At 41.9% G+C, this 57,671-nt stretch carries 52 protein-coding genes, 1 tRNA gene and 1 pseudogene (2 of these 54 only partly in view); 19 read left to right on the top strand and 35 right to left on the bottom strand.

Annotation, left to right across the window (positions count from 1 at the left end; genetic code table 11):
• The 3 genes from C7B70_RS05335 to C7B70_RS05325 form a co-directional block, all read right to left on the bottom strand.
• Window positions 1-435, bottom strand: partial view of an ATP-dependent Clp protease proteolytic subunit gene (locus tag C7B70_RS05335; protein WP_106368025.1) — the 5' portion only. It extends 159 nt beyond the left edge of the window; 435 of the gene's 594 nt are visible here — the first part of the coding sequence; the start codon lies at window positions 433-435; its stop codon lies off the left edge, out of view.
• Window positions 436-466: 31 nt separating this feature from the next.
• A complete protein-coding gene (locus C7B70_RS05330) occupies window positions 467-1,153 on the bottom strand; it encodes an ATP-dependent Clp protease proteolytic subunit (RefSeq protein WP_106368024.1) in 687 nt (228 codons plus the stop codon).
• Between the two features lie 108 nt (window positions 1,154-1,261).
• On the bottom strand, window positions 1,262-4,216 hold the full coding sequence (locus C7B70_RS05325; protein WP_106368023.1) for an HAD-IIIC family phosphatase: 2,955 nt from the start codon (window positions 4,214-4,216) through the stop codon (window positions 1,262-1,264).
• A 666-nt stretch (window positions 4,217-4,882) separates the two neighbouring features.
• Between C7B70_RS05325 and C7B70_RS05320 the strand changes: the two genes are divergently transcribed.
• Window positions 4,883-6,124, top strand: a complete 1,242-nt coding sequence (locus tag C7B70_RS05320) for a VWA domain-containing protein (RefSeq protein WP_106368022.1) — start codon at window positions 4,883-4,885, stop codon at window positions 6,122-6,124.
• A gap of 193 nt (window positions 6,125-6,317) precedes the next feature.
• Here C7B70_RS05320 and C7B70_RS05310 read toward each other — a convergent pair whose 3' ends face one another.
• Window positions 6,318-7,397 (bottom strand): PIN/TRAM domain-containing protein, encoded by a 1,080-nt coding sequence (locus C7B70_RS05310; protein WP_106368070.1) that lies wholly within the window; start codon window positions 7,395-7,397, stop codon window positions 6,318-6,320.
• A 229-nt stretch (window positions 7,398-7,626) separates the two neighbouring features.
• Here C7B70_RS05310 and hemW point away from each other — a divergent pair, with 229 nt between their 5' ends.
• Entirely contained in the window at window positions 7,627-8,850 is a 1,224-nt protein-coding gene (hemW, locus tag C7B70_RS05305) for a radical SAM family heme chaperone HemW (RefSeq protein WP_106368020.1), read from the top strand.
• 128 nt (window positions 8,851-8,978) lie between these two features.
• Here the strand turns inward: hemW and folE are convergent, their stop codons facing one another.
• From folE to C7B70_RS05280, 5 genes are all read right to left on the bottom strand, one after another.
• Entirely contained in the window at window positions 8,979-9,659 is a 681-nt protein-coding gene (folE, locus tag C7B70_RS05300) for a GTP cyclohydrolase I FolE (protein ID WP_199192079.1), read from the bottom strand.
• Window positions 9,660-9,704: 45 nt separating this feature from the next.
• Entirely contained in the window at window positions 9,705-10,421 is a 717-nt protein-coding gene (locus C7B70_RS05295; protein ID WP_106368018.1) for an SDR family oxidoreductase, read from the bottom strand.
• A 164-nt stretch (window positions 10,422-10,585) separates the two neighbouring features.
• Window positions 10,586-11,566: an acetyl-CoA carboxylase carboxyltransferase subunit alpha gene (locus C7B70_RS05290; RefSeq protein ID WP_106368017.1), complete on the bottom strand. Its 981-nt coding sequence runs from the start codon at window positions 11,564-11,566 to the stop codon at window positions 10,586-10,588.
• 30 nt (window positions 11,567-11,596) lie between these two features.
• Window positions 11,597-12,622: a long-chain acyl-[acyl-carrier-protein] reductase gene (locus C7B70_RS05285; protein WP_106368016.1), complete on the bottom strand. Its 1,026-nt coding sequence runs from the start codon at window positions 12,620-12,622 to the stop codon at window positions 11,597-11,599.
• Window positions 12,623-12,728: 106 nt separating this feature from the next.
• Window positions 12,729-13,424 carry an aldehyde oxygenase (deformylating) gene (locus C7B70_RS05280; protein ID WP_106368015.1) on the bottom strand — a complete coding sequence of 232 codons (696 nt, stop codon included), beginning with the start codon at window positions 13,422-13,424 and terminating at the stop codon, window positions 12,729-12,731.
• Between the two features lie 184 nt (window positions 13,425-13,608).
• Here C7B70_RS05280 and C7B70_RS05275 point away from each other — a divergent pair, with 184 nt between their 5' ends.
• Window positions 13,609-14,442 carry a carbohydrate ABC transporter permease gene (locus C7B70_RS05275; protein ID WP_106368014.1) on the top strand — a complete coding sequence of 278 codons (834 nt, stop codon included), beginning with the start codon at window positions 13,609-13,611 and terminating at the stop codon, window positions 14,440-14,442.
• On the opposite strand, the gene C7B70_RS05270 is transcribed toward C7B70_RS05275, so the two are convergent.
• Window positions 14,439-15,506: a hypothetical protein gene (locus tag C7B70_RS05270; RefSeq protein WP_106368013.1), complete on the bottom strand. Its 1,068-nt coding sequence runs from the start codon at window positions 15,504-15,506 to the stop codon at window positions 14,439-14,441. The two genes, C7B70_RS05275 and C7B70_RS05270, sit on opposite strands and share 4 nt — an antisense overlap.
• Window positions 15,507-15,671: 165 nt before the next feature.
• Between C7B70_RS05270 and C7B70_RS05265 the strand changes: the two genes are divergently transcribed.
• A complete protein-coding gene (locus C7B70_RS05265; RefSeq protein WP_106368012.1) occupies window positions 15,672-16,115 on the top strand; it encodes an N-acetyltransferase in 444 nt (147 codons plus the stop codon).
• A 58-nt stretch (window positions 16,116-16,173) separates the two neighbouring features.
• On the opposite strand, the gene C7B70_RS05260 is transcribed toward C7B70_RS05265, so the two are convergent.
• On the bottom strand, window positions 16,174-16,731 hold the full coding sequence (locus C7B70_RS05260; protein ID WP_106368011.1) for an alpha/beta hydrolase: 558 nt from the start codon (window positions 16,729-16,731) through the stop codon (window positions 16,174-16,176).
• A gap of 310 nt (window positions 16,732-17,041) precedes the next feature.
• On the opposite strand from C7B70_RS05260, the gene C7B70_RS05255 reads away from it, so the two are divergent.
• Complete coding sequence (locus C7B70_RS05255; RefSeq protein WP_106368010.1) at window positions 17,042-18,865, top strand: DUF1565 domain-containing protein; 1,824 nt, start codon at window positions 17,042-17,044, stop codon at window positions 18,863-18,865.
• 264 nt (window positions 18,866-19,129) lie between these two features.
• Here the strand turns inward: C7B70_RS05255 and C7B70_RS05250 are convergent, their stop codons facing one another.
• Entirely contained in the window at window positions 19,130-19,402 is a 273-nt protein-coding gene (locus C7B70_RS05250; RefSeq protein ID WP_106368009.1) for a DUF3493 domain-containing protein, read from the bottom strand.
• Window positions 19,403-19,436: 34 nt separating this feature from the next.
• Between C7B70_RS05250 and C7B70_RS05245 the strand changes: the two genes are divergently transcribed.
• Window positions 19,437-19,508: transfer RNA gene (locus C7B70_RS05245), tRNA-Thr, on the top strand.
• A gap of 127 nt (window positions 19,509-19,635) precedes the next feature.
• Here C7B70_RS05245 and C7B70_RS05240 read toward each other — a convergent pair.
• The gene (locus tag C7B70_RS05240) at window positions 19,636-20,463 is read right to left on the bottom strand and encodes a dienelactone hydrolase family protein (protein WP_106368008.1); all 828 of its coding nucleotides are present in this window, start codon (window positions 20,461-20,463) and stop codon (window positions 19,636-19,638) included.
• A gap of 97 nt (window positions 20,464-20,560) precedes the next feature.
• Here C7B70_RS05240 and C7B70_RS05235 point away from each other — a divergent pair, with 97 nt between their 5' ends.
• On the top strand, window positions 20,561-22,849 hold the full coding sequence (locus tag C7B70_RS05235; protein WP_199192069.1) for an FdhF/YdeP family oxidoreductase: 2,289 nt from the start codon (window positions 20,561-20,563) through the stop codon (window positions 22,847-22,849).
• Window positions 22,850-23,147: 298 nt separating this feature from the next.
• Complete coding sequence (locus tag C7B70_RS05230; protein WP_106368007.1) at window positions 23,148-24,470, top strand: Nramp family divalent metal transporter; 1,323 nt, start codon at window positions 23,148-23,150, stop codon at window positions 24,468-24,470.
• Here the strand turns inward: C7B70_RS05230 and C7B70_RS05225 are convergent.
• The 3 genes from C7B70_RS05225 to C7B70_RS05215 form a co-directional block, all read right to left on the bottom strand.
• Window positions 24,462-25,508 carry an anthranilate phosphoribosyltransferase family protein gene (locus C7B70_RS05225; RefSeq protein ID WP_106368006.1) on the bottom strand — a complete coding sequence of 349 codons (1,047 nt, stop codon included), beginning with the start codon at window positions 25,506-25,508 and terminating at the stop codon, window positions 24,462-24,464. The genes C7B70_RS05230 and C7B70_RS05225 overlap by 9 nt on opposite strands.
• A gap of 46 nt (window positions 25,509-25,554) precedes the next feature.
• Entirely contained in the window at window positions 25,555-26,478 is a 924-nt protein-coding gene (locus C7B70_RS05220) for a LysR family transcriptional regulator (RefSeq protein ID WP_106368005.1), read from the bottom strand.
• A gap of 99 nt (window positions 26,479-26,577) precedes the next feature.
• Entirely contained in the window at window positions 26,578-27,867 is a 1,290-nt protein-coding gene (locus C7B70_RS05215) for a HEAT repeat domain-containing protein (protein WP_106368004.1), read from the bottom strand.
• A gap of 509 nt (window positions 27,868-28,376) precedes the next feature.
• Between C7B70_RS05215 and C7B70_RS28685 the strand changes: the two are divergent.
• The 3 genes and pseudogenes from C7B70_RS28685 to C7B70_RS05200 all read left to right on the top strand — a co-directional run.
• Window positions 28,377-28,472 (top strand): annotated as a pseudogene (locus tag C7B70_RS28685) (hypothetical protein); the annotation flags it as partial.
• Window positions 28,473-28,757: 285 nt separating this feature from the next.
• Entirely contained in the window at window positions 28,758-29,126 is a 369-nt protein-coding gene (locus C7B70_RS05205; protein WP_106368003.1) for a DUF1257 domain-containing protein, read from the top strand.
• Window positions 29,127-29,185: 59 nt separating this feature from the next.
• Entirely contained in the window at window positions 29,186-29,755 is a 570-nt protein-coding gene (locus tag C7B70_RS05200) for a Uma2 family endonuclease (RefSeq protein ID WP_199192078.1), read from the top strand.
• 12 nt (window positions 29,756-29,767) lie between these two features.
• On the opposite strand, the gene C7B70_RS28680 is transcribed toward C7B70_RS05200, so the two are convergent.
• From C7B70_RS28680 to C7B70_RS28265, 9 genes are all read right to left on the bottom strand, one after another.
• A complete protein-coding gene (locus tag C7B70_RS28680; RefSeq protein WP_369831811.1) occupies window positions 29,768-29,899 on the bottom strand; it encodes a hypothetical protein in 132 nt (43 codons plus the stop codon).
• A 68-nt stretch (window positions 29,900-29,967) separates the two neighbouring features.
• Window positions 29,968-30,843, bottom strand: a complete 876-nt coding sequence (locus C7B70_RS05195) for an STM4011 family radical SAM protein (protein WP_106368068.1) — start codon at window positions 30,841-30,843, stop codon at window positions 29,968-29,970.
• 22 nt (window positions 30,844-30,865) lie between these two features.
• Window positions 30,866-32,134 carry a hypothetical protein gene (locus tag C7B70_RS05190; protein WP_106368001.1) on the bottom strand — a complete coding sequence of 423 codons (1,269 nt, stop codon included), beginning with the start codon at window positions 32,132-32,134 and terminating at the stop codon, window positions 30,866-30,868.
• A gap of 50 nt (window positions 32,135-32,184) precedes the next feature.
• On the bottom strand, window positions 32,185-33,537 hold the full coding sequence (locus tag C7B70_RS05185) for an STM4012 family radical SAM protein (RefSeq protein ID WP_106368000.1): 1,353 nt from the start codon (window positions 33,535-33,537) through the stop codon (window positions 32,185-32,187).
• A gap of 78 nt (window positions 33,538-33,615) precedes the next feature.
• Window positions 33,616-34,422, bottom strand: a complete 807-nt coding sequence (locus C7B70_RS05180) for an STM4013/SEN3800 family hydrolase (protein ID WP_106367999.1) — start codon at window positions 34,420-34,422, stop codon at window positions 33,616-33,618.
• 5 nt (window positions 34,423-34,427) lie between these two features.
• Complete coding sequence (locus tag C7B70_RS05175) at window positions 34,428-35,564, bottom strand: STM4014 family protein (RefSeq protein WP_106367998.1); 1,137 nt, start codon at window positions 35,562-35,564, stop codon at window positions 34,428-34,430.
• A 205-nt stretch (window positions 35,565-35,769) separates the two neighbouring features.
• Window positions 35,770-37,065 (bottom strand): STM4015 family protein, encoded by a 1,296-nt coding sequence (locus C7B70_RS05170; RefSeq protein ID WP_199192068.1) that lies wholly within the window; start codon window positions 37,063-37,065, stop codon window positions 35,770-35,772.
• A 249-nt stretch (window positions 37,066-37,314) separates the two neighbouring features.
• A complete protein-coding gene (locus tag C7B70_RS28270; protein ID WP_255409311.1) occupies window positions 37,315-37,659 on the bottom strand; it encodes an Hsp70 family protein in 345 nt (114 codons plus the stop codon).
• A 47-nt stretch (window positions 37,660-37,706) separates the two neighbouring features.
• A complete protein-coding gene (locus C7B70_RS28265; protein ID WP_255409310.1) occupies window positions 37,707-37,964 on the bottom strand; it encodes an Hsp70 family protein in 258 nt (85 codons plus the stop codon).
• Window positions 37,965-38,307: 343 nt separating this feature from the next.
• Between C7B70_RS28265 and C7B70_RS05160 the strand changes: the two genes are divergently transcribed.
• Window positions 38,308-38,493 carry a hypothetical protein gene (locus tag C7B70_RS05160; RefSeq protein WP_106367997.1) on the top strand — a complete coding sequence of 62 codons (186 nt, stop codon included), beginning with the start codon at window positions 38,308-38,310 and terminating at the stop codon, window positions 38,491-38,493.
• A 6-nt stretch (window positions 38,494-38,499) separates the two neighbouring features.
• On the opposite strand, the gene C7B70_RS05155 is transcribed toward C7B70_RS05160, so the two are convergent.
• Together C7B70_RS05155 and C7B70_RS05150 are read right to left on the bottom strand one after the other, a co-directional pair.
• Window positions 38,500-38,979, bottom strand: coding sequence for a GAF domain-containing protein (locus C7B70_RS05155; protein WP_106367996.1), 480 nt, complete (start codon window positions 38,977-38,979; stop codon window positions 38,500-38,502).
• 78 nt (window positions 38,980-39,057) lie between these two features.
• Window positions 39,058-40,641, bottom strand: a complete 1,584-nt coding sequence (locus C7B70_RS05150; RefSeq protein ID WP_106368066.1) for a ferredoxin--nitrite reductase — start codon at window positions 40,639-40,641, stop codon at window positions 39,058-39,060.
• A gap of 345 nt (window positions 40,642-40,986) precedes the next feature.
• Between C7B70_RS05150 and C7B70_RS05145 the strand changes: the two genes are divergently transcribed.
• Together C7B70_RS05145 and C7B70_RS05140 are read left to right on the top strand one after the other, a co-directional pair.
• Entirely contained in the window at window positions 40,987-41,226 is a 240-nt protein-coding gene (locus tag C7B70_RS05145; RefSeq protein WP_106367995.1) for a toxin-antitoxin (TA) system antitoxin, read from the top strand.
• A 122-nt stretch (window positions 41,227-41,348) separates the two neighbouring features.
• Window positions 41,349-41,627 (top strand): type II toxin-antitoxin system VapC family toxin, encoded by a 279-nt coding sequence (locus C7B70_RS05140; protein WP_199192065.1) that lies wholly within the window; start codon window positions 41,349-41,351, stop codon window positions 41,625-41,627.
• 68 nt (window positions 41,628-41,695) lie between these two features.
• Here C7B70_RS05140 and C7B70_RS05135 read toward each other — a convergent pair whose 3' ends face one another.
• From C7B70_RS05135 to C7B70_RS05105, 7 genes are all read right to left on the bottom strand, one after another.
• Window positions 41,696-43,858: a molybdopterin oxidoreductase family protein gene (locus C7B70_RS05135; RefSeq protein ID WP_106367994.1), complete on the bottom strand. Its 2,163-nt coding sequence runs from the start codon at window positions 43,856-43,858 to the stop codon at window positions 41,696-41,698.
• A 25-nt stretch (window positions 43,859-43,883) separates the two neighbouring features.
• Entirely contained in the window at window positions 43,884-44,327 is a 444-nt protein-coding gene (gene cynS, locus C7B70_RS05130; RefSeq protein ID WP_106367993.1) for a cyanase, read from the bottom strand.
• Window positions 44,328-44,329: 2 nt separating this feature from the next.
• Window positions 44,330-45,175: a nitrate ABC transporter ATP-binding protein gene (locus C7B70_RS05125; RefSeq protein WP_106367992.1), complete on the bottom strand. Its 846-nt coding sequence runs from the start codon at window positions 45,173-45,175 to the stop codon at window positions 44,330-44,332.
• Window positions 45,176-45,247: 72 nt separating this feature from the next.
• Window positions 45,248-47,230, bottom strand: coding sequence for a nitrate ABC transporter ATP-binding protein (locus C7B70_RS05120; RefSeq protein WP_106367991.1), 1,983 nt, complete (start codon window positions 47,228-47,230; stop codon window positions 45,248-45,250).
• Window positions 47,231-47,324: 94 nt separating this feature from the next.
• Complete coding sequence (gene ntrB / locus C7B70_RS05115) at window positions 47,325-48,164, bottom strand: nitrate ABC transporter permease (RefSeq protein ID WP_106367990.1); 840 nt, start codon at window positions 48,162-48,164, stop codon at window positions 47,325-47,327.
• An 82-nt stretch (window positions 48,165-48,246) separates the two neighbouring features.
• Entirely contained in the window at window positions 48,247-49,578 is a 1,332-nt protein-coding gene (locus C7B70_RS05110; RefSeq protein ID WP_106367989.1) for a CmpA/NrtA family ABC transporter substrate-binding protein, read from the bottom strand.
• A 55-nt stretch (window positions 49,579-49,633) separates the two neighbouring features.
• Entirely contained in the window at window positions 49,634-51,187 is a 1,554-nt protein-coding gene (locus C7B70_RS05105; protein WP_106367988.1) for a ferredoxin--nitrite reductase, read from the bottom strand.
• A 407-nt stretch (window positions 51,188-51,594) separates the two neighbouring features.
• On the opposite strand from C7B70_RS05105, the gene C7B70_RS05100 reads away from it, so the two are divergent.
• Complete coding sequence (locus C7B70_RS05100) at window positions 51,595-52,014, top strand: ubiquinol-cytochrome c reductase iron-sulfur subunit (RefSeq protein ID WP_106367987.1); 420 nt, start codon at window positions 51,595-51,597, stop codon at window positions 52,012-52,014.
• 101 nt (window positions 52,015-52,115) lie between these two features.
• A complete protein-coding gene (locus C7B70_RS05095; RefSeq protein WP_106367986.1) occupies window positions 52,116-52,808 on the top strand; it encodes a response regulator transcription factor in 693 nt (230 codons plus the stop codon).
• Window positions 52,809-52,810: 2 nt separating this feature from the next.
• Here the strand turns inward: C7B70_RS05095 and C7B70_RS05090 are convergent, their stop codons facing one another.
• Window positions 52,811-53,545: a DUF3120 domain-containing protein gene (locus C7B70_RS05090; protein ID WP_106367985.1), complete on the bottom strand. Its 735-nt coding sequence runs from the start codon at window positions 53,543-53,545 to the stop codon at window positions 52,811-52,813.
• 183 nt (window positions 53,546-53,728) lie between these two features.
• On the opposite strand from C7B70_RS05090, the gene C7B70_RS05085 reads away from it, so the two are divergent.
• The 3 genes in view from C7B70_RS05085 to C7B70_RS05075 are tightly spaced (at most 23 nt apart) and all read left to right on the top strand, a layout consistent with a single transcriptional unit that may run on beyond the window.
• Window positions 53,729-54,670: an undecaprenyl-diphosphate phosphatase gene (locus tag C7B70_RS05085; RefSeq protein WP_106367984.1), complete on the top strand. Its 942-nt coding sequence runs from the start codon at window positions 53,729-53,731 to the stop codon at window positions 54,668-54,670.
• 23 nt (window positions 54,671-54,693) lie between these two features.
• On the top strand, window positions 54,694-56,016 hold the full coding sequence (locus C7B70_RS05080; protein WP_106367983.1) for a TIGR03279 family radical SAM protein: 1,323 nt from the start codon (window positions 54,694-54,696) through the stop codon (window positions 56,014-56,016).
• On the top strand, window positions 56,016-57,671 hold the 5' portion of the coding sequence (locus tag C7B70_RS05075) for a family 10 glycosylhydrolase (protein ID WP_106367982.1). Its footprint extends 1,083 nt past the window's final position; the window shows 1,656 of its 2,739 coding nt (coding positions 1-1,656); its start codon is at window positions 56,016-56,018; its stop codon lies beyond the right edge, outside the window. Before C7B70_RS05080 ends, C7B70_RS05075 begins: the two co-directional genes overlap by 1 nt.

The raw sequence follows: 57,671 nt of genomic DNA, 5'->3' as shown, positions 1-57,671 counted from the left end.
TTCTCGTGCTTCAATTTCGATATCTGTAGCTTGACCTTGAGCGCCCCCGGCGGGTTGGTGGATCATAATTCGTGCGTGAGGCAGAGCTAAACGCTTGCCCTTAGTACCCGCCGCCAGCAGAAACGAACCCATAGAAGCTGCCATACCCACACAAATTGTGACTATATTTGATTTAATGTGCTGCATGGTGTCATAGATTGCTAATCCGGCTGTAACCGAGCCACCAGGGGAGTTGATGTAGATAAAAATATCTTTGCTTTGATCTTCTGAATCTAGATACAACAGTCTAGCAATAATTGAATTTGCCATTCCATCGTTCACCTCTCCACTTAAAAAGATGATTCGCTCCAAGGAAAGGCGCTCGTAAATATTAATCCATTGAGTGTAAGGCTCCCCTGGAAAGCGATGGGGGACTCTAGGAATTCCAATAGGCATAAATAAATTCTCCAGGAAGGGGCAATCGAGATTATCGAGCAACAGCAAGAGGTTGAGGAAGGTCTTTGGCACTTTCCAAAACTTTGTCAATCAAGCCGTATTCTTTTGCTTGATGGGGAGTCATGTAGTACATCCGATCCATATCTTTAGCAATTTTCGTTTTTTCCTGACTGGTGTTAGCGGCGAGAATATCTAAAATAATCTCTTTGTTAACAAAAACTTCTTTAGCGTGGATTTGGATATCGGTAGCTTGACTGTAAGGAGCGCGGCGGCGGGCTTGATGCAAGACGATGGTAGCGTTGGGCAAACTTGCTCTAAAGCCTTTAGTTCCCGCCGAGAGAATCATTGCTGCTGTCCCCATAGCTTGCCCAATACAGATAGTATGAACTGGGGGCTTGATGTAGTTGAGCGTGTCGCAAATTGCAAAAGCCTCGGTTTCCGCTCCGATCGCATCGCCGCCATACCAAGAAGTTCCGGTAGAGTTGATGTAAATATAAATAGGTTTTTCGGGATCGTCGTATTGCAGGTAAAGTAATTGAGCAATAATTAGCTCTGTTACATCTACCCCAAGTTGCTGTTTATATTCATCCGGTGTAACTAAAGGTAGTCCTAGGTAAACAATTCGTTCTTTTAAAAGCAACGAGGGCAAATCCGGTGGCGGACTGCGGTAGGAAGAATCGCCAGAATAGGGGGCTTGGACGGCCTTTACTTGTGTCATAGCAACTAATGCCTAAAATAATACCAATGTCTGTAATACATCCTAGCGCGAGCCTAGGGCTAATAGAGGTACGGATTTCTAGCTATGGCAATGGTGATAAATCGCATTTTAGCGATTAATAGGTTGGCGATCGCTTGCTTTGTTTGTTTGGGCTTGTTTTAAGCAAAATTCAAATTTTGCGGCGAGGACTTCTACTTGTGGTTTTTCTATTAACGATAAATGATTGCCAGGAACGTTATACACTTTTACGCCTTTTACAGCTAGTTTATCCCAACCTAGTTGAGTGTCAAAGTACCAACTTGCACCCATCGGTTGATTCATCGCCCGAAACAAAGTTACTTGCAACGGATAAGCTTGTGGCGAGTAAGCTTTCAAAGCTTGTTTATTAATCGCCTCCACCTCTAAGCGGAAGTTGCGAGTAACTGATGGTAAATTTGCCGCGTCTTTACCAGAGGTTCTCCTAATTTGCTGCTCAATTTTAGATTTGAGTAAATTTGTTTTAGCTTTCACTCTTGCTAGAGTAAATTGATAGCCTTGTTTTAAATGATTAACAACTTGATTACGTAAGGAAAACTGTTGATAAACTGGGCTAATCGTATCAAACAATGCTACTAGGGCGATCTTTTGTCCTAAGTTCTGTAATTGATGGGCGATTTCAAAAGCTATTAAACCACCCATAGAGGAACCTGCTAAGAAATAGGGTTTTGAGGATGGTGGCTGGACAGTGAATATTTGTTCAATATAATAAGCTGCCATGTCTTTAATTGAAGTAAATGGCGATTCTTGACCGTCTAAGCCCCTAGCTTCTAGACCATAAACTGGCTGATTTGGATCTATATGTTCAACTAAGTTTCTGTAATATAAAGCTCCTCCTCCGATCGCATGAATGCAAAATAATGGTGGTTTTTGAGCCGGATTACCTGCTGTAATAGCGATCAGTGAAGACCAAGGTTTTGATGATTCAAGTTGAATAACTTTGGCTAGTTGTTCAATAGTCCCAGCTTGCAACAGTGTAGGTAGAGGCAATTTTTTACCAAAAGCATTTTCAATTTGCACAAACAACTGGACGGCAACTACAGAAGTTCCACCCAAGTCGAAGAAATTATCGTGGATGCCGATATTTTCAACTCGCAATACCTGGCTCCAAATTTGGGCTAGTCGCTGCTGCGTTTGATTTTGGGGTGCAATATAAGACTCTCGCAAGTCTGGACGCTGGCGTTTTTGCAATTGAATTTGCTCAAATACTTTGCTGGCACTATAAAATTCTGTAGCAATACGGTGTAAGCGATTTAACCTTTTTTGGACTGGAAGCGATCGCTTAGTTTTTTGGGTTGGCACAGAAGCGCTCTTAGTTTCAATCACGTCCTTAGCTTGGGGGTTATAAGTTACCGATTGAGCGTAATCAACAGGCAACTGCCAACTAATACCTGCCAGAGTTTGCTGTTTGTATTGGCTCCCAACGGCGGTTAAAAAATTTAAGGCTGGTTGATTTTTTTCGCTGGGTACGTAAGCTAATTTTACTCTTTTCATCCCTTTTTCACGGGCAATTTCGCCTAAACGGGCAAGCATTTTGTACTCTACTCCCCTACCCAAAACCCGACAGCTAAGTAAAAATGTATCGGCAATTAGGCTGTCATTATCGGTTGTGAACAGTATTACCCCCACTAATCCATAGTCACCAAAGCGATCGCTTACTTCTACTGCCAAGCACTCATAATTGCTTTCACATAATTGCTTAATTTCTTGCTGGGAGCGGCGAATAGTGGTGAGGTTAAATTGATTAGTGCGTTGAGTAAGTTGGGCTATTCTTTCGTTTTGCTGGAGCGATGGGGGGACAATTTTTATTTCTAAGCCTAACCCGTCTAAAAAGTTCTCTAGGGTAGGTGACTGCTTAAGAGCGCGATCGCGTTCTATATTTTCTTTGTATAGAGATGTTCTTTTTTTATCTTCTGTAGTTGTTTTCAAGCGATCAAAAGCCCATATATGCTGCAAAAAGCGTGGGATTTCGGTAATCTTTGCGGGTAACAGCAGAGTTAATACCTCTGGACAATTTGCTTGGACTTCCGCACATTCTACAGGATTATCGTCGATAAAAATAAAGCTGTCTAAACCTAAATTTAATTCTTCGGCAAGGGACTTGATATTTTCTGACTTTGCTACCCAGTTTACACGCCAAGAAATAATATGTTCTCGTTTTAATGGCATATCTTGGCGGCGCTCAAATACCTCTACTACATCTTCCTCGTTGTTTTTGCTGCATATACAAAGCAGCATTCCGCTATGGTATTGAGCTAACATCAATTCTTGCAATGCTTGCCTGGGTGCGTCGAGTTCGATTCCCCTTATTCCATCTTCACCGCAAACTCCTTTCCATAGAGTATTGTCGCAGTCTAAGACAATGACTTTGGGTGACGGACTTTGAATTGCGTATATTTTACGAGCAATGGCTGTACCAAGCGCTGCAAAATATAAGGGTGTAAAGGGAATATGACCTAACTTGTCTCCTTGCTCCTCGTAGTACGTATCTACAGGATAAGTTGTGTTTAATTCCTCGTTAGAGATTAGATAAATTCCATTGATGCCTGCTAACTTTGATAAAATCTCTGCCTCTATCTTTTCAACCTCGTTACTTGCTTCGGGAATTGGTGAATTTGGACACAGACAAATTATGTAAGGAGTGTTACCATCTTCTACTGCTGTTTTGACGGCTTGGATAAATTCTTGAACTATTTGTTCGGTTTTACTTCGCTCTCCTAAAGATGACCCCGTACCAGAATATTTTTGCCAGTCTTCTAGTCTCAGCAATATTACATTAATTCCTTGTTTGTTGTTCCTAATTAGGCTATTTGGCGCTAGTAATTCTTGAAATAATTGATTATAAGAAGCAAAATCTATTTTTCCGGCAATTTCTAGCTCTTGTAGCCAGAATGCTAAGGATTCTTCTATTGGTTCTGCCGTAAACGTTGCAGCAACAGCAATTGTTTGTATTGGCTGGAGTAATTTATCTTTCAAAGAATCTTCTTTAAATTCTCCGCTCGAAAATTCCTCAAACTTTTGTGCCATAGTAATTGCAGCCTACTTTTTAAAGTGCTATAGTGACAACGAATCGTAATATTTTACTACCTTTTCACTTGAAAAATTCTATTTTATAATACTTGCTCAATTTATATAATTAATTTATCTATCTTTAGTAAGATGAATCATTAAGAAATTATCTTTCCGTAGTCAAACTGAAACCTATATCTACTGCATCTTGCGTTGCGAAAATATTCCCATCACTTTATAGTTATATATAAGTGAATGTTATACTTATTAAGCTAATTACTAAAACTTGGGTGATTGACAAGTTAAGCTAATTAATAAAACTTGAATGATTGACAAAGTTTTAGTCAAAACTTTATACATTAATTTTCAGTTTCAATTGTGTGGAAATATTCAAAAATATAGAGCTTGCAGCTAGAGATATTAGTTAATATTTGGAAAATAACAGTTATAAATAAGATCATAACTTTGTAAGGGCGATCGCTAAATTTTAGAGTTGATATTTTGCCCCATTCTGATGAAAAGTCGGCTCCAATTGGGTAAAAACATCAAAAAGCTTTGAGATTGCAGTAAAAAAAATAGGAAATAAGGCAAAATATATAATAACCAATAGTTTTTTTAGGTTGACTGAAAAAATTATTTTACTGACAATTGCTTGTATCGTTAGATCGTTAGGAGGGAATTGTTATGAAGGTGTTGTTACAGCCAGCTTTAAATGATGTCAACATAGATGCAGGTCAACTAAATAGCCAGCGTCAGTTGGCAATTTCTATTAGTGCTGTTTCTCCTAGCACTGATCGCACTGTGCCGCTAAACTTGTGCTTGATCCTCGACCGTAGCGGTTCCATGAAAGGGCGACCGATAGAAACGGTCAAACAAGCCGCCAATCGGATAGTAGATCGGTTGACTTATAGCGATCGCCTCTCGATAGTAGTATTTGATCATCGTGCCAAAGTATTAATACCCAATCAATTAGTAGAAGATCCAGAGGCAATTAAGGCACAGATTAACAAACTTAAAGCTGATGGAGGTACGGCCATTGATGAAGGGATGAAGTTAGGTATTGAAGAACTAGGAAAAGGCAAAAAAGAAGCAATTTCTCAAGCTTTTTTGTTAACTGACGGCGAAAACGAACACGGAGACGACAAGCGTTGTTTGAACTTTGCCCAACTAGCTGCCGAATACAATCTAACTTTAAACACTTTAGGCTTTGGCGACCATTGGAACCAAGATATTTTAGAAAAAATTGCTGATGTAGCTGGTGGAAAGCTGTCTTATATTGAAGAAGCCAATCGTGTAGAAGAAGAATTTGGTCAGTTATTTAGTAGCATTCAGTCCATTGGTTTAACTAATGCTTATTTGTTGTTTTCTTTGGGGGCAAATGTGCGTTTAGCTGAGTTGAAGCCCATTGCTCAAGTGTCTCCTGATACCGTTGAATTATCTAGTACGCAAGAAGCTAATGGACAATTGGCGGTGAGGCTGGGAGACTTATCAAAGGATGTCAGCCGCGTAGTGCTGGCAAATATTTATGTAGGTAAACTACTTCAAGGTAAGCAAGAAATTGCTCAATTGCAGGTACGTTACGACGATCCGTTTCAAAATAAATCGGGGTTACTTTCAGATATTATTACTGTAGAAGCTAATATTGCCAGCAATTATCAACCGCAAATCAATCCCCAGGTACAGACAAATATTTTGGCTTTGGCAAAGTATCGGCAAACCCAAATGGCTGAAGCAAAATTGCAACAAGGTGACAGATATGGGGCGGCTACACTGCTACAAACTGCTGCTAAAACAGCGTTGCAAATGGGTGATAAAAATGCCGCTACTGTATTGCAAACTAGCGCCACTAGGTTGCAAGCGGGAGAAGAATTGTCAGAGAGCGATCGCAAAAAAACCCGAATTGTCTCTAAAACTGTTTTGCAATGAGCGTAATTACTACTGCTTTTTCTGAGTCCAAGTACCGCCATAGGTATAATGAGGGTTATTTTGCTTAACTGTAGGCAAACAGAAGTCGCAGATAAAAAACCATTCCCCCAGTTCTTTGTCTTTAACTCTGTATAAAATCGGTACAGTTAGATTACACCTCTCGCAAGACTTTACTCTATTTTGACGTACCATCTTAAGCCAAAGCTGAGGCTTGGGTTTTGGCAAAAATCATTCTCCCGGCGGAGGTTTGTAAAGCGCTAGTTACAACGACTCGCACCTCTGCGCCCACAAAAGGGCTACCTTCTTCTACCACAACCATTGTGCCATCTTCTAAGTAGCCAATACCTTGACTAGCTTCTTTACCTTCTTTGAGAATTTTGATGTCTATATTGTCGCCGGGGAGGTAGCTAGGACGAACAGCATTGACTAAATCGTTGACATTTAAAACCGGAACTTTCTGGACGCTGGCAACTTTGGATAGATTGTAATCGTTAGTTAGGAGCGTACCATTGATATCTTGGGCGAATCTTACTAACTTGGCATCTACCGTCGGGATATCTTCGTAGTCTGTAGAGTTAATAATAATGCGTTCTGGGTAAGATTCTTTAATACGGTTGAGAATTTCTAACCCTCGTCGTCCTCGAACTCTTTTTAAATCTTTTGCCCCATCCGCTAGTTGCTGTAATTCTTGCAAGACAAACTGAGGTACTAAAATCTGCCCTTCTAAAAATCCCGTTTCTAGTAAAGCTTCTATACGACCATCAATAATACAGCTAGTGTCTAAAACTTTAGTAATAGAAGGTTTGAGCGTACCTTCAGCTACTAGCATAGATTCAACAGTATTAGGGTTAATGATCCGCAAAAAACTCCGTCCGTGAGTATCGGCTAAACTAATCCCTGAAAATGCTGAGATGAAACTACCAAGAATAGCGACTAAAGGTTTAATAAAAGCAAAGTCTTCAGGAATTGGCAGCAAAAATAGCGGCGCTAACATTAAGTTTGCGACCAATAAGCCTGCTACTAAACCGATGGTGCGAGTTAGGAGAACATCGACAGGCATTTCTCTAACTTTGGTTTCCAAACGACGATAGGTAATTTGGAAACTCAAGCCCACCGCGCCGCCAATAACCGCGCCAAACACGCCAACGATTGATCGCAGTGCATCTTCGTTTGTAACTTGCTGTTGGACTGATATAGGTAATAATTCGAGGCTGTAGAAGCCGATTCCGGCTCCTGCTATGATAAATGAAAGGATTATAATTGCATCAAGCATGGTTTTAGCCACTTGAATAATTTGGTTGTAATTTCCGCATAGAAGATCGATCAACCAATTTGATATTGTTCTATGATAGTATTTTTACTCTTTTAAGCGTTGTTTAAAATGGGTATCGGCGAAAATATAAGTTATGGGTTTTTTAAAAAATCAAAAAACTTTTAATATATTAGAGCAAAAATTGAACTATTAATTAAGTTTAAGCTTGGCAATCGCCAGTTAAATTAAGGTGTTAAGCGAATTAAAACAAGTTTTTGAGCCTCTAATTATAGAAATTCCTAGTTCTGCCTACGTGCATATACCTTTTTGTAGGAGACGATGCTTTTACTGTGATTTTCCGGTAAAAGTGGTAGGCGATCGCGCCAGAGGCGAAAACTCCCCTAGTATCTCTGATTATGTTCGCGCAATCAAGAGAGAAATTGCTGCTACTCCAAATATCGGCAAACCGTTAGAAACAGTGTTTTTTGGCGGTGGTACGCCTTCGTTGCTGTCCGCAAATCAAATTACCCAAATTATAGAAAGTCTCGTTCAGCAATTTGGGCTATCTTCCTCGGCAGAAATATCGATGGAAATAGATCCGGGAACCTTTGATTTAGAACAGTTGCAGGGCTATGTCAAAGCTGGGATAAACCGAGTGAGTATGGGAGTACAAGCATTTGAGCAGGAGTTATTACAAGTTTGTGGGCGATCGCACTCTGTTGATGATATTTGGCGATCTATAGACATAATTCGTCAAGTAAACGTACCAAGTTTTAGCTTAGATTTAATTTCTGGTTTACCACACCAAACTTTAGCTCAATGGCAAGAATCCTTACTGGCGGCGGTAAAAATTGCGCCTAATCATATTTCTATTTACGATCTAACCATTGAGCCAGTTACAGCTTTTGGCAAGTATTATAAACCAGGAGTAGCGCCGCTACCCACCGACGAACTTACAGCCCAAATGTACCGTCAAAGTAGGGAAATACTCACCGCCGCAGGTTACGAACATTACGAGATATCTAACTATGCTTTGGCGGGGTATCAATGCCGTCACAATCGAGTTTATTGGGAAAATCGCTCTTATTATGGCTTTGGTATGGGTGCAACTAGCTACGTGGAAGGACAGCGCTATACAAGACCCCGCAAGACTACCGAATACTACGACTGGGTGAGAAAATATACGGCGGCTTATGGGGTTATAGATTGCCCGTTAACGCCTGTAGAGGAGATGTTGTTAGAAACGCTGATGTTGGGATTGCGTCTTCAAGAAGGGGTAAATTTATCAAGTTTAAGTCAGTTATTTGGTGTCCCTACAGGAGAAAAAATTGAGCAGTGTTTGCAACCTTACCAAAAGCAAGGTTGGATAGAATTTGTAACTAGGGAAAAGTTTAAATATGCCAGGTTTACCGATCCTGAAGGCTTTTTATTTTCTAATGTGGTCTTGGCGGCTTTGTTTGAGCGGTTGACTTAGAGGATGAGAGCAAAGTCTTTCGGTGGTAGCGATAGTTTTACTCCCCCTTAAAAAAGGGGGAAAATATAGATTTTGTCTGTTTTAATAGGGCTACAAAATTGGGTAGCGGCCCTCAATTGCTCGTTACTTTAGAAAAATGCTGCTTGATGGCGAATTAAATTAAAAAATTCTTCGCGGGTTTTTTGCTCATCTTGAAAAACGCCTACCATTGCACTTGTAACTGTCCAAGAACCGGGCTTTTGTACGCCGCGCATGACCATACACATATGACTTGCTTCAATCACAACTGCTACTCCCTTTGGTTCTAAAATAGTCTGCACTGCTTCAGCAATTTGACGGGTTAACCGCTCCTGCACTTGCAATCGTCGAGAATACATCTCAACAATTCGCGCCAATTTGCTTAAACCTACTACTTTTTGATTGGGAATATAAGCAACATGAGTTTTGCCCATAAATGGCAACATATGATGTTCGCAGAGGCTAAAAGTGCTGATATCTCTAACCAGTACCATCTCATTATGCCCTTCATCAAAAATTGCTCCATTAACCAAGTCTTCTAAAGATTGGTTGTAGCCGCTAGTCAAAAATCGCATAGCTTCAGCGACGCGCTTAGGAGTTTTTAACAATCCCTCTCGCTCCGGATCTTCTCCTACACCTAATAACAACGTCCGCACCGCTTCTCTCATTGGCTCGTTGAGGTCTTCCGATGGCGGCTGTAAATTCGGTTCTTTACCGTTTTGAGTGTTGCGATCAGGTCTAGTTGAAAGGTTAAGATTTAAAGAATTTTGTCCGTCCATAGATTCTCTCATGTCAGAAATTAAAAAAGATTCGGCGCGATCGCTATTAGTGTTCATTTATAAGCTTCCGGCGCTGGGCATTAATGTCAATTCATCAATTACGGCGCTCTTAGGCAATAGTGCTGTATGCAAAACTGATTGAGCGACGATTTGCGGCGTTAACATTACTTTGCGGTCAAAATTTGATTCCAGCGTGTCCCATAGTTCTGTATCTACCGCTCCAGGACAAATAGCTGTAACCCTGATGCCACGATCGCGTTCTTCGGCGGCTACAGTTTTAGATAGGGCAATTAATCCCGCTTTACTAACGCTATAAGCTCCCCAACCAGGAAATGGTTGTTTACCTGCAATCGAGGCAATATTAATAATTGTCCCTCCGTGACTTCGCATTGTGGGCAGTATGCCGACAATGCACTGAAATACACTTGTAAGATTGAGATTAATTACCATTAACCAGTCTGCTAAAGGTGTTTCGCTCAACGTTCCAATGTAACCGATTCCGGCATTATTAACTAAAATATCAATGCCGCCAAAGTCTAAAGCAATTAATTGGATTTGTTCGCGTACCTGCTCAACTTTTGCCAAATCTAGCTCGTAAGCTTTAGCTTTTACTCCTGTAGCTGCGGCTGCGCTGGCAACGGAAGTTAATTTATCTATAGAACGCCCAACTAAGGCTACATCTATTCCAGCTTTAGCAAATTCTAAAGCTGTTGCCTTGCCAAGTCCGCTACTTGCCCCAGTAATTAACGCTTTAGGCTTACTCAAATTATTCATACAGCTTTTTTACTTTCCTTGCGCCAAGTATTTTTAGTTTTGGCATAAACTGTAATCGTCAAGATAAATTCAATTACCTAAAACCATTAATTGACTAGAAATGATCAAAAAGTAATAAAAATTTACATATTTTTCCAACTATACCACCTAGAAAGAATCGGTGACTAATGGTGCAGTTCTGAAAACTTCCCTAATTGGCGAAACTTTTGATAACGCATTTGTTTGCGATCGCTACAAGGCAAAGCTGCTAATTCGTCTAAATTGTCAATCAATGCGCTCTTAAGCGTTGCGGCGGCGGTAACGGGGTCAGAATGAGCGCCGCCGACGGGTTCAGGGATAATAAAGTCGATAATGCCCAGATTTTTTAAATCCCAAGAAGTAATTTTTAAAGCTACCGCCGCTTGGGGTGCTTTGCTGGCATCTTTCCACAGAATCGCCGCACAAGCTTCGGGAGTAGCGACGGTGTAAACCGAGTGTTCAAACATTAATAAGCGATCGCCCACGCCAATACCCAAAGCGCCCCCTGATCCGCCTTCCCCAATTACTGTACAAATAATTGGCACATCAAGGCGGAACATTTCGCGCAAATTGTAGGCGATCGCTTCTCCTTGTCCTTGGTGTTCCGCTTCAATACCCGACCATGCGCCGGGAGTATCAATAAACGTAATAATCGGCATCCCAAAGCGGTTGGCGTGATCCATCAGCCGCATGGCTTTACGGTAGCCTCCAGGGGATGCCATGCCAAAATTACGGGCAATATTATCTTTAGTGTCTCGTCCTTTTTGTTGCCCTAACATTACGACAGGACGACCTGCTAACCGCCCAACACCACCAACTAAAGCCGGATCGTCAAAGCCCCGGCGATCGCCATGAAGTTCTAGCCACTCGTCGCTAATAGCTTGAATATAATCAAAGGTACTAGGGCGGCGGGGATGACGGGCTAGTTGCAATCTTTGGGCGGGGGAAAGGCTGCTAAAAATTTCTTGACGTAGGGACTTTGCCCGCGCTTCTAGCCGCCGAATTTCCTCGGACACATCAACGCCGTTTTCGGTTGCTAATTCGCGGATTTGGTTAATTCGCAATTCTAGATCCGTTAACGGCTTTTCAAAGTCCAACAGTAGGGGCTTGCGCTCAGTTGTTGCCATTGCTTTGTTTTTTTGCTCTGGATATTTTGACTAATAGCTTAAAAGCGGTTGAAATCCGTGCTTAATAGAAGCTGCGCCAATTTGCTCCATTTTTGCCACAGTAATTTGGTTGCGCCCCCAAGAAAAGTTGGTATGTATTTTTTCAAATTCCAACAGCATCGACTCGGCAAAACAGGCAAAAAGCTGACGTGTTGGCACATCCATCAGGCTGACGATGTGCATAATCCGCCAGTCAATATCTAAAGAATGCTCGACAATGCCACCATTTAAGACATGAATGCCGGGATGCTGTAGTTTAGTGCCTAAGTTTTTGGGATAACCGCCATCAATTAGCAAACATGGTTGCTTTAGCACCTTTGGATCAATTTCTACACCTTTAGGCATACTAGCAACCCAGACAATTATATCTGCTTGGGGTAAGGCTTCCTCTAAGCCCATAATTTTACCCCGTCCTAGCTCTGCTTGGAGTTCTTTGAGTCGTTCTTGATTTCGCGCAATTAGTAGCAACTCTGCAACGTCTGTACGGCTTTCTAACCAGCGACAAACCGCGCTACCAATATCTCCCGTTGCACCACAAATGGCAACAGTAGCTTTTGATAATTCAATTCCCAATTGTTTAGAAGCTTGTTCTACCTGACGGCAGATTATATATGCTGTATGAGTATTTCCGGTGGTAAAACGTTCAAATTCTAGCTTTATATTACGAACTTGCTTATTTTCTTGTAAATTAAAGTTTTCAAAAATAATTGAAGAAAAACCGCCTAAAGCTGTAATGTCAATCCCGTGCTTTTGGGCATGAGCCATCGCGTTTAAAATTTTGCGCGTCGCGGCTTTAATCCGACGATTGGCAAGCATTTCTGGTAAAAAGCATGATTCTACATAGCGCCCTTCGATTTTTTGCCCGGTGATGCTAGTAACCGTAATATTATCGACAATTTGGGGCGGGGCGCTGCACCAAAAATCTAGCCCTTGATCGGCGTATTCAGGGTAGCCTAATTCTTTGGCTACCGATTGGGCGTGCTGCAAGCTGGTAAGGTGTCCGATTAGACCAAACATTAATTGCTTTATTAGACCTATAAATCCGGTCAAATTGGAGTAAGTGGATAAAAAATTAGAGTACCTTGGCTATTATTGGGGCAATAGACAATTGCCCCCAAGTTATTTAAGCCGCACTCAAGCCGTAGGCTGATAGGCGCATGATGTCGCGGGTAGTAAAGCCAATATTACTTAAAGCTTCACCGTACTGAATCATAAAGTCTTCAACCAACGCCTCTTTTTCCATAGCGAGAACTTGGGCATCCTCGGCTACTTGATTAAGCATTTGCCAAACTATAGGTAGATTCTGGCGGTTGGCTTGTTCTAATTCAGCTTTTGCGGTTTCAAAGTTGTTTTTTAGCCAAACTTCGCCAAAGTTGAGATGGCTATATTCGTCTTTGACAACACCTTCGGTGATTTTGCGCGCAAAATCATCAGCAACGGGGATGTAGATGTTGTAAGCTGCGATCGCAAAACATTCAATAATTAGCGATTGAATCAGCAAGCAGGTAACTACTCGTCCCTCTTTGGCTGCATCTTGAAAGTTCTGATGCAGGGAAGCAAAGAATGATTTGGCGAAGGGCAAATCTGGCGTTACCTTTAAGTTACGCGCGCAGGCTTCAAAGCCTTTTTTGTGGCGGCTTTCCATCTTGGACAAACGAATTAAATCGTCCTGATGTTCTGGCATCATTTGCGTAAGTGTGATGTAATTTTCGTGGGCTTCTTGTTCCCCTTCAATTACAATGGCGTTGACGCGGCTATAAGCATCCTTATAGACTTCGCTCTGAAAATCGAGTTCAGAGTTGGCAGCAAGTTGCTGCATAGGTCTATTCACTCCTATTTAACGTGAATTGGTGGACAGCATTATTGCGATGACTCCTACTTAGTTAAGAGTAAAAGTCACTGTGGTTAATTTAACTTAAACAAAGCACTATTTTAAATATTAACGTCCTAGGGGAAGAAGTCGCTCTTTACACCCGAAAAAACCTTTATTTAGATAAAAACTGATGGATAATGATAGTAAAAAGCCTAAATTAGAAAGGCTTTTCGACTTTTTAAGCTTGTTTTTACTCATTCTAGGAGCGCTCGTTGTACTGTTACCTCTAGGCGTAGTGTTCCTTACATCTTTTACGCCCTCCAATACCCTGGGCAAATCAGCCCAAAGGGGTTTGACTCTAGTTAATTATCAAGACGCTTGGAGACGGGGAGAGTTCCTGTTAGCTTTTGCTAATTCTACTTTGGTGGCTTTGGCAGTTACAGGCTTACAAATTATTACTTCAGCGTTAGCAGGCTATGCTTTAGCAAGGTTAAAGTTTCGCGGTAGGCAAGCTTTGTTATTAATTGTATTGGCAACGCTCGTAATTCCGTTTCAGTTATTAGTAATTCCTATATTTTTAGTTTTGAAATGGGGACACTTAATTAATACCTATGGGGCGCTAATTTTGCCTACGGCGGTAAGTGGTTTTGGGATATTTTTAATGCGGCAATATTTTCAAACTATCCCTGTGGAATTAGAAGAAGCCGCCGCTATCGATGGCGCTAATCGCTGGCAGATATTATGGCGAGTTATGCTACCGTTATCGCGTCCAGCTTTAGTAACACTGTTTTTATTTACATTTATTGGCGAATGGAACGATTTATTTAAACCTTTAGTTTTTACAACTAAGCCGCAATTAAGAACAGTACAACTAGCTTTAGCAGAGTTTCAAGAACAGTTTACTAATAATTGGCCCATATTAATGGCGGCAGTGGCAATTTCTACAATACCTGTAATTTTATTATTTCTAGTCGGGCAACGCCAATTTATGCGCGGGATTGCTACTACAGGTATTAAAAACTAAGATTGGGTGGTAGTTTCTTGAATTTGCAGGCGAATAGTGCGAAGCCCTGCGTGCGCGCTTGCGCTATCGCTATTTTCCCCTAATTGAATCTCCATTACTTCCCCAGTTAATTGCTCTAGGCAAGTTAAAAGGCTGCGTAAATTTGGGGTACTTGCTCCTGTATCTACATACAATCTATCGGATAAGCTGCCGATCCGCTTCCAGGTAGTATAAAGTTTAGCGATGGTTTGTTCTAATTGCGATGCTTGATTAACCAAGTCCGCCGCCGTATTAATGCAGCCTAATCTTAAAGCTTCTTCTAAAGCCATTTCTAAGTCTACCGCACCGCCATCAAATACTTGAACGCTAGTTGCAGCATCGAGGTATTTTGCTAAGTATTTAGCCTCAGAAGTGACTTGTTTTACCGTTTCTACATCAGGATTAAGGGCGATTTCTTGCCGCAAAATTGTTTGATGAGACTCTGGCAACTTTTCAATTTCTCTGACCATAGGCGGTAAATAGCGGCTAGGTAAAGTGCGATCATTGACTTTTTCTTTTACGCTATCAGGGACTAAATCAGAAGTCATCGCCGTCCATTCATCGGCAATTTGACGTACTTCTCGGCGGGTAATGCGATCGCCATTTTTAGCTGCATCGGTAACTAATTGCTGTACTTCTGGATCGGCTTTTGCTGTCTCCATAAAGGCGCGTTTGCTAAAACACCTCACCGCAGCCGGATCTAGCTGTCCTTCTGCCATTAAGGTATCAGCACTGTTGGCTAAGGCGATAATTGCGTAAGCTTGACTTTTGCTAATTTCTCTTATTTTAAGCCAGTCAAGAAAACCACTCCCACGGGCATCACCATGTTTTTTTTCGCGATCGCGCACAGCGCGTAAAATTCGCCCCCGCCAAATTTCTGTTTGCAAATCAAAGCGATCGCATACTTGCCAAGCGCTATCAATTTGCTGTTGAAAATCTAATTCAGGGATCTCCTCATCTTCTGGATCGGGCAATTGAAAAGTTAGATCCACTGGTTCAGATAATACGGCAGCAAGGTCTGTGGGAGTTTGGGGTGATGAAACCATAGCCAGGAGAAGTCAGTTATTACAGACCGATTATTATGGCACGATTCGGATCGGTTGTTCTAGATAAGATTGACGCTAAATGCCATCGATATTGAATGCTTCAATTTGTGGAGTTGAGGCTCCTACGATATATTCTGTTAAATTGGCAAGTGGCAGTAGAAACCGATGAAAGTCTTTTTAGCAAACATTGAACACCTTGAAGCGCTGTCTGTGTTGTTTGACCAATATCGCGTTTTTTATCAGCAGTCCTCAGACCTTGATGGTGCAAGGCTATTTTTAAAAAATCGATTTGAATATTGCGACTCGACTATTTTTGCTGCAAGGGATGGCGATCAAATTGTAGGCTTTACTCAGCTTTATCCTAGTTTTTCCTCTGTGTCCATGAAACGAGTTTGGATTTTGAACGATTTGTTTGTTACTTTTTCACACCGAAATCAAGGAATAGCTCGGTTACTTATGGCGATCGCAAAGCAGTACGCTGAGGAAACTGGAGCCATCCGTATAGGTCTTTCAACACAGCAATCAAATCATGCGGCGCAAGCGCTGTACGAATCATTAGGGTATGAGGAAGATGAGGTGTTTCATCATTATTCGTTGCGCTTGCAGTAAATCACGGCACTTTATCAGTAATTGAAATTTCAGCAGTAAAAGTTAAATTTACAACTTATTATCGAGGAATTCGCTGTAGCAAATCTTGCAAACTGCCTCCTAATTGGCGCAATTGGCGATAAGCACGCTCTAAAACTTCCCCTTCCACTTCAATTTCTGAAGTAGGATAATTTTGGATTACCTCAATTAGGCTAATACTATTGCTTTTAGCGCTACTACCATTGCGATCGCTACTTGCTGATAAAACTAACGCTGCTCTTAAAGCTTGGCGATCAGCTTTGCGTGACGGTGTATGTATAGCTTCACCAATTTGATCGAGGACAACATTACCAATAGGGCTATTTAGTATTCGATCTAATAATACTGGACTAACTGTTACAGATTCAGTTAAGTATTTGCGAATCTTTTTTGGCTCTTGTTTTGCTAAAGCTAAATTAACTCGTAACGATGTTGACAATTCACCAGTTTGAGCAAAAGTTGTTAGCTCTTTAACTGCAATTGATTCTCGAAAAATACGGTATTTTAACAACACACTTTCTGCTGCAAAAACACTTCCATTAGATAGAGAAAGTGAAATAATTACAGATAGCAGTAAACTTCGACGTAATAATGACATTTTTAAGTAGATTTAACAAACTGTTTTGTTGACGATAGTTGTTGAATATTAGTTGCGGCATCAAGCTTAAGCCATAGATAATATTTTATTTATCATCTAAGTATTTTCGGTTTATTTTAATACGCTTGATTGGGTTTACTTACTTACATAAGTTACTCGCAGGTGGGAACTCTACTCTAAAAGCTTTAGTCATGGGCTTTTACTGCAAAACTTTAAATTGAGAAACTTTTTGTTAAAGAAAAGTAAAAAGTTTTTGCCTTTTTACCAAATCAACGTAACGTAATTCAAGACATTAATATTAGCAAGCACAATGCCTAAACAGGGTTTCGATCAACATCAATTGAAGACTTTTTATACCAATAGCTTACATTTACAGGCAATACTAGCCGCAGCTTTAGTTGTGGGCGGTGGAGCAATATTATTTAAGAATAAGGCGATCGCATCTACCATTGCTCAAGTTATTGTCCCCACTGTACCCAACTCATCGCCATCGCCTACCCCTACAGTTACACCATCGCCAGTAGTTGTACCAACTTCATCGCCTACGCCAACCCCGCTATTTCCACCCACGCCTACACCATCGCCTACCCCTACAGTTACACCATCGCCTACCCCTACAGTTACACCATCCCCTACAACTACCCCAAATCCTACAAGCGGATCGGTTATTTATGTAGATCCGGTAAATGGTGCAGATAATGCCACAGGGAGCGCCCAAGCGCCTTACAAGACCATTTCTTCAGCGCTCAATCAAGCACAATCGGGCAGCGTCGTCCAACTAGCGCCAGGAATTTATAGCGCGACGAGTGGCGAAGTTTTTCCCCTAAATATCAAGTCCGGCGTAACTTTGAGCGGCGATGAGTCTACCAAAGGTCAAACTAGAGTAATTATTGGTAGTGGTAATTATGTTAGCCCTACTTTTGCTCGTCAAAACGTGACAATTCGTGCTGACTCTGGCGGTACAGTTGCAGGAGTGACGATCGCTAACCCTAGTAGTCGGGGTACAGGTTTATGGATTGAGTCTACTAATCCCACCATCAAAAATAATACTTTTACGATCAATAACCGCGATGGTATTTTTGTGACGGGTAATGCTAACCCCATTATTGAGAACAATGTTTTTACGCAAAATAGTGGTAATGGTATTTCTATAGCTAAAACTGCAAGCGGTCAAATTCGCAATAACTTATTTTTGGATACTGGTTTTGGTTTGGCTATTGGTGGTACTTCTACGCCACAAGTTGCTAATAACCAACTTTACCAAAATCGAGTAGGGCTGTTTATTTCTGATTCTGCTCGTCCTACACTACGCAGTAATTTCATTGAAAACAGTAAACAAGATGGGGTGGTTATTACCGCCAGCGCCCAACCAGATATTGGTACGGCGGAAAATCCAGGGAATAATCTCATCCGCAATAATACTCGTTATGATGTCTACAACTCAACGCGCAGTAATACAATTACGGCAACTGGTAACGATATTGAGCCAGAAAAAATCTCTGGTAATGTAACTTTTGTTGCGGCTACAGTCAACCGCCCAGCAATTAGACAAGGTACATTCCGCGATATTCAGGGTTATTGGGCGCAACCTTATATTGAGGCTTTGATTGCTAAAAATGTAATTGCTGGTTTTCCTGATGGCTCATTTAAGCCCACAGATCCAGTAACTCGCGCTCAATTTGCAACAATTCTTAGTAAAGCTTTTGCGCCGCCATCAATGCGAGAAGCGCAAGAATTTACAGATGTTAAGCAGAATTTCTGGGCTTATCAAGCAATCCAAACTGCTTACAAGGGCGGCTTTGTAGCAGGGTATCCCGGCGGATTATTTCAACCGCAGCAAGCAATTCCTCGCGTACAGTCTCTAGTTTCTTTAGCTAATGGTCTAAAACTCTCAGCGAATAATCCCAATGCTTTGGCTACTTACGCTGATGCGGCGCAAATTCCTAACTATGCTACCGATCCCGTATCGGCGGCGACAGTAAGGCAATTAGTGGTAAATTATCCTATTCCTACACAGTTGAACCCTAACCGCGATGCTACGCGCGCGGAGGTTGCAGCCTTTGTTTATCAAGCTTTGGTGAATACTGGACGCGCTCAAGCGATCGCATCTCCCTACGTTGTCCGAGTTCCTTAATTGCAATTAAAAAACGCCAGATCCGATTAGAGACTCTGGCGTTTTAGTTTTATGATCGGCTGGGTCTTATATATAATTGACCCGATGTTAAAGTGTTCGTTTTATATTCAGGGTTTTTAAATTATTTAACCCTGTTGCAATTAATTTCTATCATTGCAGCATCTAGCAAATTAAGTAGATTCCCTAATAATTTCTTTATCTTTGTTGTCTGTAGGTGTTTATTTTTTAATTAAAGTAAATAAAATTGCTGAAATAACAATAATCTTACTTAGGAATTTTTGGTGATTCTTTGTCCCAACGGAATAGGAAAACCATTAAAGCAACAACTCCTACTTGCAAAGCAAGGTTGGATAGCGGCGCATCCGCCTCTTTTCCGGCGGCTATTTGCGCCAAAAATACCAGTGCGCCCACAAAGCCCGAAGCACCAAAAGCTATATATATAAACTTTCGTAGCCCTCGGTAAGGTGCGGCGGCTTCAGCCTTTAGGCGATCATATTGCTCGTTTGTGAAACGTTTGTTATTCGGTGGTTTGACCATGATGATTTAAAACTGATAAGATAATAAATTGTGTGCCGATGTGGCTCAGTGGTAGAGTAACTGATTCGTAATCAGTTGGCCGCGGGTTCAAATCCCGCCATCGGCTTTATTTAAAACAATGCCTAGACCAGCTTTGAGAGTTTGAGCGCCAACAAAAAATTTAAGGTTTAGCCTTAGTATGACTATTTTGATAACGATTTGGTGATCGGCGAGTAAGGTAAAAGTAGCATTTTTTAAACACCGTGCTGCTTAAACCAGGCTTGGAGGCGTTGCCAGCCAAGTTTTGCTTCTTTTTGGCGGTAGGAGGGGCGATAATCGGCAAAGAAGGCGTGGGGTGCATTAGGATAAACAATAATTTCAGATTTATTGTTTTTATTCAAGGCTTGGCGCATTTGCTCTACAGTTTCTAAAGGAATACCTGTATCTTTACCGCCATAAAGCCCTAAAACAGGGACTTTTAAGTTAGAGGCAATATCAACAGGATGATTGGGAGTTAAATTAGTTTTATCCCCCACTAATCGCCCATACCAAGCTACACCAGCTTTAACTTTTGGATTGTGAGCGGCGTACAGCCAAGTAATGCGCCCACCCCAGCAAAAGCCTGTAATTCCTAATCTATTAGCATTACCCTTTGCTGACTTTATTACCCAGTTTACCGTCGCATCTAAATCGGATAAAACTTGCTCGTCGGGTACTTTGGCTACTACTTTGCGGATTTCGTCAATATTACTTAGGCGCAGAACATCGCCTTGACGGATAAATAATTGCGGCGCGATCGCACTATAGCCAAGTTTAGCAAAGCGGCGGCAAACATCTTGTATATGTTCGTGTACACCAAAAATCTCTTGAATCACCAAAACAATAGGGAAATTTTCACCCGTGCTAGGCATCGCCCGATAAGCTGGAATTTCGCCATCTTTGACCGGAACTTTGACCATTCCGGCAATTAATCCCTTGGAGTCAGTGGTAATTACTTTGGCAGAAATAGGTTGTACGGCTAAAGCAAAACCTGTGGCGAAAGTTGCTGTAGTAATAAAAGTACGGCGGGTTAGTTTTTTCATGTTTCTAAGCAAGTATTTAAAACAATTGTTAGTTATGACGCTGGGGACTTCGCCTAAAATATTATTAGTTCAATTCTTCTAGGAGAACATAAGCGGTATGGATCTAGATCAAACAACTGATAATCAATCTAACCCACTCCTAGAAGATAAAAATGACGCAACACCTAATATTGGAGGCAGTTTACCAATAATTGAGTATTGGGCAAAGCATACTCTATCACCAGAAGGGGCGAAATTGTGGCAAACCTTACTACATAAAAGCGCTTGCTTATCCTGTGCTTGGGGAACGGGGGGACAAAAAGGCGGCTTTACTAATGAAAATGGTGAAAAACTCCAGCGCTGTATGAAAAGTGTTGAGGCAATTTCAGCAGAAATTAAACCTCCCGTCCCAGTTTCTATTTTTACTGAAAATACTATCGAACAGTTGCAAAAGCTGACTTCTTACGAAGCTGATAGATTGGGGAGACTCAGCTTTCCGATGATTTTGAGAGAAGGACAATCTCATTACGATCGCATTTCTTGGCAAGAGATATACAATATCGCTACTGATGCCTTTCAAAAGCAGCCGGAGAGAGTCGCCTCTTATAGTTCGGGACGTTCTTCTAATGAAGCGGCTTACTTATTACAATTAATGATGCGGGTGCTTGGTTCTAATAATTTGGCAGATTGCTCGGATTTATGCCATGCCCCTTCAACTACAGCACTTAAACAGATGTTTGGTTTTGGTACTTCGATGGTAAGTTTGGAGAACCTAGAGAAGTCAGACTGTGTAGTATTAATTGGTTCAAACCCCGCCTACAACCATCCGCGTTTGATGAACGAACTAATTAAGTTGCGCGATCGCGGTGGTAAAGTAATTGTCATTAATCCCATTGTTGAAATTGGTTTAGTTAAGTTTGGTTCGCCAGCTTTTCCCATAAAGTCTTTGCTTACAGGATCAGATATAGCAAATCTTTACTTACAACCAATTCCCGGTAGCGATGTTGCTTTATTTGTGGGTATTCAAAAATATCTAATTGAGCAAGGTTTAGTTAAAACTGCTTATTTGCAAGCTCATACCGAAGGTTGGGAAGCAGTATTAGAAAGCGCTACTTCTACCAGTTGGGAAACTATTACTAATACTTGCGGCGTGACAAAAAGTGAGATAGAATCCGCCGCTAAAGTAATTTCTAGTTCTCAATTGGTTGTCTTTGGTTGGGCGATGGGCGTAACTCAGCAAGCAAACAGTGTAGATAATGTTTTTAGTATTGCTAATACTGCTTTAATTACAGGCAATGCAGGCAAAGCAGGCGCGGGAACAATGCCGATACGCGGACATTCTAACGTCCAAGGCTTCGGATCTATGGGTGTAACTATTCACCTGAAAAAAGAGATTAAAACGGCTTTAGAGAAACTTTTGGGGCGAAGTCTTGAATTGGCTTCAGGATACGATACGCGCAAGCTTATAGAAGCGGCGGATGCTGGGAAAGTAGATACTCTAATCTGTTTGGGTGGAAATTTATTTTCAGCAAATCCCGACTCTACCCAGGCAAAACGAGCTTTAGCTAAAATTGACACTGTTATCTATCTTGCCACTAAGCCCAATCTCGGACATTTTCACGGGTTAGGGAAAAAAAATACAATCGTTATTCCCGTATTTGCTCGATTTGAGAATCCCCACAAAACAACGAGTGAATCTGGTAATAATTTTGTCCGATTGAGCGATGAAGGTACAACCCACCTTAAAGATGCAGATTTAATTTCTGAGGTGGAGTTTTTGACGCAACTTGCCCATCGCTTGCATGGCGTTTCGCCGATTAATTGGCTAAAGTTGCAAAATCCGCAATACGTCCGTCAACTAATTGCCCAAACAATTCCTGGTTACGAAAAAATCGCTCAAATTGATGCAACAAAAGAAGAATTTACAATTTCAGGACGCATTTTTACTGAACCAAAATTTCCCACTCCTTCGGGAAAAGCAATAATGTTTGCGACTCCTTTACCCGATCTTACCTTACCAACTCAGGAAGATTTTGGCGTGTCTGAGTCTGTGCCAAATGTAGTTATAGCTTTGATTACAGCGCGTAGTTATTCCCAGCACAATACGGTTGTTTATAAGTTACATGACCAGTATCGCGGAATGCCCCATCGCAATTGTATTTTAATGAACCATAAAGACGCAGAGAAAGCAAACTTAGAAAGTCGCGCTCTTGTCACTGTCCAAGGAGACGCAGGCAAATTAGAGAATGTAGAGGTTATTTACGGCAGCGTTAGGCAAGGTGCGGCATTGATGTTTTACCCTGAAGCTAATGCTATTTTTAAAGCCAGGATTGATGTGCGATCGGGTACGCCAGCTTTTAAACGAGTTCCGGCGATCGTTTACGCTCAACCTATTTCAACACTCTAGTAGCGTTAAAAATCGCTGCTAAAGCAACTCTTACGTCAGCAAATACCGCTCCCACATCGTTGCTAATCCAAACACACCCAAAGCGCGATCTAAAAACCAATGTAGAGACATTGCATTGCAACGTCTCTACATCAAAATTCGTAGTCTACAAAAATATAAACAAAGCAATATTTTATAATTGCTAAGATGCTTTTCCTGTCTATCTTGTAGGCTTTTGCACCGATACTAATCGAACGCTTGTTATTGATAATTTGCTAAGATTATGAAAATATTATGAGAACAGCAAGCGGCAAAATGAATGACTACCCCAGAAAATCGTCCTAGCCTCCCGGAAGTTCATCGGAGTATTAAAATCCCTGAAGGTAAAGGCTTTTGGCGCAAGATGCTGGCTTATGCTGGGCCGGGTTATCTTGTTTCTGTCGGCTATATGGATCCTGGTAACTGGGCAACAGATATTGCTGGAGGGTCTAAATTTGGCTATACATTGCTATCGGTGATTTTGGTTTCAAATTTGATGGCGATCTTGCTACAGTCGTTGTGTGTGCGGTTGGGTGTAGCCACAGGACGAGATTTAGCCCAAGCTTGCCGAGATTATTTTAGTCCCCGGATTAACTTTTGTTTGTGGGTACTGTGTGAAATTGCGATCGCAGCTTGTGATTTAGCGGAGTTATTGGGAAGTGCGATCGCTCTGCAACTGCTGTTTGGGATTCCTTTACTATGGGGAGTGTGCATTACAGCGATAGATATACTTGTATTGTTATTTTTGCAAAATAAAGGCTTTCGGTACGTGGAAGCACTGGTAATTACGCTAGTAGCAACGGTGGGTATCTGTTTTACTGCCGAAATTATTTTTTCTCAACCTGATGCTGGAGGGATTTTACTAGGATATGCACCTAAGTTGGAGATTTTACAAAATCCAGAAATGCTTTACATTGCGATCGGTATTCTAGGGGCGACGGTAATGCCGCACAATTTATATTTACATTCATCTATTGTGCAAACCCGCGACTTTCAACCCACTAGCGAAAAAAAATGGGAAGCGATTAAGTTTGGTACGATTGATTCGACAGTGGCTTTATCTTTAGCATTATTTATCAATTCAGCTATTTTAATTGTTTCGGCGGCTACGTTTCATTTTTCCGGTAATCAAGATGTCGCAGAAATTCAGGATGCTTACAAACTTCTCTCACCATTGTTAGGAGTTGGCGCGGCTAGTGCTATTTTTGGGTTGGCTTTACTGGCTTCAGGGCAAAGTTCAACGCTGACAGCAACCTTGGCTGGGCAAATTGTAATGGAAGGCTTTTTACACCTACGTTTACCTTCTTGGTTGCGTCGTTTGGCAACTAGAATGCTGGCGATCGTTCCGGCGGTAATTACAATTATTTTGTTTGGTGAAGAAAGTACCGGAAGTTTGCTAGTTTCTAGCCAAGTTGTTTTAAGTCTACAGTTATCTTTTGCGGTATTCCCACTGGTAATGTTTACAAGTAAACGTCGCCTGATGGGAGAATTTGTTAATCCTTTATGGTTGAAGATACTTGCATGGACAGTAGCCTTCACGATCGCTGGCTTAAATATCTGGCTGCTAATCCAAACTTTTTTAAGCTGGTTTAATTTAAACTGAAGCCACAAATTGACTAATTTGTTCTAGTTTTTGGGCAACTTCACCGCCAATTAATAATTCTTCTGCTTTGGCAATACCCGATCGCATATCGGAGCAAATACCGCTACGCCACAGATAAAAACCGCCATTCCACAAGGCACTTTGCATTAATTCAGAGGGTTTACCTTGCAAGACTGTTTCCATAGCGGCTATTAACTCTGGAGTGGAAGTTAGAGGTACATTTCTGTTACTAAAATCATAGTCACGGGCGGATAGGTGCAAGTGTTCTACTAAAGCATTGTCCTTAAATACGCCGATAATTGCCGTGCGATCGCGCGGTAAGTCACAACTACCTTCTAATCCCTTAACGGTTGTAAAACTACTTGTTCCCCGCAAAGTTAAAGCGCCTTGAAACATTCCTTCAGTGGGCGGATGTACAAAGCCAGCAATAATATGAGCATCCCCAGCATAAGGACACCAGACTAATTCCATTGTCGCAAAGGGCGGACGTTTGCCGATTTGATCGCGGTAATCAAATATGACTTGTGCTTGACTAAAGTGTTGAGGTAAGTAGACAAATCCTAGTCCTGTTGTCTCAAATACCTGTTGAGTTTGCGCCAAAGATAGCTTACTAAAATCAACGCCTAAGCCTTGCCAAATCTCTATTAATGGTAATCCGTACTTAGTAGGCGATCGCTCGCTCCCGTGCATAATTACTGGCTGATTTGCCGTAACTAAAAGTAACGCTGTTATGGGGCTAATTGGTGCAGTACGCGACCTGCCATCATAGGGTATTCCCATCACAATTGGCGAGATCGCTGAATTAATTGGTTGCAGTTTTGCCCCTAATTCTGTGTAAGCATCAAGCATTCCGGCTAATTCTTCTCCCGTCGGGCGCTTAATCCGGTGGGCGATCATAAATGCACCGATTTGGGCGGGGGTTGCCGAAGCTAGTAGCATCATTTTTGTTGCCGCCATTGACTCCGCGCGGGTCAAATCTTCTCCCGTATGCACCCCACTACCTACTTTTTTTAAAAATTCTCTAAATACAATACTCATCCATTACCTATTCCCAATTACCAATTACCAATTACCAATTCCCAATTTAAGCACTTGTTTCTATCTTTTCCGGCACTGGGATAGATGCTTGTACCAAGTCCCAAAAACGACGAATTGGGGGAATTTTTAGCCGATCTTGGGTAGTTACCATCACAACTCGGCGTGTCAAATCGTTTCTGCCGTTGCCCAATACTCGCACTGCCAGAGTAGGATCGTTACGAGCTTCTATTAATGCCGATTGTGGCAGCAAAGCAACCATATCCCCTTGACGTACTACCCCCCGGAAAGCATCAAGAGTATTTACCTCTACAACTGCTTGGAGTATTGCACCTTCGCGATCAAACCTGTCTTGTACCAACCGTTGCATCCCATAGCCATCTTTAAATACTACCTGTGGGTAGCAAGTTAACTCCGCCCAAGGTATCCATTCATAGGCTGTAAGCGGGTGAGTTGCTGCCATTAGCACCTCAATAGGTTCATCGTATAGCACTTGTACTACCATCTCAGAACTAGCAGTTAAAAAGCGATTATTCATGACGATCGCCAAATCTACCATGCCATCTTTAAGCACTTTTAAAGCGCGATCGCTGCCTAAAGATGTTACGCGCAACTGTACGTCTGGATAGTCGCGGCAAAATTGTTGCAGCACTGGCGGCAAAAAATGAGAGCAAATTGAATGAATTGCCGCAACACATAATTCTGGCTGTTTTCCTGCCACTAAATCGGCTAATTCTTCTGTTGCCGTGCGCCACTCTTGGCAAATTTTGCGGACGCGAGGCAAAAAGCGATCGCCGCCTAAAGTTAAGGTAGTAGCCGCGTTGCGATGAAACAAAGCTACACCTAAATCGGCTTCTAATGCTTGAATTTGGCGACTAATGGTTGATTGAGTCACCCCACATTTTCGCGCTGCTTGCTGAAAACTGCCCGTATCGGCGATCGCTAAAAAAGCTTGCAACTGCTCTAGCCGCATTTTGTTTGTAGCCTGAATTACATTTATATCCCCAAGTCTAAAATTACTCGATCTAGAACTAGGTTTTGGTAGAGATTGTTACAACTAGCTTACGACTGCTTATATTTGTTGCCATTCTTGCAATGCAAATTCTATGCCTTGAGTAAGTTCTGAGGTAATTTTAGAATCGTTATTTAGATGTTGTAGTTGTTGGTACGCTTGAACTGGGGCTAGTTGTTGTAAAGCTGCGATCGTGTGTAACCTAACTCCTGTATCTGGATTAGCAAGTAAATTTATTAAGGGATCTATTGCTTGAAGTTCGCCCAATCGTCCCAATGATAAAGCGATCGCGCTAGTCAGAGTGTTTGATAATTGCAAAGCTTCGATTAAAATCTCCCCGGCGATTACTTTTAATTTTTGTACTTGTCCTAAAACCTTGACAACCTCTTGTTGCACGGGGAAGGAATGTTCGTTTAAGCAAGAGCGCAGATATTGCAAGCTTAGAGGTGTCTCTATTCTACCCAAAGCTCTGATACATTCTAATTGCAAGTTTATCGGCGTAAGAGGAGAAGTTAGCACAGATTTTAAAGCATTGGTAGCGATGTCGCCTCCCAATCTACCTAGAGAAACTGCCGCAGTACAGCAAACCTCTAGATTAAAGTCGTACAACCGAGGGATTAACTTATCTACTAAGTTTAATTCTTCTCGCACGTCAGAGCGAAAACCTAAACCTGTAACAGCTTCTTTTCTCACTGGTGCGGAAATATCGTCTAAAGCCTCAAGCAAAACTGGCGGAATCTCTGCGTTATGAAAACTCCCCAAAGCTTCAATGGAAGTTTTTCTAATCTTGGCATCTGGATCTTTAACTACTGTTAATAATGGGGCAATTATTTCTGAGCGCCGGATGTGAGATAGTGATTGTACAGCGATTAGGCGTGTAGTTTCCTCTGCTAATAATTCCTTTAATGCAGCAACAGCCGGGTTGCCAATTTGTCCTAAAGCGCTGGCTACCATTGAGGTTAATTCGTCATTTTCGGAGGATTTGAGCAAGTCAACTAAAGCTGCGATCGCTTTAGTCGGATGATTAAATTCCCCTAAAATCCTGGCTGCATACCAGCGCAATTCTTCATCTTCTTCATTTTTAACAATTTCTACTATTGGAGCGATGGCGCGATCAATACCAATTCCCACATTTGCACCTAAACGGGGAAACACTTTCGCAATATCCCAACGCTGAGAAAAATCGCCTTCAATCAAAACTGTTTGAGCTAAATCCAATATTTGACTTGCTTCTTGCTCAATATCTACAATTACCAGTTGTTGCAAGCATTGAATAACTATTTCCCAGTTACCTACATTGTGCGCCGCCTGTGCCTGTTGTAAAAGTTGAACTTTGATATCTGCAATCATTAAATTAGCTCCTACACAGAGTTTTGGCTCATAACTTGCGCTTCTCAGAAATTCCCTCCTTTTTAAGGGCGGAGAATACCTCGCACTTCACAGCGATCAGCAAGAGTGCAACTATCAGATACCAATTAAAAGAATTTTAACTCGTTCTCTAAGTATCGGGACTTATTTTGACCTCAGAATTATTTAGGCAGACAAGTAGGGTGTTGTAGTCCCTATTGCTTTGATAAAAAATTCTCTAAGTCTTTTCGACCAAGAACAGCAATTACTCAATTTCTACCTTCAATACTATTGCTAGTTCGATGAGTTGACCCATAAACTTAAATTTAGTCCGGAGCAAAAAGATTGTTCTCTCATTTGATATATAAAGTAACAACGTTGATGGTCTTCGTCAGTTAGGGCGGTAATGTCACGCTAATTAAGTTTTAGGGGCGAAATGACGAATTTCGAGCGCAATCAAGTTTACGAGACTCCGTTGAGCGATCGCCAGCAACAATACATCACCTTAGGAGATTTTTAAGGTACATTTACAAAAATTACGCCCCAACCGTTTACGAGAATTTGATTTAGCTATATTAGCCAAAGCCAGCCCTAATTTTAGCGGTGCAGAAATCGAGCAAGTAATTGTTGATGCGATGCACCAAGCCTTTGCAATGAAAGATGGACAGCGCCGGGATTTTGTTACAGAGGATATAGCACAGGCGATCGCCCAAACTGTGCCTTTAGCTATGAACGCAAATTGAAGCTTTGAAACAATGGGTAGCCGAAGCAGGCGCAAGAACCGCGTCTAGTGACACTTAACTAGCCGCAGAATTGAGCAACGTATAATTCAGCCAGAGATTTCGCCGTTAGAAGTTGATTGAAGCAAGTTAACAACAGTATCAAAAACTAAAATGTCTCACTTTACAACAATCAAAGTTCAAATTAAAAACAGCGATACTCTTTTTCAAGTATTGCAAGAATTGGGTTATCAAGTTGAATGCAATATTAATGTGCTTGGCTATCATGGCAATACCACTCAATCGGAGTATGTAATTCGCCAAAAAAACGGTTACGATTTAGGATTTCCCCATTGCGGCGAAATTTACGAAATAGTTGCCGACTTTTGGGGAGCGAAAATTAATCAACAGGAGTTTGTTAACTCAATTACTCAAAAATACGCCCACAAAACATTAATGGCAACAATCCAACAGGGGCTTGAAGTTGAGGAGGAAGTTTTAGAAGATGGTAAAGTGCGAGTAGTTGTAGGGCAATGGGTATAGTTGATTAATTAGATATTTGCGATCGGCGATTGTAGTCACGATTACAGGAGTAATTATTTATAGTGTCATCAATAAAGTCCCAGTTGTTGATATCTGTTGAAGATTTCTTGCAGTTGCCAGAAACAAAACCAGCTAGCGAATATATCGACGGGAAAATCTATCAAAAACCCATGCCGCAAGGAAAACATAGTATTGTTCAAACTGAGTTGTCATCTACTATCAATCAAGTCGGTAAATCCCGTCAGTTAGCTTTAGCATTAACTGAGTTACGCTGCACATTTGGAGGACGTTCTCAGGTTCCAGATATTGCGGTATTTGAGTGGTTACATATTCCTGTTGATGAGAATGGGGAGATTGTCAATAGGTTTGAAAGCTACCCAGATTGGACGATTGAAATTTTATCACCCGAACAAGCTGCTAATAGTGTCATCAATAAAATTATTTTTTGTCTTAATCACGGGACAAAACTAGGGTGGTTTATCGATCCTGATGATAGATCGGTGATGGTATTTCAACCAGAGCAATTACCAGAGGTAAAATACGGTAGCGATAATTTAACCGTTCTCGATGTACTGGAAAATTGGCAAATTTCGCCAGCAGATATATTTGGTTGGTTGAAAGTTAAATAAGTGCTTCTAACACTAAGATATCTGTTCAGGCAAACCCCAAATTTTGATTTCTTCATGGCTGCTTGCACTTATAATTGACTGTCCATCAGGACTAATAGCAACGCATTTGACATAGCCCAAATGCCCACTAAGTGTCTTCTTCAATTTCTCTGGGTTGATTGAGATTTTCTGACATGGGAGTTTTACTTATAGAGCAATATTAGTATTACCAGTTACGGATGCGCGATCGCCTTTCCCATTAATTGATCGGGAATCCGCTCTAAAATTCCCGAACCAAATACCTTATCTAACTCCAAATAATCTAGGTGAACGTAACCGATATGACAATGACAGGAGGTATTAGTACAGAGGCGTTCAAACAATGCAGATTCAAAGGTGCGATCGTAGATATTGCCAATTGGTTCAGCAATAAAGTGACAACGGCGCATATTGCCATCACCATCAACAGAAATTACCGATTTTCCGGCGCGGCAACTATGACCCAAGCTAGGATAGTTTTGAGTATTTACTGAAAATAGAGGATCGACTTCCTCAAAGAAATTTCGGTCTTCTAAGGATAAATTAGCCAGTTCTTTCTTAACTGCATTAATCCACAGATAAATGTGGGCTGGTAACTCTTGACGCAAAGTTGCAATCTCGTCTTTGAACTGCGAAAAACCCACAACACCCGCACTGAAACGAACACCGCGACGATCTAATTCTAGGCATTTGGCAAGGAACAAGCCGCGCGAAACCCATTGCGAATGAAAAGTTGCCCACAATGCTAATTTGCCCTTGTTGCATTCCTCCACCCAATCTAATTGACACGATAGATTAGTTTGGATTGCAGCTTTATTAACATGAGGCATTTGGGTTAATTTTATCAATGCCTGTTGGTAATAGGAATGAATTAACGCTTCTCCCCAAGGCGTGAACAGAATTGAAAACTGGTGCTGTGGGCGATCGCCTATCCAATTAACAAAGCGTTCTAATTGCTGTTTATCAATTGTTAACTCGGCGGCGGTTTGCTGGCGTTTGGCAAAGGGACAATATTCACAACCATAGTTGCAACTAACTAATGAACCGCGATAAAGAATAGTTAAATTCATTGGTAAATTATTTTGGCTTGAATTATTCACTAGCAGTACAGTATCGCTCACCTCGATAGGTGAAATTGTCGCAGATGATTTCTATATCTAACTGTTTTAACCGAGTCACCATATCATTAGATAAACAATTGAGAGAGATATTGAGAGTATCTAATTGGTGTACTGCTGGACAATTTAACAAAAATTCCGCGCCATCATCTTCTAAGTTGCCCATAGAGATATCTAACTCTATTAATTGCTCAATTAATGATGACTCAATTAAGGCAAGAGCAATATACACCGAATCATTGCTATGACGCAGCCCTAAATATTTAAGTTTAGAGAATCGCTGACCGGAAATAATGGGCATCACGGGTTTAAGAGGTAAATTTTCAAAATGATCTGTTTCTTCTCCTAGCCATAACTCTAGATATTCCAGTGCAGGTAGTTCAAGAGCGCAAATTTCATTTAGGACTTCGGGGTGCAGTTTATCAGATTCAATTATCAGCGCTTTTAATTTATTGTGATGTAATGGCTCGAATGCTAATTTATCTAATCCATATTCAGAACAACGAATTTTTAATACTTCTAGATTAGGGTAGGCGATCAAAACTTTACTAATATCATTTAATATAATCGAACGAGAGTCGCATTCCGAATTGTCAATGTCTCCAAAGAATACAGCTTTAAGATTTTTAAAATTTTCGCGCGCAGAAACTAATATATCAACTATAGGGTAAAGTGTATAACCACAGAAGCCAAATACCAAAGCTTCGATTTCCTTAGCCCGACGAGCTTTTAGAAGTGATTGAAACTTATCTAGGATAGTAATATTAGATTGATGTGCCTCTTGACTCCAATCATTGGAGACTCTTAAAGCATAAGCCGTTTTTGCTGGATCGATAATTTGAGGAAAAGAGTCAACCTCTATGACTTTTCGATTAGCAAAGGTAGTAGCGTGTCCGTATGGAAGCGGAAGCTCGTTTAATCGTTCAAAGCGAAAGTTACTACAAAATTTGTAATTTTGTACAGCTAATTTAGCTTTTTCCTCTCTTCTTTCTTTCAACAACTGCATAGCTGCATGACGTACCTTTCTAAACTTATCTTTTAAAGCTGCAGTTACTAAATCTAAACCTTCGTTGCCGTAATTTAGCGCCTCACTTAATGCTGCAATTCGGGCTTCAAGACTTAAACTATTCAAGCGATGTTTAACGCCTTGTATTCCTCCCAAAATAACGCCTTGGGATGGGGGTGGCGAAACTCCTCCAAGCACTGCATCATATTCTGTAGGTTGATTTTGGTTGTCATTCATGTTTGATTAGGCATTGGCAAATATAGATTATTTACTAGCAAATTTCACTATTATTTTAATTCGTAGGCTTGCATTAATTGATTAACGCGATCGCTAAATAACCACGCCCCAATTACATCCGACTTCTCAATTCCTGTTGCGGTTAGCTGCAAAACTTGCTGATGGGCGATCGCTAATTTCAAAGCAAAAAGTTGAGATAGTTCGGGAAAGTCTACCATTACATCGCTACTAAACTGCTGCTTGTAATCTTGCTCATTCAAGCCCTCATCAGATAAAAGAGATAACAAAATGTAGCGACGGCGGCGATCTTCCGCGTCTAGTTGAAAGCCATAATTTATGTAATTAAAGGCTTCTGAGGGGGTTTGAATATACGCTTGGAGAATGTCTCGAATTTCTTTAGCTCCTACGGCATAATCATTCGCATAATGTAAAGTATCGGTATAAGAACGCGCCCCGCAGCCTAAGCCTAGCATTCCATCGGCTTGACAGCAGTAGATGGGGGAGGGGGAAGATAAAGTGTTGCGGCTAAACATTCGCATGGAAACTTGAGAGTAGCCTTGGGATAAAAGTAGCGATCGCCCGGTACGATAGCAAGCAGTGCGAACATCATCCCATTCTTTGTCTGTACACCCCAAACCTGTAAGCGGTCGCACGTACAGGGGATAGAGATAAATTTCTTCGGGATCAAAGCGCAAAGCCGATTCAATCGATTGCAACCAGCTATTTACAGTTTGACCAGGTAAACCGTAGATTAAATCGATATTTATGGTAGGAAATCCCGCCTCGCGCATTCGGGTAAGTGCGGCTTCTACTTGGGCGGTGGTTTGACGGCGTTGAGTTGCTAATACTTCGGACTCGATAAAACTTTGTACACCAATACTTACTCTAGTTACACCGCGATCGCGTAACAGTTTCAGTTTATCTCCTGTAGCGGTTTCCGGTGACATTTCCACAGACGCAGGAATATGTTGCAAATTCGCGCCCATCGTTTCTTCAGCAATGTTGAGGATTGTTTCTAAATGGTGAATTGGTAATTGTGTGGGCGTACCACCACCGAGGGCAAATCTAGCAAAAGAAGTCTCTCCCAATTCTGCTTTTACCTTTAAAGCTTGACGCTGCACTGTGCGGATATATTGACTTACAAAGTCTTCATTGTGGGTAACGGTAGTAAACAGATTACAAAATCCGCAACGCATCTCGCAAAAGGGGATGTGGATGTAAAGAAATAGTGATTTTTTATTTTGCTTTGACCACAAATCGGCTAAAGATACAGCAGGATTTAGAGGGCGGTAAGCGGTTTTATGAGGATAGGAGTAGACGTAAGCTTGATAAGGAGATGCTGCGAGGAGAGATTGCAAGTCTTGAATTTTGGGTTGGGGATTTTGAAACTTAGTTGTAATCATTGGATATAAATTTGTGTTGTGAATAATGAAAAATTAGACTTGATCCCGCTAATTCCCAGACATAGCACTGCTACGTCTCTACATCTTTCCTGTCTCCAATAGGAACTCTGCATAGGGAATCGTCCACACTAAGGGATGACTAAGACGATGACCTGTATACCCATCTTCGCCGTAGGTTGTGCCATGATCGGAACAAAGAATACAAAAGGTAGGGCGTTGTCGTAATGCTTCCCAAAGTTTGCTTAACTGGCTATCTATATATTCCAAGGCGGCGGCGTGAGATTCTATCGTGTCTGTTGTAGCACCGGGGAGATAGAAATAATTTGGTTGATGCAGGGCGGAGATATTAATAAATAAAAATAGGCGTTGATTTGCGGGTGTCTTAGCAATGATTTGTTGGGCGATCGCTACCTGATTTTCTGTAGAGTTAGGATTAGTAACTCCTAACTCATGACTCCAATAGCTTTCGGCAAAAAGAGCGGGGAAAACACTACCAAGGGGGTTGAGTTTGTTAAAAAAGCCGACACCGCCGATACAAACAGTGTGATAGCCAATGGCTGCAAGTCCGTCGACAATATTAGAACCATCAAGTACGTAAGTGAGATTATTTGTAGTGGTACTACCTTCAAACCCTAAAGCAAACAGTCGTGGGTGTATTCCTGGGGCGATGGGTGTAGGCAAAAATCCAGCAAAAAAGGCATGATGGGCAGCATAAGTAAAGTTTCCTGGCGAATGGCGTTCTTCCCAACCACTTTTTGGTAAAACTGCGGCTAAGTTGGGGGTGCGTCCTTGTGTTAATAATTCTTGGGCTACGTCATAGCGCAGAGTATCGAAGGTGATAAAAAGAATATCGTGCGTACCGACGATTTGATTTAAATCGATCATAAAAGCTAAATTATTTTTGTTTTTTCAAGAATTGCCTTAACTTCGCTGGTATAGGTGTCTAAACCATTCCAAATAATTCCTGGTAGTAAATCACCAAAAGCATTTATCTCTAAAATTACGTGCCGTTGCCAATCCGGTAATATCAATAAATCGACACCGCAGTACAAACTATGAGGAAATAACGCGGCGGCGGCTGCGCAGGTTTGTTTCATTACTTGCCAATTTTCTAAACCAACTTTTGCTAAAAATTCTTGAGTGTCCCCACGTTCGTTACCCAAATGCAGATTAGTCATTGGGCTTTTACCTAGGCGCACTACTATATGTTGGGCTTCACCATTGATGACAACTACGCGCACATCAAAGCCGCATCCTTGCAACTGGGCTTTAGGTTGCCATTCTTCAACTTGAACGCCCTCGGCGGTCAAAATGTTGATAATGTCGGTAATTTCTTCAGTTTTGGTATAGTGGCAAATTCTCCGAGAATTGTAGAGTAGAGTTTGTTTGTTTTCGCGCACTCTTTCGACGGTGGTAATTGCCGCCTCAAAGCGCGAATTGGCGCGGTAGGCAACAACTCCAGAAGCCGCCGAACCGTGAGATAATTTGACAAATACGCGATCGCATTCCTGTTTAAGCATCTGTTCGCGTAGATGTTCGTAGTTATAAATTTTACCTAAAGAACGGGAAACAGGGATATTGTGGCGAACAAAGACTTCGCAGCATTGCGGTTTATCAAACATAACTGCAATATCTTGGGGATGATTCATTGTCTGACATTGCAATTGTTTTTCCCATTTTTGCAATAGATTCCGCCAGCCTAAATACCATTGTCGAGGATAGAGAATTAGCCCTTTATCAAACTCTAATTGGGCAGCATCCGCCGCGCTAATATGTTGGTGCTGTCCATCGTCTATTACTTCCGCACCTGCGGCAATTATGGCTTTATCTACATCAAAGTTTTTTTCAGGAGAATCAAATCTGATAATAGTATTTGGTGCGTTAAATCGTTCTAAAGTGTCCTTTTCGGCAATTAAATCAGCGTAAGAGATTACCGTTGCAGTTGGTAAATTAAAGTGTGCTAGTGCTTGTTGTAAGAAGCTAATTCGTCTATTTTCTGGATTAGCTATGATGACGAAGTTTAGCATAATTTTACTCTGTCAAAGCATAGTAGCGATCTGCTTCACTGTTAGCCTGTGTTTCACTAATTACTCGACAATTTAACTGATTAATCTCTAAACAATTATGTAGCAATTTCACTCCTTTTCCCGTCAGCGTTCCCATTGATAAATCTAATACTTTTAGGCTGTTAATCAGTGGAGAATTTACTATAGCTTGAGCAACAGCATCTAGTTATTCCGCTACAGAACAATAGCGACCGTGAAGATAGCTATCTTCCTCTACATCTTTCTGTCTATCTGCAAGCACTTGAACGGTTACTTCCGAGCCAAGATTGGGGGAGAGTCGCTCAATCGTAGCTGCTAAATGCTCTAATTTTTGTACTATTGGAGGTGAAAGAAAGTTTTCGGAAACATTGAGAATATCTAACTGAGAAATAGCTGGACAGTTAATTAATTTCTCCGCTCCCTCGTCGCTCAACGTACCCATTGAAAGATCCAAAACGCTGATAGATTCAATTAAAGGCGATCGCACTACAGCATCAGCAATTTCATCGCTAAACTGGCTATTACGCAGCCCCAAATAAGTCAAATTAGGAAATCTTTGTTCAGTTAATATCGGTGTCAAACTCTCAATCCAACAATCGCCGCCATAATCTTCACTCCCAAACCACAACTCAAGATGTTCTAATGCAGGCAAATTAAGGTTGCAAATCTGGGCAACGGTTGTTCGACTCAAACCTCCAGTCTCAACAATGAGCGCTTTTAAATTGTCGTGTCGTACTGGTGGAGTAAATTCTAAGCCATCGCCTCCGCGCACTTGCAACACCTCTAGTTGGGGATAAGCCATCAAAATCGGGCTAATGTCGCTTTGACGAATCCAAGAAATTTCGCATTCGCTGGCGGCAATATCCCCAATGAAAACTGCTTTAATGCTAGTTAACTTATCTTTGGCAGCAACTAAAGCATCTATAAGTTGTTTGCTAGATGAATTTTCATCCGCTTCCAGCCACATCCCAAAAACCAACGCTTCCAACTTGCTAGCTAGTGGATCTTGTAGAAGTCTTGCAAGCAAGCAAGCTAAATCTTCCGCATCGTCATATTCACATCTCAAGGCATAAGCCGTATTTACATGATCGGTCATGCCTGTTTCAGGGCAAAATTCTATAACTGGGCGATCGCTAAATCGATTAACGTGTCTATCTTTGTACCCTAAATATTCCTCTAGTCGCTCAAATCGTTGCCAAAGACTATACTTTTGTAACAATTGCTTGACTTGCGGCTCTTGTCTTTTGCGTAATAGCCTATAAGCAGAATGCTGTAGCTTTCTCGATCCAGTTTGCAAAGCTTGTAGCACTACTTCCAAACCAACATCGCCAAAGTTCAAAGCTTCCTTGAGTGCAGCCGTTTGTACTTCTAGCACTGGATTTGATAGACGGCGTTTAATGCTGTCAATTCCGCCTTGGAGTGGAGACAGGGTTTCTCTCCCCAAAACTTCATCTTTACTTGGTTGATTCTGCTGTTCTGACATGATGCTACCTATGTACTCTTTTTATAATTCCCATAAACAAAGCTATTGCGATCGCACTCAACCATCGCAAATTATTAAGATTATTTATTTTATATAGTACATTAGTTCTATAAAACTCAAAGAATCGCTCAGATTATTTGAGTTTAGCGATCGCACCTTTTTCAACTAGCATTTTGCCTGTAAGCAAATCCTTGACTGTAGCCACCAATACTCGCTGCTCATTTACCTCAAATTGCACCTGTATGTGGTCTATTCCGGCTTGACCTGCGGGTTCGAGGTGAGCGACACAAACTTGCTGATGGGCTTATTTAACTTCACTCGTCCCCGCCCAAAATAGGCATTTACAAGTTGCTGCACCGCCGGAATTTGACAAGTTCCCCCAACTAACAACACCTGTTCGATAGCAGCTTTGCCAATACCTTTAGAAAGAGCGATCACCAATATTTCATTTATGCAATCTCGTAATTGTTGTAGTAACTGATGGTTTTCGAGAATCTCTGCTAATTCGTCCCGTTGCAATTGCAAATCGTAAGACATAAAATTTTCACGATCAAACCAAGCTTCTTTTGCTGATTCGGCAGTAGAGAGGCGAATTTTTAGCCTTTCTACGACTTCTAACAGGTTCCTGAAGCCGATTTCTCCTACTTGCTCTTGCCCTGACCGCCTTTAAGCAAGTAGCGTTCTACAATCCATGTGTCAATATCAATACCGCCAATAAAAGCATCAGACTTAGTAATAACTTCTGCTTTAATGGTTTGTTGTTCGGCAGTAATACTAATAGTTTTTACTAAATTTAGATCCAAAGTACCGCCGCCAAAATCAATTACCAAAACTATAGCGCCAGGACGATTAACGGCACAGCCAAGGGCGGCGGCGGTAGATTCGTCTACAATCTGCACGTTGAAAATATTTAGTTTTTCTCCCAAATTGCGAAACCAGTTTTGAAAGCGCTCGAAAGCGCCTACAGGGCAGTAAAAACAACTAAAATACTGATTGACGTAAGGTAAATTTATTTGGGCGATCGCATCTTTGTTCGCTGGTGATGTTGCGATTGGAGTTTAACTAACGCTAACTAGGAGATCACACAAGCAAATAGTAGGCTGCCTAAAAACGCTATTTTTCAACCAATTCCATTGAGATTGTTTGCTAGTAAACAGTTTCCTCAAAATAACTCGTTAAAATAGTAGAAGCAGTACAGCTTTATTGTCGTACCCCGTTGAGTTATAGGTTTACAAATTTTTTATGGACTCCAGTAGTACACCGTCTGTCAATCCCCCTAGATCGACTCATAGATTGGCAGACATTTTTGGCACAGCGATCGCACTACTAACTTTAACTTTGCCCCTGTGGGTAATTGCTCATTACTCCTCAAACAGTGTTAGTAGTTTTATCACACCGATCGCCTATCCCCTACAAAGCCCCCCATAAAACTTACTACGTTAACGCCGTAGTTAAGCTAAGAGATTTTTCTAAATCGGCAGCTATGGCGGTAATAAAGTTAACTTTTTGCTCTTTGCGATCGCCAGCAGTACGCATAAAAAATACTAGCACTACTATTACTTCGCGATCGCATTTAATCGGGATACCAAAGCCAGCTTTGACACCACACGCTTTAGCGATCTGATTGCGTAAAAAATACGTTTCCGACCTAGCAGAGACATCTACAATCCATTCTGGTTGTCCTTTTGCCCAAACTCTGCCTGGTAAACCTTGATTTGGCGGAATCACAAAAGCTTCACTACAAAGGCGAAATTTCTCGATTGCTTCGGTATCTGGGCGACTGTACCAAACTGGACTAAGTTCTAAAATGTCAGATACAGGAATCCACGCCTCGCCATAATCCCAGTCGCCTGTTTTGCAGACAAGTTTGATCGCCTCGTACAGTTGAGATTGGAAATATGCTGAGTTGAGCATGACTTAAGCTAGGCTTTGTAGCAAATGGTTATGGCGATCGCTCCTGTTCATTGTAAGGTATGCCAAAGAAGCAGGATATTAATTGCTGCTAACAGTTAAAAATTCTTGTGGTACAAAGCGTTCTGGCGATTGCTTTTGTTTTGCACCAAAATGTTCAATTAACAAGTCTTTCAGCACTGGTTTAAGGTCGTCGCAAGGAATTTGTTTCATTATCCGGCTACCAAGTTCAGCTTCAAAGCCTACTTTTCCACCCATCCAAATATCTACAGCTTCTACAACCTGCCCGTTTTTGCGTCCTTTTGTCCCCATTAAGCCAATATCGGCAACTTGTGGCTGTCCGCAAGAATTAGGGCAACCAGTCCAATGAATACGCACAGGTTGCTCTACAGTAAGTTCAGCTTCTAAAGCTTTTATCATTGCCAAGGCGCGATTTTTTGTTTCAATTAAGGCAAATCCGCAAAATTGACTCCCTGTACAAGAAACTAACCGCCGCGATAGGTTTTCAGGATTGAGAGAAAAACGCTCTAAAAGTGGCTCTTTCAAAAATGGTTCTAGCCTAGAGTCAGGAATATTAGGAATAATTAGATTTTGTTCAACAGTGAAGCGAATTTCCCCAGTACCATAAACCTCCGCCATCCGCGCTAAATCAAACATATCTTGAGCATACAAGCGCCCAATGGGAATATGTACCCCCGCAAAGTTTAAGCCGGGTTGCTTTTGTTTAGACACGCCTATATGGTCGTATTTATTCCACATAAATTCGTCTTTCTCAGCAGCAATTTCTAGGGGATGACCAATTTGGGTTTCTACTTGGGCGCGGAACTCCTCTATTCCCCATTTGTCAATCAGATACATCAGGCGCGATTTTTGTCTATTTGCTCGTAAACCATGATTTCGATAAGTCAGTAAAACAGCTTTACTTAGTGCGACTACATCATCAGGACTAACCCAAACATTAAGCGGTATGGCGGCGACGCAAAGTTTGGGTGAAAACATCCCGCCGACAATTACATTAAAGCCGATAGTATCGTTTTTGTAAGCAGGGATAAAAGCCAGGTCGTTAAGTTCGGCGTGGACGGAATTATCTTTGCAACCAGCGATCGCAATGTTAAATTTGCGTGGTAAGTTAACCATTGCTGGGTTGCCTTCACCATTATTTGTAATCATGTCTTGCACCATGCGACACAATCCTCGCGTATCGATTAGTTCATCGGGATCGATACCTGCTAGAGGCGAACCTGTAATATTGCGAACGTTGTCTACACCCGACTGCACCGAAGTTAGCCCATATTGATGCAGTTTTTTAAAGATATCTGGTACATCTTCAATCCGAACGCCGCGCAACTGAATATTTTGCCTAGTGGTGATATCTGCGTTACTTTCATCGCCGTACTGTTGGACAATTTCAGCTAAAGCCCGCATTTGACTTGCGATAATTATGCCGTTAGCTAGGCGCATTCGCAGCATAAATTTACCGGGAGTAACGGTACGATAAAACAACCCTAAGTCGCGCAATCGGTAATCGCGGTCGGCTTCGTCCATGGCTTCCCAGCCAATACTTGCTAAATAATCTAGTTCTTGCTTGAGGACTAAACCATCTTTTTCAGCTTTGATTTTTTCAAATTTGTTTAAAGTTGGCTTACTTTCTCCGGCTTGAGTCAATTCTTGAAATTCGGTTGCTTCTTGGGTGGCGTTTTCGTCGGTCATAGCTTTAATTTGATGGGATTTATTAATTAAGGGCTGAAATATATCTTTTCTATTTAAGCTATGCCTTTTAGTTATTCGGTTTTGTAGAAGTAGTTACAAAAGCCGATTTAAACCATTCAAACCTACCTTTTGATATACCTGTCAATATTTATACTTGGTTGCTTATACAGGAAATAATTAAAAGATTTTATTGGAGTGCATTAGGCACAAAACGTAGATAAGTAATTTTTCAATTTGACTAGGGCATCTTAGAGATGTCTATTAGTTATAATGCTGGTGATGAGTAGGGCATAAATAAAAATGTCACCAAAAACTTTCGATATTGCTAACTTATCGGATAATTTAGCTGATTTATTGTCAGACATCCAAAATCATGTTGAAGTGACGCTAACTCGGCAGGGAGTACCTTGGGCGAAGGTTTTGCCTTTGTCTCAAACCGAAGAACAGCCTGTAATTCCCAAAGCGGGTTTAAATCGTGACTCTATGGTAATGAGTAATGATTTTGACGATCCTTTGCCAGATTCTTTTTGGGGTTTATGAATGTTTTATTAGATACTCATATTTTTATTTGGTGGGACGCGCGAACCTGAGAAGTTATCACCAAATATTTTTAGCTTGCTACAACGAACGGATACAACACGATATGTCGGTGTTGTTAGTTTGTGGGAATACAAATTAAAAATCAATTGGGCAAGCTAGAGCTTAATCAATCACTAGAGAACATTTACAATAGCCAAAGTAAAAATGGGATTTCTTTTCTGCCAGTTATGCCTGCCCATGTTGCCAACTTGAATAATTTACCTCTACATCATAAAGATTCCTTTGACCGAATGTTAGTTTCTCTAGCTTTAGTAGAAGGTTTAACACTGATTTCGGTAGACAAAATATTTAAACTTTACAACGTGCCATTATTGTCTAGTGACTTCGGATTGAGTGTTTAGTATATCCTTATGGAAGGAGAAAGAGTTTGAGCATTTTTAGCAAAAAGCCGTAAAAGATGCGGTTAATTCTAAGAGCGAGTTTGCAACAAACTAACACTACTGTAATCGGCTGGTTTAACCGCCAAACTAACTATTTGCACAGCACAAGCTTTTAATTCTGGCTGCAATGAGTCGGGACAAGATATTGGGTGAGTGAGGGCGTTTGCTTCAGATTTTTCTGCCCACAAATAACCCCAGTGCATCGGCACAAAAACTGTATTAGGTGCGATCGCTTTAGTAATTTTAGCAGGGAACTGAGCAATGCCCCGACGACTTCGTACTTCTACCCATTCATTGTCTGCAATGCCTAGTTTATGCGCATCGCGGGGATGAATTTCGATAAATGGTTCGGGGTGCATTTGTCTAATTTTATCAATGCGTCCGGTGCGAGTTTGGGTATGCCAATGTCCGTATAACCTGCCTGTAGTCAAGACAAAAGGATATTCTGGATCGGGAGGTTCGGCAAGTCCCCGCGAGTGACAAGAAGTAAATTTAGCCCGTCCGTCTGCTGTCGGAAAACGCAAATCGGTATAAAGCCTTTTAGGGGAAATATCGCCTTTGTCGGGACAGGGCCATTGAATTGCACCTTCAGTTAAAAGCTTTTCGTGGCTAAGTCCTGTGATATCGCAAGGGCGATCGCGCGTTAGTTGGACAAATTCATCGTACACTTGGGCGGAACTTGTAAAAGCAAACTTATCGCCAAATCCGAGCCTTTTTGCAACTTGGGCGATAATGTCCCAGTCAGCTAAAGCTGACCCCACCGGAGGACGAAAAGCCGAACATAACGTAACCACTCGTTCGGAATTGGTCATTGTGCCAGTTTTTTCGCCCCATTGTGCCGCAGGCAATAAAACATGAGCGTAGGCGGTCGTTTCTGTAGGGTAGTAAGCGTCTTGACAGATAGTAAAGGGCGACTTAGAAAGTGCAGCTTTGACGCGCTCTAAGTCCGGTAAACTAACGGCGGGATTGGTTGCCACAATCCATAAAAACTCGACTTCACCCGTTTCAAGTCCAGTAATAATATCCCAAGCCGTGCGACCGGGATAAGGCGAAATCTGTCCGGGGGGAAGTTGCCAAAATTGTTCCAAGTCTTGCCGATGCTGGTCATTACTCACCGATCGATAGCCGGGTAATAGGTGCGCTAACCCGCCTACTTCCCTTCCCCCCATTGCGTTAGGTTGACCTGTGAGGGAAAAAGGGCCGCTCCCAGGCTTGCCAATTTGTCCGGTAAGGAGGTGTAAATTAATCAGACTGCATACTTTAGCTGTACCTTCAGAAGACTGGTTTACTCCTTGCGACCACAAAGATAAAACCCGCTCTGATTGGCTCCAATAACGCGCCGCAAGTTCAATATCTGCTACAGAAATTCCGCAGCGTTTGGCAACTTCTTGGGGTGGGTAGTGCTGGATTACTTCAGCAAAGTCCGAAAATTGGCTCGTGCATTCATCTATAAAACTTTTGTCTATCTCTCCCCAATGCCGCAGTAAGTAAGCAATGCCATTGAGCAAGTCAATATCTGTACCTGGTTGAATGGCTAAATGCAGGTCTGCAACTTCTGCTGTAGGGGTGCGCCTAGGATCAACAACAATTAGTTTGACATCATGGTGGCGCTTGTGGTGTTTTTGCAGGCGGTTAAAAACAATTGGGTGACACTCTGCCGCATTTGCCCCAATAATAAAAGCACAGTCTGTTAGTTCTAAGTCGTCGTAGCAGCAAGGAGGCCCGTCAGAACCCAAGCTTTGCACGTAACCCGCTACTGCCGAAGACATACAGAGGCGCGAATTTGAGTCAAAATTATTTGTACCGAGACAGCCTTTAAGTAATTTTTGGGCAACGTAGTAGTCCTCGGTCTGCATTTGCCCAGAACCGTACATACAAACGGCATCGCCTCCCGACTTTTCGTACACCGATTTGAGGCGACTAGCGACTAAATCTAGAGTTTCATCCCAACTAGCGCGGCGAAAAGGCTGGTCTAAAGATTCGCGTATCATTGGATAAAGAGCGCGATCGCAATCTATCGACTCAGTAATTGTTGCACCTTTAACACACACCATTCCTTTACTAGAGGGATGAGCGCGATCGCCTTTTACTTTCCAATTTGAGTTTCCTGGACTTGAAGCATTAGGGGGCAACACTTCCAAACCGCAGCCTACACCGCAGTAAGGACATAGTGTTTTTACATTATCTGTCACCGTTTGTCACCCCTTTATACTTGCACTACCATTTTTTATAAGGTAGAAATTTTCCTGACATTGTGATTTTGACGCGATCGCCTTTTGGATCTGTTTCTTTTTCGACATTGAGTGTAAAGTCTATGGCGCTCATAATTCCGTCGCCAAACTCCTCTTGAATCAAGGCTTTGAGGGGCATTCCATAAACCTGCATAATCTCATAGAACCGATACAGTAAGGGATCTGTAGGCATTACGGGGTCTAGAGAGCCTTTAACGGGAAATTCCGTTAGTTTTTGAGCGATTTGCGGCGGTAAATCTAAAGCTTGAGCTAATTTGCTTGCTTCATCTTCTGAAGCTGTAGCTTGACGATAAATTAAGGCTGCTACCCACATTGGATCGCGCCCTAACAGTTTGCCCAAGTCTTGAAAGCTCATGCTTTTAACTTGTTTGGCTCTTAATAGTTCTGCGGTAATTTCTAAGTTTGTCATTATTAATCGTCGTCGTGAGCAAAACGGCGAAATAGGAAATCAAGGGCGTAGTTACGCAAGTTGTAGTATTCGGGATCTTCCAACATCTGGGCGCGGTTGCGGGGACGAGGGAAGGGGATATTTAAGACTTCGCCAATTTTTGCCGATGGCCCGTTAGTCATCATAACTAAGCGATCTGCCAAAAACAGCGCTTCGTCGATGTCGTGAGTAATCATCAATACCGTTACTTGATAATCTTGCCAAATTTTCAATAATTCTTCTTGCAATTCTTCTTTAGTGATTGCGTCCAATGCCCCAAAAGGTTCATCTAAAATCAATACTTGAGGGCGAATCGACAAAGCACGGGCGATCGCCACTCTTTGTTTCATCCCTCCCGATAACTGCGTCGGCTTTTTGTCAGCCGATTCTGTTAAACCCACCATTGCTAAATGTTCATTGACAATTGCTCTTTTTTGTGCTTCTGGCTTGTCAGGATAAACCGAATCTACAGCTAAATAAACGTTTTCAAAGGCAGTCATCCAAGGCAATAAGCAATAGTTTTGAAACACCATCATCCGGTCGGGGCCGGGTTCAGTTATTGCTTTTGATTGCAGTCTAACTTCACCATCGGAGGGGGTATTAAATCCTGCCACCATATTTAGCAGCGTTGATTTTCCACAGCCAGAGTGACCAATGAGGCAAACAAACTCACCTTCACCTACGCTAAGTTCTACGCCATCTAAGACTGTGTAGGGGCCTGTGGGAGTGGGATAAATTTTTGAGACATTCTCAATAACTAAGAAAGGTTCTTTTTTAGGCGTTGTCGTAGTTACTGGAGAAGTCGCGTTATTAGTTGTAAGTATTTGCATAGTTTTGGAGGATTGAATGCTAAATTGTGCGCTTAAGTAAGTTTTGGTGAGGGTTTGCTTATCTACTGGCGGTTAAATCAAACATACTTCTTGAATCCGTAAAGGCTGTTTAATTTTCAGACTGTTGAGATACTTAATTGGATCTTCTGGATCAAAAACAATCTCGTCAAAGATCATTGTTCTAGGATCTCGTCCAGTATCCAAAAAGCCTAATTCTCTTGCGGCTTCACCAAATATATCCGCACGGCAAACGCGATCAAGGATTTCTTGCCAGTTTTTGGGAAATGGTGCTAAACCCCAACGGGCTAATTGCGTCATCATCCATAACCTTTCTGCCCGGTCTGGGTAGTTGGTTTTGTTGACGTAGAATTGGTTAAAGGTATACATTTGCACGGGTTCTGTGCCATCTCCGCGCTCGTAAGGATCGAGAAATCCGGGGCGAGTATAAACGGGTGCTGAACCAACGTATTCTGGGCGGCAGAGGATTTCAACAATTTCTTCTCGATTACGCCAGTCGTCACAGTATTCGCAAGCTTCAAGCAAGGCTTTAACTAAGGCTACATGAGTTTGGGGATATTTATTTGCCCATTCTTCTGTTACACCTAAAACTTTTTCTGGATGCCCTGCCCAAATTTCTAAATCTGTCGCAATCACAAAGCCTAAGTCTTCGTACACGGCGCGAGAATTCCAAGGTTCGCCAGAACAGTAGCCGTCAATATTACCCGCTTTGAGGTTTGATACCATCTGCGGCGGTGGAATTACTGTTAAGCTGACATCTGTATCGGGGTCAATTCCGCCAGAAGCTAACCAGTAGCGCAATAGTAAGTTGTGCATCGACGCAGGATGCACCATCCCTAAAGTATGGACTTTATCAGGAGAAGATGCGATCGCTTCTTTAAAATCTGCTAGGGTTCTTACCCCTTGGTCGAACAGCTTTTTGCTAAAAGTAATTGCGTTACCGTTGCGCGACAAATTCATGGCACTAACTATAGGAATTGGCGGTTTATCACCCGCGCCCAAAGTTAAAGCTAAGGGCATTGCCGCGACCATTTGCGCCGCATCTAAGCGCCCCGTACCGACACCTTTAGCAATTTCTTTCCAACTTGGTTCACGGCTAAGGGTTACTTCTGTTAAGCCGTATTTTTCAAAAAAGCCTTTTTCTTTAGCAACTACTAACGGGGCGCAGTCGGTGAGGGGAATAAAGCCAAGTTCTAAATTTACCTTTTCTAAACCATTGCCTGCTAAAACTACTTTTTGCCTTGCTTTACGCTGTTTGGCGCGTTTTTGCTGATTGAGGAAATAAATTATTTCGTTCCGCAAGCCGTAGTAACTGGGGTGGTTGACTACTTCCATCTTTTGACGAGGGCGAGGTATTTCAACGTCAAGAATCTGCCCAATTTGCGCTTCTGGCCCGTTCGTCATCATCACAATGCGATCGCTTAATAGCAATGCTTCATCGACATCATGAGTCACCATCACGCAAGTTAAGTTGCTTTCGTTGCAGATTTTCATCAATTGTTCTTGCAAACCACCGCGCGTTAAAGCGTCTAATGCCCCAAAAGGTTCATCTAGTAGCAGTAGTTTGGGGCGAATTGCTAAAGCACGGGCAATGGCAACTCTTTGTTTCATTCCTCCCGATAATTGCCCAGGACGCTTATTAGCTGCGGCGCGCAGCCCTACTAAATCGATGTGATGTTCGACAATTGATTTGCGTTCGCCTTTTGGTTTATTTTGATAAACTTCGTCTACTGCCAAGCTGATATTTTCCAATACGCTTAACCAAGGCAATAAAGAGTAGTTTTGAAACACTACCATGCGATCGGGCCCTGGTTCTCTAACCTCGCGCCCTTCTAAAATCACTCCGCCCGTGGTTGCTCTATCCAATCCAGCAATAATATTTAATAAAGTGGATTTGCCACAACCAGAGTGACCAATCAAGGAAACAAATTCGCCTTGAGGGATCTTGAGGTCGATATTTTTTAAGGCTGTGTAGCTGTTGCCGTTGGGCAAGGGAAAGATGCGATCGATGTGGTCTACTTCAACAAATACAGACATGACTTATTTAAGGCTGAAGGGTAAAGGCTACTAGGAAAACTTGGGAAATTCTTATTTACGCTTGATCTTGCGTAAGATACTCTATTTTTGCCACTTATTTCTGTTCTTCTGGAACTACTTTGCTGGCAACAAATGCTACCAATCGATCTAGTATCAGACCTACAATCCCAACGTAGATTAGTGCCAAGATAATTTGACTCAACAGCGAACTATTGTAAGCATCCCAAATAAAGAAGCCAATTCCCACACCCCCAACGAGCATTTCCGCCGCTACAATTGCCAACCAAGATAAACCGATGCCAATTCTTAACCCTGTAAATATATAAGGAACGGTAGCCGGAAATAGGATTTTAAAGAAATACTTAGAACCAGACAATTTCAACACTCTAGCCACGTTGCGGTAGTCTTGGGGCAATTGTTGAACGCCTACAGTTGTATTGATAATAATCGGCCAAATCGACGTGATGAAAATAACAAAAATTGCCGAAGGGTTAGATTGCTGAAATGCTGCCAAGGAAATCGGCAACCATGCTAAAGGGGGAACCGTCCGCAATACTTGAAACAAAGGGTCTACAGCGTTATATACCCACACATTAGCCCCAATTAAGATTCCCAACGTAATCCCGACAATCGCTGACAAAGAGAAGCCAATAGCAACCCGTTGTAAGCTTGCCAATAGTTGCCAACCGAGTCCCTTATCTGTACCACCGTTATCAAAAAAGGGATTAATAATAAAAGGATCCCAAGTTTCTTTGACCATCGTAATCGGCGATGGCAATCTAGGGCTATCACCTAGAGTTAACAACAGCCAGATACTTGCAAAGATAGCGATCGCAATTATTGGCGGTAGAATTTTTTTTGTAACAATTGCAGTAATTTCTTTTTGGGCAGTTTTCTTTTTACTTTTAGTTCGACTGGGAAGGGTAGCGGTCATCCTTTAACTTCTCCTAAGTGTGGCGATTTACTTGATAGGCGGATGTCAGTGCAGTAGCTTACTTCTCTGCACTAACAAAGGATTAAGCTTTTTTAATCTTGAGAGATTTCAAGTAAGCGGCGGGGTTTGCGGGGTCGAACTTGACACCATCAAAAAACGTTTCTACCCCGCGTGATGTACTGGTAGGAATTTCGGCGGCGCTTACTCCTAGTTCTTTAGCGGCTTCTTTCCACAAGTCTTCACGGTTTACTTGATCGATAATTTTCTTTGTATCTGTATCGGCTGGAAGCTTACCCCAACGGATGTTTTCTGTCAAAAACCATAGGTCATGACTCTTGTAAGGGTAAGAAGCATTGTCTGCCCAAAACTTCATTCTGTATGGGTAGTCTTTGACTGTGCGACCGTCGCCGTAGTCAATATTGCCTTTAGAGCGCTCAATAATATCTTTAGCTGGCACTTTAAACCATTTCTGCTTAGAAATAATTTCCACCATTTCGTCTTTGTTTTCGGCTTTTTCGCACCATTGTTGAGCTTCTTGAACTGCCATTAGCATTGCTTTGGCGGCATTAGGATTTTTATCTACCCAATCAGCCCGCATCGCAAAAGCTTTTTCGGGGTGGTCTTTCCAAAGCTCACCTGTAACTAAAGCCGAGTAACCTTGCTTCTGGTTTACTAGCTGGGCATTCCAAGGCTCTCCAACGCAGAATGCTTCCATATTGCCTACTTTCATATTGGCAACCATTTGGGGCGGCGGCACGGGAACTACAGAGATGTCTGAATCAGGATTGACCCCCCCGGCGGCTAACCAGTAGCGCATCCACAGGTCGTGATTACCGCCTGGAAAAGTGATCGCGGCTTTGAGTTCTTTCCCAGAGGCAACAGATTTACTAAAAGCATCTTTTAGCGGCGCGCTGTCTAAGCCCACCTTCATATCTTTATAAGTATTAGCAACCGAGATGGCTTGCCCGTTGGTATTTAACCGCGCCAAAATGTACATTGGTATCGGCTTACCTTGGGTAATCGTTCCTAATGCCATTAAGTAAGGCATTGGTGATAATATATGCGCTCCATCAATACCGCCGCCGCCAGAACCCAATACCAAGTTATCGCGGGTTACGGGCCAAGAGGCTTGTTTTTCTACCTTTACATCGGTCATGCCGTACTTGGCATAAATTCCTTTTTCTAGCGCTACAATCAGGGGTGCGGAATCTGTAAGAGCGATAAATCCTAACTTAGCGCTGGTGGTTTCTACTTTTGGGGCATTAGCCGCAGCCACAACACTCGCAACAGGGCTTGCAGTTCCACCACTACTATTAGTATCCGTTGAACCAGAGGAGCAACCATGCGCTAATAGAGTTCCGGTAGTAGCTGCGCCTGCGGTGATAATAAATTGTCTTCTGGAAATGTTTGTCATTGTCTGCTGTTAATTAAATTTTCGTAAGTTGTCTAAGAGATTTGTAGTTTTGACTTCAGGTAGAAACCAAAACTTTTTCTCTCGGTTTTGCTTGAAAATGCTCGATTAGCAAGTCACGCAATACAGGTTGCAAGTCTTCGCAAGAAATGCCTTTAGTTACGCAAGTTCCTAAATGCGCGTCTTTACCAACTGTCCCACCCATATAAATGTCAACTCCTTCTACAGGTTTGCCATTTTTACGGGCTTTGGTTCCCATCAATCCGATATCTGCAACTTGGGGTTGTCCACAAGAATTGGGGCAACCTGTCCAGTGAATGCGGACAGGACGGCTTAACTCTAATTCTTGAGCTAAGAAAGCAATTTCTTTTAAAGCGCGATTTTTGGTTTCAATTAAGGCAAAGTTGCAAAATTGCGCCCCTGTACAAGAAACTAATCCGCGCATTAAGGGTTCTGGATCAATAGAAAATCTCGCTAAGATGGGTTCATTTAGTAATGCTTTTAAGCGCGAGTCGGCAATATTGGGAATAATCACGTTTTGCTCGACGCTAAACCGAATTTCGCTATTACCATACACTTCCCCTAGTCTTGCTAGATCGAACATATCTTGAGCAAATAAGCGCCCAACGGGAATATGTAAGCCTACATAATTCAAGCCTGGTTGTTTTTGGCTATAAACGCCAATATGATCGCGTTTTTCCCAATCTATTGCATCTTTTTCGGCGGCGCTAACTAAGGTTTTACCTAATTGCTTTTCAACTTCTGTACGAAATTTCTCTAAACCCCATTCATCAATTAGCCACATTAGCCGAGATTTTTGTCGATTCGCTCTTAGCCCGTTGTCGCGGTAAACTTCTAAAACTGCTCTGCATACGGCTACTACGTCCGATGGTGCTACCCAAGCATTTAAAGGAATCGCCGCATCGCAGCGCTTGGCAGAGAAAAAGCCACCAACTAAGACATTAAAGCCAAATTGCTCGTCTTTATAAGCGGGAATAAATGCTAAATCGTTGATTTCGGCGTGAATTGAATTGTCTCGCCCGCCCGAAAGGGCAATATTAAACTTTCTGGGTAAGTTTGTAAATTCTAAATTACCTTCACCGTTACCCGTAATCATGTCCTGAATTTGACTTGCTAGTTCCCGCGTGTCAAATAGTTCGTCTGCATCTAATCCAGCTATAGGATCTCCTGTAATGTTACGAACGTTGTCCATTCCCGACTGGACGCTGGTTAAGCCTACTTGCTGCATTTTATTAAAAATATCTGGCAAGTCTTCTATTCTTACGCCGCGCAATTGAATATTTTGCCTAGTTGTAATGTCCGCGCAACCGTCATCGCCGTAATTTTCGACTATTTCTCCCAAGGTTCGCAACTGCTGGCTATTTATAATCCCGTTAGGTAAACGCATCCGCATCATGAATTTGCCGGGGGTGACGGGACGAAAAAATACGCCCAACCACTTTAGCCGATGTTCTCTATCGGTGTCGTCCATAGCTTCCCAGCCTATAGACGCAAATTGAGCCAATTCTGCTTTTACCGCTAACCCATCTTTTTCTTTTTTAAGCTTCTCAAATTTATTTAGGCTCGTTTTGGCGATCGCATCTTCTGTCATGAACTAAACCTTATATTTTCGTTTACCTAGCTTTGAAGTCGCATAAATTTAAAAAAGCTGCTATTTGTTGCTAGGTTATTAGACTTCAAGCACTAAGTTCGTATCTTGCGCTACACCATTTGGAAGAACTAAGAATCGTTCTGTTTAGGCGCGATGCTTGTATTTAGGCACTCATTGCTTAGACAATTTTTAAATGCTTGTTATTATTCAAGTTAGGATTAATTAACAATTAAGTTCGTATCTTTAGTAACAAAATATTGAGTTATATGACTAAAACGCATAAAAATTATGCATTTTTTTCATAAAATACCTGTCAAAAGAGAGATGAATTAATAAAATAACAGCTAAAAATCTGGGGATACTGTTAATTTTTGCAAATTTTTTAAATCAAAACTAAGGACAATGGTATGAATCGTCGAGCTTTTTTGAACTGGGTAGGTGTAGGTTGGTTAGCAAGTTCTTTGCCCATTGCGATCGCCGCGTGTACCCCCACTACTCAAGCAGAAGCGAATAATAAAGGTGGGTTTAAGCCCGTAGGTACAACAGCACAGTTAGGTAAAAATAATCAGTTGCTTAACAAAAGGTCTCCAGTTGGTGCAGTTTTAGTAGTTCGTACCAGTCCCACCAGCAATCTTAGCGCTGTAAATCCTACCTGTACTCACGCTGGTTGTGCTGTAACGTGGGCTGCGAAGTCACAAAAATTTGTTTGTCCTTGCCATGCTTCAGAATTTGGCACAGATGGCAAAGTATTAAAAGGGCCCGCTTCTAAGCCTTTGAAAACTTACAAAGCTAAAATTGAAGGCAATTCGGTTTTAGTTAGTTTGTAAATAGCTAATCTTGTAGATAGCCGCCATCATGCAATAGGTATTAATTATCTATGAAGTGGAAGACTATCGTTGTTTAAAAATCTTAGAGGAAACTTAAATTAATGTCGTCAGCACAACTGTTATTGGTAGATGATGAGCCAGGATTGCGCGAGGCTGTCAAAGATTATTTAACCGAAAGTGGCTTTAGCGTTCAAGTAGCAAGTAATGCTCGTGAAGGCTGGGAATTGATGCAACAAACAACCCCCGACTTGGTAATCTCTGACATTATGATGCCCCAAGTAGACGGCTACCAGTTTCTCAAACAATTGCGCGACGATGCTAGATTTACAGCCCTTCCTGTGATATTTTTAACCGCCAAAGGCATGACAGGCGATCGCATTCAAGGCTATCAAGCGCGGTGCGATGCTTATTTGTCTAAACCTTTCGATCCTGACGAATTGGTAGCGATCATCGAAAACTTGCTTGAACGTCGTGTAGTTGCACCTACCAAGGAAAACGGCGAAATCCCCGATCTTGCCGATTTAGCTAATCAAATTGCCCAAATTAAGGCGATTCTTACTCAAAAAAACGGTATTGTGCAAACGCCGATGCCATTTAAAATTGACCTCACACCTAGAGAACAAAGCGTACTAGATTTAGTTACAACCGGGCTAATGAATAAAGAAATTGCCCGTCAACTGCAAACTAGCGTCCGCAATGTCGAAAAATATGTTAGTCGTCTATTTAGCAAAACTGGGACAAATAGCCGCACAGAATTAGTACGTTTTGCTTTAGAACATGGATTAGCTAAATAGTTCTAAGCGGCGATCGCGGCAACTAAAAATAAGCTGTCTACTAAAATTGTACTCAGCACCGCTCCCCCAAAAGCCCACCAATGCAGTTGTTTAGATAGCAAAGGCAACGTCCCACAAACTAGCAACACAGTAGCGAGAATTATTGCTAAACCTTGCCCTAGGGGTGTTTGCACTTGCGCCAAGGCACTATGTAAAATACTTGGTGTCAATTCTGGCTCAAGCATAATCTGCCGCCAGTGAGGAATCAAATCGACTGAATAAAAATATATATCTGTTAATACTGTTCCGAGTAAGGAACCTAGATAAAAATAGTTGCCTACTTTCCCCCAGCCGCGCTTTAAAGCGGCGATCGCAAAAGGCAAGGCGATCGCTTCTACAGGCAAATGTAACAAAGGTTCCCAGCGCATCCAGCCCCAGTAAACCGAGCCTGCTAACCAACTCCAACTAAAACCTAGTAATAAGTCTCCCCAAATATAAGTTTTGGGTGTACTCATCAACTTATAACTCAGCCACAACCACCCCGCCGTTAGTACCAAGCTCAACAGGGGAAGTACCCGCACTAAAGGCGCTTCAATAAATACGGGTACGGTTACTAAAAAAATCGCCGCTCCAAAAATTAACCAAGCTTGCCGAAAGCCAACTTGCCAAGAAATATTTATATTGCTAACTCTGGGCGATTCGGCGGTTGCTAACGCTGTAGTTGCGACGCTGTAAGGGGGCAATGTTTGGTTAACCAAGGTACTATATTAATATTATTTACTTAACTTAATCTTACTTAACGATAACATAAGATCGATGCCCTGGGGGGGCATATTAATAATACCTTAATTATTACGAACTACCGAGAAAGAGCAAGATTTAATGTTGGCAAAAGCGTCAATTTAAGGCGACACTGCGTAAGTCTTCTCAAAAAATAAATTATGTTTTCAATAAAATATCGAATTTTGGCGCTTTTTAGTACCGTTGCGGTTGTTGCCATACCAGTAAAAGTATGGAGTCAAATGCCAGCAACAACTACGACTCAACCGAATGTTTTTCAAGCAATTATTCTGGGGATGGTGCAAGGACTTACAGAATTTTTGCCTATTAGTAGTACCGCTCACTTAAAAGTAATCCCTGTATTGTTAGGCTGGGGAGATCCGGGAGTAGCTTTTACTGCGGTAATTCAGCTAGGAAGTATCGCCGCCGTACTATGGTATTTTTGGAGCGATTTAACTCAAATTACTATTGGGGCATTTACGGCAATTAAGCAGAAAAATTATAAATCCTACGATTTGCGCCTAGCAATTGGAATATTGCTGGGAACTTTACCTATACTATTTTTTGGACTATTAATAAAAACATTTATTAAAGATTTTAATAATTCCCCAGTACGAAGTTTAGGCGCAATTGCGATCGCATCTATAGTAATGTCACTGGTACTAGGATTAGCAGAGCAAGTAGGCAAGCGCCAGCGTAACTTTGAAAAATTAACCGTCACTGATGGGATACTAATGGGACTTGCTCAAGCTATAGCTCTTATCCCCGGTGTATCGCGCTCTGGATCGACACTGACGGCGGGGTTATTTATGGGCTTAGAAAGAGGTGCGGCGGCTCGATTTTCTTTTTTGCTGGGTATCCCGGCAATTACTTTAGCCGGACTTGTAGAACTAAAAGATGTATTAGAGACAGGAATAAGCAACGACGGGATAGTTACAATGGTTGTGGGCGTAATTTCTGCTGCGATATTTTCTTATTTAGCGATCGCTTGGTTACTGCGCTTCTTACAAACTCAAAACACCTGGGTATTTGTTTGGTACAGACTAGCTTTTGGCATAGCTATTTTAAGTGCGATCGCTACTAACTTATTGCCAAATAGCTAAAAGCTGCGCCGCCTCAAAGATTTATGAATGCCATCAATCCCGCCAAAATTACTAAAATTCTCCCTGACTCCATCGCCGCCGAAATGGGTTTTGAAGTTGGCGACGCTATTATATCTATCAACGGCACAAACCCCCGCGACTTGATAGACTATCAATTTTTGTGCGCCGACGAACTGTTAGAGCTAGAAGTAATCGACACTACAGGAAAAACTCATCTCTTAGAAATTGAGAAAGATTACGACGAAGGCTTGGGATTAGAATTTGACAGCGCTTTATTTGATAATTTAATTCAGTGTAATAATCGCTGCCCTTTTTGCTTTATCGATCAACAGCCCCCTGGTAAGCGCGAAAGCTTGTATTTTAAGGACGATGATTACCGCCTCAGCTTTCTTTATGGCTCTTACCTCACGTTGACTAACTTAAGTCAAAAAGAATGGTCAAGAATAGAGCAAATGCGTCTATCGCCCTTGTTTGTATCTGTCCACGCCACGGAGCCAGAAATTAGAACTAAACTATTAAAAAATCCTCGCGCTGGGGAAATATTACAACAAATCACGTGGTTTCAACAAAAGCGGCTACAAATTCACGCTCAAGTAGTAGTATGTCCCGGAATAAATGACGGCGATCATTTAGAAAAAACTCTCTTAGATTTGGCATCTTTTCATAAAGGCAAAAGTCCCGCCGTAGCATCGGTTGCTGTTGTTCCTGTAGGTTTAACTAAGTTTCGCCCCACCGAAGACGAATTAATCCCCGTTTCTCCAGAAAAAGCCGCCGAAGTTATCCAACAAGTGCAAAATTTGCAAACCAAATTTCGCACTTCTTTAAAGTCTACTTTTGCCTGGTTAGCTGACGAATGGTTTTTGATTGCAGGGCAAGAAGTACCGACTGAATCTCATTATGAAAACTACCCGCAGATAGATAATGGTGTCGGTTCAATTCGCTCTTTTCTCAAAGAATTTGACTTAGCCGCCGAAAGCTTGCCCAAGCAAATCTCCACAGTCAAAAAACTTACTTGGGTAGTAGGTAACGCTGTTGAAAAAGCTTTTCAGCCAATTGTAGAGCGGCTAAATAAAGTAGAAAACTTAGAAATAACTATGGTTGCCCTATGTAGCAATTATTGGGGACAAAATATTACAGTTACAGGCTTATTAACTGGACAAGATTTGTTATCAGGGTTACAACAGAACTACTTAGGTGATGGAGTGCTGCTACCTGCTATGATGCTCAAGCATGATGATACTTGTTTTTTAGACGACATGACCGTTACCGAACTTGCATCAGAACTCAATACGCCAATTTTGCCCGTCCGGGGGATTGCCGAGCTAATCGAGACTTGTATTAAATAATGCCAACAAAATTAAGTTTACCCGTGCTGCGATTAGTAGGAATGGCTACTTTTAGCCGCAAAAAAGTAGCAAATAAGAGTTTTTGTGCTTGGTTAGGAGTAATTGCTTGGAGTGCAAGCTTTTTGCCCCTATTTACTTTACCTAGTGAGGCTGCGGAAACCGAAATATTAGGCGTAGTCAAAAGCGAAGAAAATACTCAATACTGGCAAACTATTACTACACGTTTGCAGGCATCGGGAATAAATTATTGTGTTATTGATTTAGCAAGTGTAAGAAGCGTAACAGATTTAAGCGATCGCCCAGTGGTATTTTTGCCGAATATCGAGACAATTTCCCCCGCTCAGGCGATCGCTTTAGAAGGATGGATGAGTAAAGGCGGACGGGTAATTACTAGCGGCGCAGTAGGTAATAGAAGTCAACCCGGAGTTAGGCAACTAATGCGGAGTCTTTTGGGAGCTTATTGGGGGTTTGGGTTTAAAGCGCCATCAAAGTTACAACCATTAAAAACTAATTCCCAACAATGGGTAAGAGATTCTTTAGGCGGTACAGCTTGGGGAGGATCGGTAATTCCCACAGGCGTAACTAGCCAAACCGCCGCCGTTTGGCAATCGCCTAGCACTCCCTCCGCCGTTGTTACTACTGAGCGCACGACGCTTTTAGGTTGGAATTGGGGAACAAATGCTGCTACTACTACAGAATTTGATACCGCGTGGTTAAAAGCCGCCCTCAGCCGCCATGTCAAATTAGCTGCAAGTACAAGTATTAATAAACCCAAAAATTGCAATGGCGCAGTAGCCACAAACACAAATAGAGTTGCCGTCACGCCAAACAAACCTGTAACAAGACAAACAACTCAAACGCCTACAAATATAACAAGACAAATTGCACCGCCCATAGCTGATCGTCCAAGTAATAGAGTAGAAACAAGCTTTATAACGCCAGCCTCCGATGAGCCATTAGACAGATTAGCACCAAGGGGATTAGTTTCCCCCAATGCCAAAACTCCTATTACAGGGTTAGAAGCGATCGCTCTGCGTCAAGAATTAGATAACTTGATTGGTAGATTTGAAAGCGCCCAACTAGCCGCAAATTCCCGCAATCATCGCTCCCCAGAAACTACAGAAATAGCTAGTTCTAAAATTACCGCTATACCTCAAAGTGCAACTCAAGCCTTGGATAAAGCTAGAGAAATTGCCAAAACCTTACCTGGGCTAGTTAACACCAGAAACTACACCAAAGCAAGAAGTGAGTGGCTGAGAGCCTCTCAATTGTTGTGGAAAAATTACCCCACTAACCGCCCGATTTCTCAACCCGAAATTCGTGCTATGTGGTTAGATAGAGGCACAATTGTTCGTGCAGGCTCCGAGTCAGGGTTAGCAAAAATATTTGACAAATTAGCAGAGGCGGGAATTAATACTGTTTTTCTTGAAACCGTTAATGCTGGTTATCCCATTTATCCGAGTAAAATTGCCCCCCAAGCAAACCCTTTAGTCAAAGGTTGGGATCCTTTAGAGTCGGGAGTCAAGTTAGCTCACGAGCGAGGAATAGAATTGCACGCCTGGGTATGGGCTTTTGCTGTCGGCAATCAACGTCATAATAAGTTAGTTAATCAACCTGCTAACTATCCGGGGCCAGTGATTGCGGCTAATCCCGAT

Source organism: Chlorogloea sp. CCALA 695 (assembly GCF_003003885.1).
Lineage (GTDB): Bacteria > Cyanobacteriota > Cyanobacteriia > Cyanobacteriales > Chroococcidiopsidaceae > Aliterella.
The sequence above is the reverse complement of the archived record's forward strand: the minus strand, read 5'-3'. Positions and strand labels throughout refer to the sequence as shown.

Bases quoted from the DNA above. Each gene is read 5' to 3' on its own strand.
- C7B70_RS05330 (WP_106368024.1), bottom strand. From the start codon at position 1,153: ATGACACAAGTAAAGGCCGTCCAAGCCCCCTATTCTGGCGATTCTTCC.
- C7B70_RS05325 (WP_106368023.1), bottom strand. From the start codon at position 4,216: ATGGCACAAAAGTTTGAGGAATTTTCGAGCGGAGAATTTAAAGAAGAT.
- C7B70_RS05320 (WP_106368022.1), top strand. From the start codon at position 4,883: ATGAAGGTGTTGTTACAGCCAGCTTTAAATGATGTCAACATAGATGCA.
- C7B70_RS05310 (WP_106368070.1), bottom strand. From the start codon at position 7,397: ATGCTTGATGCAATTATAATCCTTTCATTTATCATAGCAGGAGCCGGA.
- folE (WP_199192079.1), bottom strand. From the start codon at position 9,659: ATGAGAGAATCTATGGACGGACAAAATTCTTTAAATCTTAACCTTTCA.
- C7B70_RS05295 (WP_106368018.1), bottom strand. From the start codon at position 10,421: ATGAATAATTTGAGTAAGCCTAAAGCGTTAATTACTGGGGCAAGTAGC.
- C7B70_RS05290 (WP_106368017.1), bottom strand. From the start codon at position 11,566: ATGGCAACAACTGAGCGCAAGCCCCTACTGTTGGACTTTGAAAAGCCG.
- C7B70_RS05285 (WP_106368016.1), bottom strand. From the start codon at position 12,622: ATGTTTGGTCTAATCGGACACCTTACCAGCTTGCAGCACGCCCAATCG.
- C7B70_RS05280 (WP_106368015.1), bottom strand. From the start codon at position 13,424: ATGCAGCAACTTGCTGCCAACTCTGAACTCGATTTTCAGAGCGAAGTC.
- C7B70_RS05275 (WP_106368014.1), top strand. From the start codon at position 13,609: ATGGATAATGATAGTAAAAAGCCTAAATTAGAAAGGCTTTTCGACTTT.
- C7B70_RS05270 (WP_106368013.1), bottom strand. From the start codon at position 15,506: ATGGTTTCATCACCCCAAACTCCCACAGACCTTGCTGCCGTATTATCT.
- C7B70_RS05265 (WP_106368012.1), top strand. From the start codon at position 15,672: ATGAAAGTCTTTTTAGCAAACATTGAACACCTTGAAGCGCTGTCTGTG.
- C7B70_RS05260 (WP_106368011.1), bottom strand. From the start codon at position 16,731: ATGTCATTATTACGTCGAAGTTTACTGCTATCTGTAATTATTTCACTT.
- C7B70_RS05255 (WP_106368010.1), top strand. From the start codon at position 17,042: ATGCCTAAACAGGGTTTCGATCAACATCAATTGAAGACTTTTTATACC.
- C7B70_RS05250 (WP_106368009.1), bottom strand. From the start codon at position 19,402: ATGGTCAAACCACCGAATAACAAACGTTTCACAAACGAGCAATATGAT.
- C7B70_RS05240 (WP_106368008.1), bottom strand. From the start codon at position 20,463: ATGAAAAAACTAACCCGCCGTACTTTTATTACTACAGCAACTTTCGCC.
- C7B70_RS05235 (WP_199192069.1), top strand. From the start codon at position 20,561: ATGGATCTAGATCAAACAACTGATAATCAATCTAACCCACTCCTAGAA.
- C7B70_RS05230 (WP_106368007.1), top strand. From the start codon at position 23,148: ATGACTACCCCAGAAAATCGTCCTAGCCTCCCGGAAGTTCATCGGAGT.
- C7B70_RS05225 (WP_106368006.1), bottom strand. From the start codon at position 25,508: ATGAGTATTGTATTTAGAGAATTTTTAAAAAAAGTAGGTAGTGGGGTG.
- C7B70_RS05220 (WP_106368005.1), bottom strand. From the start codon at position 26,478: ATGCGGCTAGAGCAGTTGCAAGCTTTTTTAGCGATCGCCGATACGGGC.
- C7B70_RS05215 (WP_106368004.1), bottom strand. From the start codon at position 27,867: ATGATTGCAGATATCAAAGTTCAACTTTTACAACAGGCACAGGCGGCG.
- C7B70_RS05205 (WP_106368003.1), top strand. From the start codon at position 28,758: ATGTCTCACTTTACAACAATCAAAGTTCAAATTAAAAACAGCGATACT.
- C7B70_RS05195 (WP_106368068.1), bottom strand. From the start codon at position 30,843: ATGAATTTAACTATTCTTTATCGCGGTTCATTAGTTAGTTGCAACTAT.
- C7B70_RS05190 (WP_106368001.1), bottom strand. From the start codon at position 32,134: ATGAATGACAACCAAAATCAACCTACAGAATATGATGCAGTGCTTGGA.
- C7B70_RS05185 (WP_106368000.1), bottom strand. From the start codon at position 33,537: ATGATTACAACTAAGTTTCAAAATCCCCAACCCAAAATTCAAGACTTG.
- C7B70_RS05180 (WP_106367999.1), bottom strand. From the start codon at position 34,422: ATGATCGATTTAAATCAAATCGTCGGTACGCACGATATTCTTTTTATC.
- C7B70_RS05175 (WP_106367998.1), bottom strand. From the start codon at position 35,564: ATGCTAAACTTCGTCATCATAGCTAATCCAGAAAATAGACGAATTAGC.
- C7B70_RS05170 (WP_199192068.1), bottom strand. From the start codon at position 37,065: ATGTCAGAACAGCAGAATCAACCAAGTAAAGATGAAGTTTTGGGGAGA.
- C7B70_RS05160 (WP_106367997.1), top strand. From the start codon at position 38,308: ATGGACTCCAGTAGTACACCGTCTGTCAATCCCCCTAGATCGACTCAT.
- C7B70_RS05155 (WP_106367996.1), bottom strand. From the start codon at position 38,979: ATGCTCAACTCAGCATATTTCCAATCTCAACTGTACGAGGCGATCAAA.
- C7B70_RS05145 (WP_106367995.1), top strand. From the start codon at position 40,987: ATGTCACCAAAAACTTTCGATATTGCTAACTTATCGGATAATTTAGCT.
- cynS (WP_106367993.1), bottom strand. From the start codon at position 44,327: ATGACAAACTTAGAAATTACCGCAGAACTATTAAGAGCCAAACAAGTT.
- C7B70_RS05125 (WP_106367992.1), bottom strand. From the start codon at position 45,175: ATGCAAATACTTACAACTAATAACGCGACTTCTCCAGTAACTACGACA.
- C7B70_RS05120 (WP_106367991.1), bottom strand. From the start codon at position 47,230: ATGTCTGTATTTGTTGAAGTAGACCACATCGATCGCATCTTTCCCTTG.
- ntrB (WP_106367990.1), bottom strand. From the start codon at position 48,164: ATGACCGCTACCCTTCCCAGTCGAACTAAAAGTAAAAAGAAAACTGCC.
- C7B70_RS05110 (WP_106367989.1), bottom strand. From the start codon at position 49,578: ATGACAAACATTTCCAGAAGACAATTTATTATCACCGCAGGCGCAGCT.
- C7B70_RS05105 (WP_106367988.1), bottom strand. From the start codon at position 51,187: ATGACAGAAGATGCGATCGCCAAAACGAGCCTAAATAAATTTGAGAAG.
- C7B70_RS05100 (WP_106367987.1), top strand. From the start codon at position 51,595: ATGAATCGTCGAGCTTTTTTGAACTGGGTAGGTGTAGGTTGGTTAGCA.
- C7B70_RS05095 (WP_106367986.1), top strand. From the start codon at position 52,116: ATGTCGTCAGCACAACTGTTATTGGTAGATGATGAGCCAGGATTGCGC.
- C7B70_RS05085 (WP_106367984.1), top strand. From the start codon at position 53,729: ATGTTTTCAATAAAATATCGAATTTTGGCGCTTTTTAGTACCGTTGCG.
- C7B70_RS05080 (WP_106367983.1), top strand. From the start codon at position 54,694: ATGAATGCCATCAATCCCGCCAAAATTACTAAAATTCTCCCTGACTCC.